Origin of the sequence: Marivita sp. (assembly GCF_051859345.1) — a bacterium.
GTDB lineage: Bacteria > Pseudomonadota > Alphaproteobacteria > Rhodobacterales > Rhodobacteraceae > Marivita.
Map to the genome: position 1 here is coordinate 1 of NZ_JBHYFV010000026.1, position 54,052 is coordinate 54,052.

61 protein-coding genes, 1 other RNA gene and 1 pseudogene (1 of these 63 cut by a window edge) are annotated in these 54,052 nt (G+C 59.3%); 45 read left to right on the top strand and 18 right to left on the bottom strand.

Translation table 11 applies throughout. From position 1 onward, the window contains the following. Positions 1 to 161 (bottom strand): annotated as a pseudogene (locus tag ACTIEN_RS15355) (IS701 family transposase); the annotation flags it as partial. Positions 162 to 346: 185 nt separating this feature from the next. Continuing rightward, positions 347 to 793, bottom strand: coding sequence for a YHS domain-containing (seleno)protein (locus ACTIEN_RS15360; RefSeq protein ID WP_439524025.1), 447 nt, complete (start codon positions 791 to 793; stop codon positions 347 to 349). 179 nt (positions 794 to 972) lie between these two features. Here ACTIEN_RS15360 and ACTIEN_RS15365 point away from each other — a divergent pair, with 179 nt between their 5' ends. From ACTIEN_RS15365 to ACTIEN_RS15375, 3 genes are all read left to right on the top strand, one after another. Continuing rightward, positions 973 to 1,764 (top strand): inositol monophosphatase family protein, encoded by a 792-nt coding sequence (locus tag ACTIEN_RS15365; protein ID WP_439524026.1) that lies wholly within the window; start codon positions 973 to 975, stop codon positions 1,762 to 1,764. 62 nt (positions 1,765 to 1,826) lie between these two features. Then, a complete protein-coding gene (gene ypfJ / locus ACTIEN_RS15370; protein WP_439524027.1) occupies positions 1,827 to 2,660 on the top strand; it encodes a KPN_02809 family neutral zinc metallopeptidase in 834 nt (277 codons plus the stop codon). Next, positions 2,632 to 3,171 (top strand): protein-tyrosine phosphatase family protein, encoded by a 540-nt coding sequence (locus ACTIEN_RS15375; RefSeq protein ID WP_439524028.1) that lies wholly within the window; start codon positions 2,632 to 2,634, stop codon positions 3,169 to 3,171. The genes ypfJ and ACTIEN_RS15375 overlap by 29 nt, the downstream gene beginning before the upstream one ends. 6 nt (positions 3,172 to 3,177) lie before the next feature. Here ACTIEN_RS15375 and ffs read toward each other — a convergent pair. Beyond that, positions 3,178 to 3,274, bottom strand: an RNA gene (gene ffs, locus ACTIEN_RS15380) — signal recognition particle sRNA small type. Between the two features lie 128 nt (positions 3,275 to 3,402). Here ffs and nudC point away from each other — a divergent pair. Genes nudC through ACTIEN_RS15395 form a run of 3 tightly spaced genes read left to right on the top strand, consistent with a single transcriptional unit; the run spans position 3,403 to position 5,682 of the window. Further along, entirely contained in the window at positions 3,403 to 4,371 is a 969-nt protein-coding gene (gene nudC / locus ACTIEN_RS15385) for an NAD(+) diphosphatase (RefSeq protein WP_439524084.1), read from the top strand. Between the two features lie 40 nt (positions 4,372 to 4,411). Continuing rightward, positions 4,412 to 4,879, top strand: coding sequence for an SRPBCC family protein (locus ACTIEN_RS15390; RefSeq protein ID WP_439524029.1), 468 nt, complete (start codon positions 4,412 to 4,414; stop codon positions 4,877 to 4,879). After that, complete coding sequence (locus tag ACTIEN_RS15395) at positions 4,876 to 5,682, top strand: DUF4198 domain-containing protein (protein WP_439524030.1); 807 nt, start codon at positions 4,876 to 4,878, stop codon at positions 5,680 to 5,682. The genes ACTIEN_RS15390 and ACTIEN_RS15395 overlap by 4 nt, the downstream gene beginning before the upstream one ends. 12 nt (positions 5,683 to 5,694) lie before the next feature. Here ACTIEN_RS15395 and hemC read toward each other — a convergent pair whose 3' ends face one another. Further along, positions 5,695 to 6,645 (bottom strand): hydroxymethylbilane synthase, encoded by a 951-nt coding sequence (hemC, locus tag ACTIEN_RS15400; RefSeq protein WP_439524031.1) that lies wholly within the window; start codon positions 6,643 to 6,645, stop codon positions 5,695 to 5,697. A 101-nt stretch (positions 6,646 to 6,746) separates the two neighbouring features. Between hemC and hemE the strand changes: the two genes are divergently transcribed. Then, complete coding sequence (hemE, locus tag ACTIEN_RS15405; RefSeq protein ID WP_439524032.1) at positions 6,747 to 7,781, top strand: uroporphyrinogen decarboxylase; 1,035 nt, start codon at positions 6,747 to 6,749, stop codon at positions 7,779 to 7,781. A gap of 20 nt (positions 7,782 to 7,801) precedes the next feature. Here hemE and ACTIEN_RS15410 read toward each other — a convergent pair whose 3' ends face one another. Continuing rightward, on the bottom strand, positions 7,802 to 8,782 hold the full coding sequence (locus ACTIEN_RS15410) for a DMT family transporter (protein WP_439524033.1): 981 nt from the start codon (positions 8,780 to 8,782) through the stop codon (positions 7,802 to 7,804). Positions 8,783 to 8,927: 145 nt separating this feature from the next. On the opposite strand from ACTIEN_RS15410, the gene ACTIEN_RS15415 reads away from it, so the two are divergent. After that, positions 8,928 to 9,863 (top strand): ABC transporter ATP-binding protein, encoded by a 936-nt coding sequence (locus tag ACTIEN_RS15415; protein ID WP_439524034.1) that lies wholly within the window; start codon positions 8,928 to 8,930, stop codon positions 9,861 to 9,863. Next, on the top strand, positions 9,860 to 10,621 hold the full coding sequence (locus ACTIEN_RS15420) for an ABC transporter permease (protein ID WP_439524035.1): 762 nt from the start codon (positions 9,860 to 9,862) through the stop codon (positions 10,619 to 10,621). The genes ACTIEN_RS15415 and ACTIEN_RS15420 overlap by 4 nt, the downstream gene beginning before the upstream one ends. Before the next feature lie 46 nt (positions 10,622 to 10,667). Here the strand turns inward: ACTIEN_RS15420 and ACTIEN_RS15425 are convergent, their stop codons facing one another. Together ACTIEN_RS15425 and ACTIEN_RS15430 are read right to left on the bottom strand one after the other, a co-directional pair. Then, complete coding sequence (locus tag ACTIEN_RS15425; RefSeq protein WP_439524036.1) at positions 10,668 to 10,997, bottom strand: hypothetical protein; 330 nt, start codon at positions 10,995 to 10,997, stop codon at positions 10,668 to 10,670. 113 nt (positions 10,998 to 11,110) lie between these two features. After that, on the bottom strand, positions 11,111 to 12,172 hold the full coding sequence (locus ACTIEN_RS15430; protein WP_439524037.1) for a YeeE/YedE family protein: 1,062 nt from the start codon (positions 12,170 to 12,172) through the stop codon (positions 11,111 to 11,113). Positions 12,173 to 12,411: 239 nt separating this feature from the next. Between ACTIEN_RS15430 and ACTIEN_RS15435 the strand changes: the two genes are divergently transcribed. The 3 genes from ACTIEN_RS15435 (at position 12,412) to ACTIEN_RS15445 (ending at position 15,170) form a co-directional block, all read left to right on the top strand. Further along, positions 12,412 to 13,644, top strand: a complete 1,233-nt coding sequence (locus tag ACTIEN_RS15435; protein WP_439524038.1) for an MFS transporter — start codon at positions 12,412 to 12,414, stop codon at positions 13,642 to 13,644. Between the two features lie 169 nt (positions 13,645 to 13,813). Continuing rightward, the gene (locus ACTIEN_RS15440; RefSeq protein ID WP_439524039.1) at positions 13,814 to 14,689 is read left to right on the top strand and encodes a 50S ribosomal protein L11 methyltransferase; all 876 of its coding nucleotides are present in this window, start codon (positions 13,814 to 13,816) and stop codon (positions 14,687 to 14,689) included. A gap of 133 nt (positions 14,690 to 14,822) precedes the next feature. Further along, positions 14,823 to 15,170 (top strand): hypothetical protein, encoded by a 348-nt coding sequence (locus tag ACTIEN_RS15445; RefSeq protein WP_439524040.1) that lies wholly within the window; start codon positions 14,823 to 14,825, stop codon positions 15,168 to 15,170. An 85-nt stretch (positions 15,171 to 15,255) separates the two neighbouring features. On the opposite strand, the gene ACTIEN_RS15450 is transcribed toward ACTIEN_RS15445, so the two are convergent. After that, positions 15,256 to 15,447: a DUF1127 domain-containing protein gene (locus ACTIEN_RS15450; protein WP_439524041.1), complete on the bottom strand. Its 192-nt coding sequence runs from the start codon at positions 15,445 to 15,447 to the stop codon at positions 15,256 to 15,258. 315 nt (positions 15,448 to 15,762) lie between these two features. On the opposite strand from ACTIEN_RS15450, the gene ruvC reads away from it, so the two are divergent. The 16 genes from ruvC to folD all read left to right on the top strand — a co-directional run bounded on the left by ruvC (position 15,763) and on the right by folD (position 31,167). Next, the gene (gene ruvC / locus ACTIEN_RS15455) at positions 15,763 to 16,251 is read left to right on the top strand and encodes a crossover junction endodeoxyribonuclease RuvC (RefSeq protein ID WP_439524042.1); all 489 of its coding nucleotides are present in this window, start codon (positions 15,763 to 15,765) and stop codon (positions 16,249 to 16,251) included. After that, positions 16,248 to 16,910: a Holliday junction branch migration protein RuvA gene (ruvA, locus tag ACTIEN_RS15460; protein WP_439524043.1), complete on the top strand. Its 663-nt coding sequence runs from the start codon at positions 16,248 to 16,250 to the stop codon at positions 16,908 to 16,910. Before ruvC ends, ruvA begins: the two co-directional genes overlap by 4 nt. Before the next feature lie 35 nt (positions 16,911 to 16,945). Further along, positions 16,946 to 17,971 carry a Holliday junction branch migration DNA helicase RuvB gene (gene ruvB, locus ACTIEN_RS15465; RefSeq protein WP_439524044.1) on the top strand — a complete coding sequence of 342 codons (1,026 nt, stop codon included), beginning with the start codon at positions 16,946 to 16,948 and terminating at the stop codon, positions 17,969 to 17,971. A gap of 11 nt (positions 17,972 to 17,982) precedes the next feature. Continuing rightward, on the top strand, positions 17,983 to 18,621 hold the full coding sequence (locus ACTIEN_RS15470) for a hypothetical protein (RefSeq protein WP_439524085.1): 639 nt from the start codon (positions 17,983 to 17,985) through the stop codon (positions 18,619 to 18,621). Beyond that, positions 18,621 to 19,010 carry a tol-pal system-associated acyl-CoA thioesterase gene (gene ybgC / locus ACTIEN_RS15475; RefSeq protein ID WP_439524045.1) on the top strand — a complete coding sequence of 130 codons (390 nt, stop codon included), beginning with the start codon at positions 18,621 to 18,623 and terminating at the stop codon, positions 19,008 to 19,010. Before ACTIEN_RS15470 ends, ybgC begins: the two co-directional genes overlap by 1 nt. A gap of 116 nt (positions 19,011 to 19,126) precedes the next feature. Then, positions 19,127 to 19,822: a protein TolQ gene (gene tolQ, locus ACTIEN_RS15480; protein ID WP_439524046.1), complete on the top strand. Its 696-nt coding sequence runs from the start codon at positions 19,127 to 19,129 to the stop codon at positions 19,820 to 19,822. A gap of 3 nt (positions 19,823 to 19,825) precedes the next feature. Then, on the top strand, positions 19,826 to 20,299 hold the full coding sequence (gene tolR, locus ACTIEN_RS15485) for a protein TolR (protein WP_439524047.1): 474 nt from the start codon (positions 19,826 to 19,828) through the stop codon (positions 20,297 to 20,299). A gap of 77 nt (positions 20,300 to 20,376) precedes the next feature. Beyond that, entirely contained in the window at positions 20,377 to 21,426 is a 1,050-nt protein-coding gene (locus ACTIEN_RS15490) for a cell envelope biogenesis protein TolA (protein ID WP_439524048.1), read from the top strand. Beyond that, positions 21,423 to 22,748 (top strand): Tol-Pal system beta propeller repeat protein TolB, encoded by a 1,326-nt coding sequence (gene tolB, locus ACTIEN_RS15495; protein WP_439524049.1) that lies wholly within the window; start codon positions 21,423 to 21,425, stop codon positions 22,746 to 22,748. Before ACTIEN_RS15490 ends, tolB begins: the two co-directional genes overlap by 4 nt. Positions 22,749 to 22,882: 134 nt before the next feature. Beyond that, complete coding sequence (pal, locus tag ACTIEN_RS15500; RefSeq protein ID WP_439524050.1) at positions 22,883 to 23,401, top strand: peptidoglycan-associated lipoprotein Pal; 519 nt, start codon at positions 22,883 to 22,885, stop codon at positions 23,399 to 23,401. A gap of 11 nt (positions 23,402 to 23,412) precedes the next feature. Next, positions 23,413 to 24,231, top strand: a complete 819-nt coding sequence (locus ACTIEN_RS15505; protein ID WP_439524051.1) for a tetratricopeptide repeat protein — start codon at positions 23,413 to 23,415, stop codon at positions 24,229 to 24,231. Continuing rightward, positions 24,228 to 25,577, top strand: a complete 1,350-nt coding sequence (tilS, locus tag ACTIEN_RS15510; RefSeq protein ID WP_439524052.1) for a tRNA lysidine(34) synthetase TilS — start codon at positions 24,228 to 24,230, stop codon at positions 25,575 to 25,577. The genes ACTIEN_RS15505 and tilS overlap by 4 nt, the downstream gene beginning before the upstream one ends. A gap of 78 nt (positions 25,578 to 25,655) precedes the next feature. Next, positions 25,656 to 27,575: an ATP-dependent zinc metalloprotease FtsH gene (gene ftsH, locus ACTIEN_RS15515; RefSeq protein ID WP_439524053.1), complete on the top strand. Its 1,920-nt coding sequence runs from the start codon at positions 25,656 to 25,658 to the stop codon at positions 27,573 to 27,575. A gap of 135 nt (positions 27,576 to 27,710) precedes the next feature. Beyond that, the gene (locus ACTIEN_RS15520; RefSeq protein ID WP_439524054.1) at positions 27,711 to 28,307 is read left to right on the top strand and encodes an MOSC domain-containing protein; all 597 of its coding nucleotides are present in this window, start codon (positions 27,711 to 27,713) and stop codon (positions 28,305 to 28,307) included. Positions 28,308 to 28,455: 148 nt separating this feature from the next. After that, positions 28,456 to 30,132: a formate--tetrahydrofolate ligase gene (locus tag ACTIEN_RS15525; protein WP_439524055.1), complete on the top strand. Its 1,677-nt coding sequence runs from the start codon at positions 28,456 to 28,458 to the stop codon at positions 30,130 to 30,132. 132 nt (positions 30,133 to 30,264) lie between these two features. Beyond that, entirely contained in the window at positions 30,265 to 31,167 is a 903-nt protein-coding gene (folD, locus tag ACTIEN_RS15530; RefSeq protein WP_439524056.1) for a bifunctional methylenetetrahydrofolate dehydrogenase/methenyltetrahydrofolate cyclohydrolase FolD, read from the top strand. A 20-nt stretch (positions 31,168 to 31,187) separates the two neighbouring features. Here the strand turns inward: folD and speB are convergent, their stop codons facing one another. From speB to ACTIEN_RS15550, 4 genes are read right to left on the bottom strand one after another with little or no spacing between them, the layout of a single operon-like run. Continuing rightward, positions 31,188 to 32,132 (bottom strand): agmatinase, encoded by a 945-nt coding sequence (gene speB, locus ACTIEN_RS15535; protein ID WP_439524057.1) that lies wholly within the window; start codon positions 32,130 to 32,132, stop codon positions 31,188 to 31,190. Between the two features lie 11 nt (positions 32,133 to 32,143). Then, positions 32,144 to 32,557, bottom strand: coding sequence for a PaaI family thioesterase (locus ACTIEN_RS15540; protein ID WP_439524086.1), 414 nt, complete (start codon positions 32,555 to 32,557; stop codon positions 32,144 to 32,146). A gap of 26 nt (positions 32,558 to 32,583) precedes the next feature. Beyond that, entirely contained in the window at positions 32,584 to 33,264 is a 681-nt protein-coding gene (gene pdeM, locus ACTIEN_RS15545; protein WP_439524058.1) for a ligase-associated DNA damage response endonuclease PdeM, read from the bottom strand. A gap of 50 nt (positions 33,265 to 33,314) precedes the next feature. Then, entirely contained in the window at positions 33,315 to 34,301 is a 987-nt protein-coding gene (locus tag ACTIEN_RS15550; RefSeq protein ID WP_439524059.1) for a 2-hydroxyacid dehydrogenase, read from the bottom strand. A 118-nt stretch (positions 34,302 to 34,419) separates the two neighbouring features. Between ACTIEN_RS15550 and ACTIEN_RS15555 the strand changes: the two genes are divergently transcribed. After that, complete coding sequence (locus ACTIEN_RS15555) at positions 34,420 to 34,941, top strand: SH3 domain-containing protein (protein WP_439524060.1); 522 nt, start codon at positions 34,420 to 34,422, stop codon at positions 34,939 to 34,941. A gap of 54 nt (positions 34,942 to 34,995) precedes the next feature. On the opposite strand, the gene ACTIEN_RS15560 is transcribed toward ACTIEN_RS15555, so the two are convergent. The 4 genes from ACTIEN_RS15560 to ACTIEN_RS15575 form a co-directional block, all read right to left on the bottom strand. Further along, positions 34,996 to 36,060 (bottom strand): Hint domain-containing protein, encoded by a 1,065-nt coding sequence (locus ACTIEN_RS15560; RefSeq protein ID WP_439524061.1) that lies wholly within the window; start codon positions 36,058 to 36,060, stop codon positions 34,996 to 34,998. A 144-nt stretch (positions 36,061 to 36,204) separates the two neighbouring features. Then, positions 36,205 to 37,266: a YeeE/YedE family protein gene (locus tag ACTIEN_RS15565; RefSeq protein WP_439524062.1), complete on the bottom strand. Its 1,062-nt coding sequence runs from the start codon at positions 37,264 to 37,266 to the stop codon at positions 36,205 to 36,207. Between the two features lie 82 nt (positions 37,267 to 37,348). Continuing rightward, a complete protein-coding gene (locus tag ACTIEN_RS15570; protein WP_439524063.1) occupies positions 37,349 to 37,684 on the bottom strand; it encodes an ArsR/SmtB family transcription factor in 336 nt (111 codons plus the stop codon). Between the two features lie 9 nt (positions 37,685 to 37,693). Then, positions 37,694 to 38,095, bottom strand: coding sequence for a thioredoxin fold domain-containing protein (locus ACTIEN_RS15575; RefSeq protein ID WP_439524087.1), 402 nt, complete (start codon positions 38,093 to 38,095; stop codon positions 37,694 to 37,696). Positions 38,096 to 38,167: 72 nt separating this feature from the next. Here ACTIEN_RS15575 and ACTIEN_RS15580 point away from each other — a divergent pair, with 72 nt between their 5' ends. The 11 genes from ACTIEN_RS15580 (at position 38,168) to ACTIEN_RS15630 (ending at position 48,484) form a co-directional block, all read left to right on the top strand. Continuing rightward, positions 38,168 to 38,905: a cytochrome c biogenesis CcdA family protein gene (locus tag ACTIEN_RS15580; RefSeq protein WP_439524064.1), complete on the top strand. Its 738-nt coding sequence runs from the start codon at positions 38,168 to 38,170 to the stop codon at positions 38,903 to 38,905. Positions 38,906 to 38,934: 29 nt separating this feature from the next. Then, positions 38,935 to 39,513 carry a thioredoxin family protein gene (locus ACTIEN_RS15585; protein ID WP_439524065.1) on the top strand — a complete coding sequence of 193 codons (579 nt, stop codon included), beginning with the start codon at positions 38,935 to 38,937 and terminating at the stop codon, positions 39,511 to 39,513. Positions 39,514 to 39,641: 128 nt separating this feature from the next. After that, entirely contained in the window at positions 39,642 to 40,121 is a 480-nt protein-coding gene (gene soxX, locus ACTIEN_RS15590; RefSeq protein ID WP_439524066.1) for a sulfur oxidation c-type cytochrome SoxX, read from the top strand. 30 nt (positions 40,122 to 40,151) lie between these two features. After that, positions 40,152 to 40,568 (top strand): thiosulfate oxidation carrier protein SoxY, encoded by a 417-nt coding sequence (soxY, locus tag ACTIEN_RS15595; RefSeq protein WP_439524067.1) that lies wholly within the window; start codon positions 40,152 to 40,154, stop codon positions 40,566 to 40,568. A gap of 31 nt (positions 40,569 to 40,599) precedes the next feature. Then, the gene (gene soxZ, locus ACTIEN_RS15600; protein ID WP_439524068.1) at positions 40,600 to 40,926 is read left to right on the top strand and encodes a thiosulfate oxidation carrier complex protein SoxZ; all 327 of its coding nucleotides are present in this window, start codon (positions 40,600 to 40,602) and stop codon (positions 40,924 to 40,926) included. A gap of 61 nt (positions 40,927 to 40,987) precedes the next feature. Beyond that, a complete protein-coding gene (gene soxA, locus ACTIEN_RS15605) occupies positions 40,988 to 41,839 on the top strand; it encodes a sulfur oxidation c-type cytochrome SoxA (protein WP_439524069.1) in 852 nt (283 codons plus the stop codon). Between the two features lie 94 nt (positions 41,840 to 41,933). Then, positions 41,934 to 43,631 (top strand): thiosulfohydrolase SoxB, encoded by a 1,698-nt coding sequence (gene soxB / locus ACTIEN_RS15610; RefSeq protein WP_439524070.1) that lies wholly within the window; start codon positions 41,934 to 41,936, stop codon positions 43,629 to 43,631. An 18-nt stretch (positions 43,632 to 43,649) separates the two neighbouring features. Further along, a complete protein-coding gene (gene soxC / locus ACTIEN_RS15615; RefSeq protein ID WP_439524071.1) occupies positions 43,650 to 44,924 on the top strand; it encodes a sulfite dehydrogenase in 1,275 nt (424 codons plus the stop codon). Further along, complete coding sequence (locus ACTIEN_RS15620; protein ID WP_439524072.1) at positions 44,908 to 46,101, top strand: c-type cytochrome; 1,194 nt, start codon at positions 44,908 to 44,910, stop codon at positions 46,099 to 46,101. Before soxC ends, ACTIEN_RS15620 begins: the two co-directional genes overlap by 17 nt. A 357-nt stretch (positions 46,102 to 46,458) precedes the next feature. After that, positions 46,459 to 47,163 (top strand): c-type cytochrome, encoded by a 705-nt coding sequence (locus tag ACTIEN_RS15625; protein ID WP_439524088.1) that lies wholly within the window; start codon positions 46,459 to 46,461, stop codon positions 47,161 to 47,163. 55 nt (positions 47,164 to 47,218) lie between these two features. Further along, entirely contained in the window at positions 47,219 to 48,484 is a 1,266-nt protein-coding gene (locus ACTIEN_RS15630) for an FCSD flavin-binding domain-containing protein (protein WP_439524073.1), read from the top strand. A gap of 119 nt (positions 48,485 to 48,603) precedes the next feature. Here ACTIEN_RS15630 and ACTIEN_RS15635 read toward each other — a convergent pair whose 3' ends face one another. After that, positions 48,604 to 49,809 (bottom strand): FAD-binding domain-containing protein, encoded by a 1,206-nt coding sequence (locus tag ACTIEN_RS15635; protein ID WP_439524074.1) that lies wholly within the window; start codon positions 49,807 to 49,809, stop codon positions 48,604 to 48,606. Between the two features lie 144 nt (positions 49,810 to 49,953). Between ACTIEN_RS15635 and ACTIEN_RS15640 the strand changes: the two genes are divergently transcribed. The 5 genes from ACTIEN_RS15640 (at position 49,954) to ACTIEN_RS15660 (ending at position 53,540) form a co-directional block, all read left to right on the top strand. Next, a complete protein-coding gene (locus ACTIEN_RS15640; protein WP_439524075.1) occupies positions 49,954 to 50,583 on the top strand; it encodes an ATP-dependent Clp protease proteolytic subunit in 630 nt (209 codons plus the stop codon). A gap of 151 nt (positions 50,584 to 50,734) precedes the next feature. Beyond that, positions 50,735 to 51,997 (top strand): ATP-dependent Clp protease ATP-binding subunit ClpX, encoded by a 1,263-nt coding sequence (clpX, locus tag ACTIEN_RS15645; RefSeq protein ID WP_439524076.1) that lies wholly within the window; start codon positions 50,735 to 50,737, stop codon positions 51,995 to 51,997. A 317-nt stretch (positions 51,998 to 52,314) separates the two neighbouring features. Continuing rightward, positions 52,315 to 52,683, top strand: a complete 369-nt coding sequence (locus ACTIEN_RS15650) for a RidA family protein (protein ID WP_439524077.1) — start codon at positions 52,315 to 52,317, stop codon at positions 52,681 to 52,683. Between the two features lie 65 nt (positions 52,684 to 52,748). Further along, positions 52,749 to 53,132, top strand: a complete 384-nt coding sequence (locus ACTIEN_RS15655) for an NADH:ubiquinone oxidoreductase subunit NDUFA12 (protein WP_439524078.1) — start codon at positions 52,749 to 52,751, stop codon at positions 53,130 to 53,132. Between the two features lie 45 nt (positions 53,133 to 53,177). Further along, on the top strand, positions 53,178 to 53,540 hold the full coding sequence (locus tag ACTIEN_RS15660) for a DUF2155 domain-containing protein (protein ID WP_439524079.1): 363 nt from the start codon (positions 53,178 to 53,180) through the stop codon (positions 53,538 to 53,540). On the opposite strand, the gene aat is transcribed toward ACTIEN_RS15660, so the two are convergent. Next, positions 53,504 to 54,052: the 3' portion of a leucyl/phenylalanyl-tRNA--protein transferase gene (aat, locus tag ACTIEN_RS15665; protein WP_439524080.1), read on the bottom strand. 87 nt of this gene lie beyond the right edge of the window; 549 of the gene's 636 nt are visible here — the last part of the coding sequence; the start codon falls outside the window, past its right edge; its stop codon occupies positions 53,504 to 53,506. The genes ACTIEN_RS15660 and aat overlap by 37 nt on opposite strands.

The following is a 54,052-nucleotide window of genomic DNA, read 5'->3' on the forward strand; positions in this document are numbered from 1 at the left end:
CAGCCCGTCTTGCGTTCCGCTCCGGACAAAAGGCCATCAATGAAAACCCCGGCAGAGGCGCGTTGCTCAGACCGGTTGAAAGCTGGGGCGATGAAACCTTTCAAGCCAACAAGCGCATGCGACCAATCTGAAACGCTGCTCGCCCAATCCACTACAGACATGACACACTCTCCCAATCCCAGAGAAAGATGAATCAGAAATGGGCCATAAATGCAACTGTAGTACTAGATCAAATGCGTCGATCAAACGCGAAAATTTTTCACTCTGAGGACTACTTAAATCTCCATAAATTGGCGGAACCATTGTGCAATCAGATTTGATTTCTGGTTTAGACGTCTGCCAAAAATCACCCAAAAATACCCGGCCAATTCGCCTCACCCTTGGCGATGTTGCCGGGGATGTCCTCGAGCCACAATTCGCGGGCGCGCAGGTTGGCGTTGAGGTAGAGGCGATCCACGTAGATTGTCCAGGCCTCGGGGGTTGTCGGTGCGAGGTAGCCGCGGGAGGCGGCGAAGGCGCAGTAGCCTCCGAAGGCGGGGGCGTAGCGGGCGGGATCGGCGCGGAAGGCGTCGGCGGAGGCCTGATCGGCAAAGCGCCAGGCCGCGCCTTTGTAGTCGACGGTCAGATCGCCGCCTGCCACCGGGCCGTTTGTGGTGAAATAGGCGACGGGGTCAGAGCCGTCGATGGCGATGCCGCCGTCCTGGTAGATCTCGGGTTCGCGGGCCAATGCGGGGCGGGCGAGCCAGATCGCGGGGGCGGCAAGGGCGAGGGCGGAAAAGCTGCGGCGGTGCATCGGCGTTCATCCTTTTTCAACATTCATGGGTCAGAGTTGGGATGTGACGCAACGGAAAGAAGGAGGTTGATACAGATCTGACGCGGTCGTGAAACGCCGTCATTCCCCCACGCCCCCTTGGCATTGGTCCATGTCCCGCTTATACGCCCGGTCTGATCCCGAACAGCCGGAGGCCCATGATGCAGGGCAGCGCCAATCTCAACATCATGATCAAGGCCGCCCGAAAGGCGGGGCGGTCGCTCAACAAGGACTTCCGCGAGGTCGAGAACCTTCAGACCTCGGCGGCGAATGCCGAAGATTTCGTGCTGCGCGCCAGCACCGCCGCCGCCACCATCCTGCGGGATGATCTTGCCGGTGTGCGCGCAACCTACGGCTATGTCGAACCAACCGGCGCGGTCGAGGGCGAAGACCCGACGCGCCGCTGGATCGTCAACGCGATGGAAGGGGCGGCCAACTATCTGCACGGCCAGCCGCATTTCAGCGTGTCGATCGCGCTGGAACACAAGGGGCAGATCGTGTCGGCGGTGGTGTTCGACCCGGCCAAGGACGAGATGTTCTATGCCGAAAAGGGGCAAGGTGCCTGGCTGAACGACAACAAGCGCCTGCGTGTGTCGAGCCGTGCCAAGCTGGTCGAGTCGGTGTTGGGCCACGAGGTGCCTTTCGGCGTAAAGCGCACCTTGCCCGCCACCCTGAAGGATCTGGCGCGCGTGATGCCGGAATGTTCCGGGCTGCGCACATCTGGGTCAACCGCGCTTGATCTGGCCTATGTGGCGGCGGGGCGGTTTGACGGGTTCTGGCAGCGCGAGGCCAAGTTGCCCGACCTGGCGGCAGGCGTTCTGATCGCCGCAGAAGCCGGGGCGTTGGTCGAAGGGGTACGCAAAGGACAGACACCGCTTGAAGACGGCACTGTGTTGTGTGCGAACAATCAGATTTTCACGGCGCTTGCCAAACTGATCCGCAGCACCGACTGAAGAGGGGCTGTCGCGCCTTAAACGCTTGTGTATCATGACCGGTAAGCGATCCGGGGGATGAGATGCGACTAAGAGGCGTTCGTGGCAGCCGCAACATCGAAGATCGTCGTCGACATGGCGGTGGCGGCAAGGCGGGACTTGGTGGGGTCGGCCTGTTGGTTGTGCTGGCCATCGGGTATTTCGCGGGGATCGATGTTACGTCGCTGTTGCAGCAGACGACACAGGCATCAGAGGCACCCCGTTCGCTTAGCGCCGAAGAAGAACGCGCGGCAGAGTTTACCTCGCGCGTGCTGGCGACAACCGAGCAGGTCTGGGGAGAGGTGTTTCAAGCACAGGTGGGCCGTCCGTATGACCCACCGGTTCTGGTTATCTTTTCGGGCCAGACAGCATCGCCCTGTGGCAATGCCAGTGGTGCAACCGGTCCCTTCTACTGTCCGGCCGACGAAAAGGCCTATCTGGACACGGAGTTTTTTGCGACATTGTCCCGCCAGTTGGGTGCGCGGGGCGATTTCGCGGCGGCCTATGTGATCGCTCACGAGGTTGCGCATCATGTGCAGAACGAATTGGGCATCCTTGGGCAGGTCAATGAACGCCGGCAGGTGGTGGGCGAGACGCAGGCGAACGCTTTGACGGTGCGTCTTGAACTGCAGGCCGATTGCCTGTCGGGCGTCTGGGCGCGGTCGGTTGATGGATTGCTTGAACCCGGCGATCTTGAAGAGGCGCTGAATGCGGCGCGGATGATCGGCGACGACCATTTGCAGGAGCGCGCGGGTCGGGTGCCACAGCCGCACACCTTTACACACGGGACGTCGGAGCAACGATCACGCTGGTTCGCGACCGGTTACAAGACCGGAGATATCCAGAGTTGTGACACGTTTGGAGCGCAAGGGCTTTGAGATGATCGTCTACGGGCTGCCAGTTGGACAGGGGATTTTGGCGCTTTCTCCGATTCCGGGTTCGGATGGAGACTATGCGGGGGATGTGCAGCATCTGATCGAATGGAAGCCTGCAATTGTCGTGTCCCTTGTGACCGAAATCGAGCTGGCTGCCGCCGGCGCGGCGGGGCTTTGGCATGATCTGGTCGATGCCGGGACCCGGTGGGAGCACATGCCGATCAGTGATTTCGGTGTGCCGGACGACGAGTTTGAGCAAGCCTGGCCAGAGGTCAGCGCAAATGCGCGGCGGGCGCTCACGGGCGGGGGTCGGGTCTTGGTGCATTGCCGGGGCGGCTGCGGGCGTTCCGGAATGGTGGCGCTGCGGTTGATGATCGAAATGGGCGAAGCGGCGGACGATGCGCGGGACCGGCTGCGCCATGTCCGCCCTTGTGCCATCGAAACATCTGAACAAATGGGCTGGGCTTTGCAGGCCAAACGCGAACCAGCCTTGTTTCTGCGGCACGCAGATTAGGGAAAAGGTGAGAGGCTGGACAACGACCCAAGCGTGGCTCGTTACGGCTGCTTCCTTCCGGACCTGACCGGGTTGGCGAGGTGCTCGCCCGCGCCAACCTCTCGTTGATTGAAATAGTCAAGTCTGAACCGGATTGCAAGCGGGCCCACCCTGCAAATCCACCCTTGCGCATTGTTCTTTTTGCATCGGCATGGCAATCGCGTCGGGACACAGGGAATGGGCGGACAGACGATGCGCAATGCAGAGCAGGTGACCTTTGGCGGGTCTGGGCTGGACCGGGCGGCCGAACTTCGGGGCGATGTGCCCGCGCTTGCCGCCCTTCTACAGGAGTCGGCAACGCGCACGATTGTGCTGTGGCAGGGCAAGCCCTTGATGGCAGGAGACGGGCCTGACCGGGCGCTGGCGCGCCTGACCCTGGATCATCCGATTCTGAAGGAAGCGCGCACTGTTCCGATTTTGCTTGGACGAGAGGATGGCGCGGCGCGGTTTGCGCATGATATCTCGGGTTGGGTTCCCGATGAGGATGTCAGTGAGGTTGGCGCGTTCATCGACAAGAGCGAGCAACGGCATCCAACTTTGCCGGACGATCACGGTTTTGCGGAATTGCGCAGTGTGATGACTGCGCTTGGGCCGCGTGATGCGGAACTGGCTGCCACCGCCAAGGCCATCATCGGATGGCACGACACACACGGCTTTTGCGCCAGATGTGGAGCGCAAAGTGACGTCACCCAGGCTGGGTGGCAACGGGTGTGCCAGGCCTGTGGCGGCAGTCATTTCCCGCGCACGGATCCGGTGGTGATCATGTTGATCACCCATGGAAACAGGGTGCTTCTGGGGCGATCCCCCGGATGGCCGGCGGGGATGTATTCCTGCCTTGCCGGATTTGTTGAGCCCGGCGAGTCGATCGAGGCTGCGGTGCGCCGGGAGGTCTGGGAAGAGGCGGGTGTGCGTGTCGGCGAGGTGCGGTACCTGTCCAGTCAACCTTGGCCCTTTCCGGCGTCGTTGATGTTCGGCTGTCAGGGAATCGCCCTGACCGATGACATCACCATTGATCCGGTCGAGATTGAAGATGCGCTTTGGGTCAGCCGCGAGGACGTGATGGATGCGCTTGCCGGTCGGCGTGAGGGGCTGTTGCCTGCACGAAAAGGGGCCATCGCACATTTTTTGTTGCGCAATTGGCTTGCCGATACGCTGGATTGACGCAACTCTTACGTTAACCGGATCGAAAGAGGGCGACCCGATGCAAGTGACTGCCACCGAAGACGTTGCCGCGCCGATAGACCATGTGTTTGCAGAACTTACGGCGTTCGACGCGCTTGAACGGCAGGCGCTGCGGCGCGGGATAGATGTGCGACGGAATTTTCGCACGGCCATGCCCAACATTGGCGAGGGCTGGGAGGCGCAGTTTCGGTTTCGGGGAAAAGAACGGTCTGCGAAAATTGAACTGGAACAGTATGTTGCGCCACAAGTCTTGCAGTTCTCGGGCAAGTCGGGTGGGTTGGAGACCAACACGCACATCGAATTGGTCCCTCTTTCACCGAACCGCACGCGGGTGAACCTTGTGTTCAAGATGGCACCAAAGACCTTGTCGGCGCGTTTGCTGGTGCAATCCTTCAAGCTGGCGCGATCCAGTATCAACAAGAGGTTCAAGAAACGCATGTCGCAATACGCCCGTGACATCGAAAGCAAGGTGGCCAAGATCGCATGACACCGCAACGTTTCTGGTCTGCTCTTGCCGTTGCGCTGCTACCGATGGCGCTTTCGGCGCATGAGTTCTGGATTGAACCCGAAGCTTATCAGGTGCCCTCTGGCGGGACGATGAGTGCCAGCTTGCGCGTTGGTGAGACCTTTGGGGGTGCTGCGCAATCCTATCTTCCGCGCAATTTTGAACGGTTCGACATGCAGTGCGCCGGCCAGTTGTCCAAGGTGCCGGGCCGCGCCGGAGATCGACCGGCCTTGACGGTGCAGGCTCCGCCGGACGGGTTGTGCGTCATCATCCATCAAACGCGGGATTACACGCTGACCTATCGGGATTGGCAGAAATTCGTGAATTTCGTGGAGCACAAGGATTTTGCCGGGGTGCTGGACGCGCATCGGGCGCGCGGATTGCCAGAGACCGAATTTGTCGAACTTTACAGCCGCTATGCCAAAAGCCTGATTGCGGTTGGTGACGGCGCAGGCGCGGATACAGAGGTTGGGTTAGAGACCGAGATCGTGGCCGAGGCGAACCCTTACACGGATGACATGACGGGTGGGTTGCCGATCCGGGTGCTGTACAATGGCGAGCCGCGCGCAGATGCGCAGGTCGAAGTGTTTGCAAAGCCACCTGCAGGCAAGGTCGAGGTTATGCTTTACCGGACCGATGCCGACGGGCGCGTGACGCTTCCGGTTCAGGCGGGCCATGCCTATCTTGCGGATGCGGTGATTCTTCGGCCGCTTGATCCGGAAGCGGAAAAAGACCCGGTCTGGGAAAGCATCTGGGCGTCGCTGACATTTGCGGTGCCAGAATAACCGACGCAGCGGTTAATTCGAATGCCAGTCGAAGAATCCGGGACCGGCACGTTCAAGCAAGGTCTGGGCAAGCGATGTGCCCATCTCGGCCCCGTCGGCGATGGGACCGCTAAGTTCATCTGCATGAGATTCAGACCCGTCCGGGCGCAACACTTCACCACGCAAGCGCAAGATGCCATCATTCAATTCGGCCAATCCGGCAATCGGCGTTTCGCATGAGCCATCAAGCCCTGCCAGAAATGCGCGTTCCGCCGCAAGGCGTTGCCCGGTTTGCGTGTCATGGATTGCGGCCAGCATGTCTGCGGCGCGTGTGTCATCTGCACGGCGTTCGATGCCGATGGCACCTTGTGCCACTGCGGGCAGCATGTCGGTTGTCTCAATTGCGGTTTTTGGCACATCGTCCATGCCCAGACGGTTCAGTCCCGCCATCGCAAGGAACGTACAGGAGGCGACACCGTCGTCCAGTTTTTTCAGACGCGTTTGCAGGTTGCCGCGAAATTCGACCACGTTCAGGTCCGGACGCCGATTGAGCAATTGTGCCCTGCGGCGCAATGAGGAAGTGCCGACTATCGCGGCCTCTGGCAGTTGGGCGATCCCGGTGAATTCAGGTGAGATGAACGCATCACGCACGTCTTCGCGCGGCAAGTATGTGTCAAGCAACAGACCTTCTGGTTGAAGCACCGGCATGTCCTTCATCGAATGCACTGCGATGTCGATTGCGCCTGACAGCATGTCCTCTTCGATTTCTCGGGTGAAAAGACCTTTGCCGCCGATCTCTTTCAGGGGGCGATCAATGATCTTGTCGCCAGTGGTCTTGATCACGACGATGGTGAAGGCTTCGAACGGCAGATCGAACGCCTTGGACAGTCGCGCACGGGTCTCGTGGGCCTGTGCCAGAGCCAGCGGCGATCCACGGGTGCCGATCTTGAGGGGTTGGGCGGGGGAGGGCAAATCAAGCGTCATAAGCCCTTCTTTAGGCGCGTAAACTTATCCTGACAACCATGCTTGTCTTGACATATTGCCGTCAAGAGTCGATCCGAAGGCAACAGACAAGGATAGACATGATGAGCCAGACCAAAACCATCCTGCGCGCCCTTGCGGGCGAAACCCTTCCGACCCCTCCGATCTGGATGATGCGTCAGGCAGGGCGGTATCTGCCGGAATACAAGGCGACGCGGGCGCAAGCCGGGGATTTCCTGTCGCTTTGCTATAATCCCGAATTGGCGGCCGAGGTCACGTTGCAGCCGATCCGACGCTACGGTTTTGACGCGGCGATCCTGTTTGCCGACATCTTGCTGCTGCCGCAGGCGCTGGGCGCGGATTTGTGGTTTGTGACCGGCGAAGGCCCGCGCCTGTCCACAATCACCACGCAGCCCGAGTTTGACAAGCTTGGGTCTGGCGAGATGATCCACGACACTCTGAACCCGATCTACGAGACCATTCGCATCTTGCGCCGCGAACTGCCGGAAGAAACCACGCTGATCGGTTTTGCGGGCGCACCCTGGACTGTGGCGACCTACATGATTGCGGGGCGTGGCACGCCCGACCAAGGCCCTGCGCATGCGCTGAAATACGAGAATCGCGCGCTCTTCGAAGCGATAATCGAGCGGCTGACCGAAAGCACGATTGATTACCTCTCGGCGCAGATCGACGCTGGTGCCGAAGTCGTCAAGATCTTCGACAGCTGGGCCGGATCGCTTCAGGGTGAGGACTTCAATCGCTACGCGCTTTATCCCGCCCGTGTGATCACCGAAGAGATCAAGCTCCGTCATCCGGGCATTCCGGTCATCGCCTTCCCGCGTCAGGCTGGCGACAAGTATATCGGGTTCCACGCCGAGACGGGTGCGGATTGCGTCGCGGTCGATGACAGTGTCAGCCCCGAATGGGTGGCCGAGCATGTACAGCCGGGTGGTTGCGTGCAGGGCAACCTTGCCTCGCGTCACATGGTGACGGGCGGGCAAGACCTGGTCGACGAGACCCGCAAGGTGGTTGATGCGCTCAAGAACGGGCCGCATATCTTCAACCTCGGGCATGGGATCACGCCGGATGCGGACCCCGAAAACGTGCAGCTGATGATCGACACGGTACGCGGGGCCTAAGCCGGTTTCGACTGTCCAGGCTATCGTCGGGTTGCAAGATCCTTGCGCGCTGGATTGGGTCTTTTCTTTTGGCGTTCACGCAGAAAGACAAACAGTCCGGCCCCAAGGATCATGCCACACCCGACCCAGATTGCGGGTGTTGGCCATTCGGCAAAGAACAGCCAGCCCCAGAAAATTGCCAGCGGCAGTCCGATATATTCGAACGGTGCAATGCTGGCTGACGGTGCCATCCGGTAGGCCGAGGTGATGCAATAGGCGACGATTCCATTGCAGACACCGGTCAGCGCGAACAGCGGCCAGTCTTCGCTTGTGGGCCAGGTCCAGGCGCGGAGCAGGAAATGCAGGCTGGGCGATTCCGGGCCGGGATCGGCCTGGCCCTGTCCGACAAGCAGATAGAACAGGCTTGAGACCGCAAGAAACATCAACTGGTTGTAGATCGTCAGCGCCGCGGCTGTGCTTTTGACGCCAAGAGCGCGCGTCATCACAGCCATGGAAGCGTAGAGCGCCGCCGCAATTACCGGCAGGGCAAAGAGCCACGGAGGGCCATAGCTTGACCCGCTGCGCCATGGTTCCTGCATGACGATGACACCCATGAAGCCCACCACAATTGCGCCAATCCGCAACGGACCGACCTTTTCGCCCAGAAACGCGAAGGAAAAGAGCGTGATGAAAAGCGGTCCAACATAATAGAGCGCGGTGGTCAGCCCCAGCGGCAAGGCGGCCAGTGAGGCGAAGAAAGTCATATTGGCCGCGACCAGCGTCAACCCGCGCAGGATGTGCAAACCGGGTCGCGACGTGCGCAACAGGGACAACCCGCCTTCGAGGTGCAGCATCAGGAAGGACAGGAATATCCCGATTGCCGTGCGGGTGAACACGATCTGATGCAACGGATAGCCGTTGGATAACGCCTTGATCAGCAAATCGTTTACGGAGATGGCAAACACGCCGACGCAGATCAGGGTGATACCGCGCGCGATACTGGCTTCGGTTTGGGAATTCATGACGACTGGTTACGCTGCTCTGTGGCGAAGGTCAGCTACAAAAGCGACTTGCACAGCGATTGCGTTCTGACGCACGGCTTTCGGGATTGTGTCTGGGAAACTTCGGATTAGGTTGCCGCCCTGTCCGACCGGAAAGGAAGACCATATGCAACCGATGGTTCAGATCACCAACGTCCGGAAATCCTATGCCGATGGGTTCGAAGCACTCAAGAGCGTGTCTCTGGATATTGAAGACGGGGAAATACTTGCGCTGCTCGGGCCAAACGGTGCGGGCAAGACAACGCTGATCTCCACGATTTGCGGCATCTCGCAGCCCACATCCGGGACTATCAAGGTAGGTGGGCATGACGTGGTCACTGCCTACCGGGGGGCGCGGTCGCTGGTCGGGCTGGTGCCGCAGGAGATCAATCTGGAACCGTTCGAGCGGGTGATGAACACGGTTCGTTTTTCACGCGGGCTTTTCGGCAAGCCAAAAAACGAGGCGTTGCTGGAAAAAATCCTTCGGCAGCTGTCGCTTTGGGACAAGCGTGACAGCCGGATCATGGAACTGTCCGGCGGGATGAAGCGCCGCGTGCTGATCGCCAAGGCGCTGGCGCATGAACCGCGCGTGCTGTTTCTGGACGAGCCGACCGCCGGAGTCGATGTAGAGCTGCGCCGCGATATGTGGGACATCGTTGCCCAACTGAAACGCGACGGTGTGACGATCATTCTCACCACCCATTACATCGAAGAGGCCGAGGCGATTGCCGACCGGATCGGGGTCATCAACAAGGGGGAAATCCTGCTGGTCGAGGAAAAGACCGCGCTGATGACTCGGCTTGGCCAGAAAGAGCTGCGGATTGAATTGCATGATCCGGTTTCCAAGATTCCAGCCTCTTTGGAAGGTCGGGGACTGAAGTTAGAGGAGGAGGGTCAGGTGCTTGTCTACAGTTATGACACCACGCAGGACCGGACCGGAATTGCGACGCTGATCCGGGATGTGAGCGATGCGGGGCTGGTCCTGCGCGATCTTCAGACCCGGCAGAATTCGCTTGAGGACATCTTTGTCGGACTGGTGACAGACCAGGAGGACGCGGCATGAACTGGCAAGCCATTCGCGCGATCTATGTCTTCGAGATGTCGCGGTTCTTCCGCACTCTGATGCAAAGCTTCATCTCGCCTGTGATCTCGACCTCGCTGTATTTCGTGGTCTTCGGAGCAGCGATCGGCAGTCGGATCGATCAGGTCGAGGGCGTCTCTTACGGTGCGTTTATCGTGCCCGGTCTGATCATGCTGACGGTGATGACTCAGGCGATTTCCAACGCGAGTTTCGGCATCTACTTCCCGAAATTCATCGGTACGATCTATGAGCTTTTGTCGGCACCGATCAATTTTCTTGAGATCGTCATGGGGTATGTGGGCGCTGCCGCCACCAAGGCGCTGTTCATTGGTGTCGTGATCCTGATCACGTCGGCGTTTTTTGTGGATCTGACAATTCAGCACCCGCTTGCGATGCTGGCCTTCATGGTGCTGACCTGCCTGAGCTTTGCATTGTTCGGGTTCATCATCGGCATCTGGGCCGGAAACTTTGAACAGCTTCAGCTGATCCCGCTTCTTATCATCACGCCTTTGGTGTTCCTTGGCGGGTCGTTCTATTCGATCTCCATGTTGCCGCCGGTCTGGCAGACAATCTCGTTCTTCAACCCGGTGGTCTATCTGGTGTCGGGATTCCGGTGGTCGTTCTTCGGGTTTGCGGACGTGCCGATTGGCCTGAGTTTGCTGGCCATCGGCGCGTTCACCGGCTTGTGCCTGGTCATCATATGGCTGATCTTCAAGACGGGTTGGCGGATCCGGTCTTGAGGGTCGAACATCGCATCCCGGTCCGCAGGGACCGGGATGCGATTCCCTAGAACCCAACCATGGACACGCCGACGATAACCAAGGCTCCGCCGGTGAGTTCTTTGGCGGAGAGCGGCTGGCCGACGAAATAGGTTGCAGCCAGGACCAGCAGGGTTTCGGTGGCCATGATCGCGATATAGGCGGCCCCCAGATCGACCTGACGCAGCAATAGAATTTCGGCTGTGACGACGGCGGCCAGAACAAGGCCGATCATGCCAACGACCAGAACGGTTGTGTGGCCCGAGGCGGTTTTCATAAGAAGGGTTGCGATGGCGTAGCCGACACCTGCGGCAATTGCCAAAGCGGTCTTGTTGGAAACAAGATCCAGAGCAAACATAATATCACCATGAGAAATTAAGAATTGGTCGAAAAATAATTCTCAACATACCACGGTTGGTCCGATTCCAAAGACTGGAATTCCTGACCTTCTAAGGGATTTGGGAAAGGCGGTCAGACCGCTGCCGGTTGACCTCGCCCGCCCAGGATCATGTCCATGCTCATGCCGCCAACCCACATGCAGAACAGGGCGAGCCAGGCCGTCCCCGCAAAGATGGAACCGCCGGTGACACCCGCGCCGATGGCGCAGCCACCGGCAAGCATGCCGCCAAATCCCATAAGCGCCGCCCCGATCATGGCGTTGCGCATGGGGGTAGAGCCTTCGAACCCCTGAAACTTGAGCTCTCCGGCAAATAGCGCGGCGAAAAATGACCCGATGACAACGCCGGGCACAAGTCCGATGTCGAATTCCAGAACCGAAGAACGATCGAGAAAGAACATCAATGTGTTGGCCGAAGGTCCGGTGAAGGTGGCGCTTTCGATTTGCACCGGGTCGAAGGCCACGAGGCTGAGCGCATAGGTAAAGGCCCAGCCCATCGCGACAGCAAAGCCGACGCCCGAGGCAAAAACCAGACGTTGCCAGCCGATCTGATTGCGCCGCGACAGTTCAAGCGCCAGCAAGGCCGTCGCAAGTCCAAAGACAAGGCCAAAGCCTTCGGGCAGGTGGAGCGCGGTCAGCAGGTCCAGATTTCGACCACCTTTGGTGATCCACATGGCTGCGAGGGTGTCGCGAATGGGGGCCAGCCAGCCGGTGATGCTCATCTGTGCAACAACGGCAAAGATGAGACCCGAGACTACGGAACGAAGGTTGCCGGTTGCTGCAAGAACAAGCAAACGTCCCGAACATCCGCGGGCAAGGACCATGCCCGCACCAAACAACAGGCCGCCGATGATGGCACCGGACCAGCTTCCGGGGACCGCCATCATGCGGGCTTCGGTGGTGTCGATCAGGCCGAACATCTGTGCTGCCTGCACCCAGACCACGGCGGTCGAGAAGGTCAGCAGCCACACCGCAACCTTGTCCTGCATCATGCCGCGGGCAAATTCCACAGTGGCGGCGCGCAGGCAGAACCGCGAACGCTGTGCGGCAACGCCAAAGGTGATGCCTGTGATAAGGCCAAAAAGCGCCGCAGTGGGCGCTTCACCGATCTGGTCCACAAGGGTGACGAGGTCCATGCTTTGCTCCGCTTGGGTTTGGACTTGCATGCGCGCTTGTGAATGTATCTGCCTTGATTTGGATCAGATTGCCGGGATGCGCTTTACCAATTGGCAGTGTTTTGAACCTTATGGTCGGATTGGCGCGATATTCGGCACCATTTGGGGGGCTCAGACAGATGATGTGAAAACTTGCCCGGAAGCCGTTCAAGGCTGGCTTGCCTATCGCCAAGAGAAAGAAGCAGGCGTAAAGGGGTGCGATGAAGCGGATTGTTCCCCTGTCGGAGGCTCGTCATCTTCCGTTCTATCAGCGGCCGGTGACGCTCTTGTTCCTGATGGCGATTGCCATGCCTCTGTCGTTCGCGACATGGTCGGCGCTGCTCAATAATTTCGTGATCGAGGTGGCACAGTTTGACGGCTCGGACATTGGCTGGCTGCATACGGTGCGGGAAATTCCGGGTTTTCTGGCCGTCGGTGTGATCGCTGTGATCATCTTTGTGCGCGAACAGACTTTGGCCATGATCGCGTTGGCGATGTTGGGTGTTGCGACGGCCATCACGGCGTATTTTCCGTCGATGGGCGGGCTGTTGTTCGTCACACTGATCAGTTCGATCGGTTTCCATTACTATGAGACAGTCAACCAGTCGCTGCAGTTGCAATGGTTGCCCAAGGACCGCGCACCGCAGGTTCTGGGGTTGCTGGTGTCCGCTGCATCGGCGGCGACGCTTGTGGCCTATGGGGTGATTGTCGTGACGTGGCGCGCCTATGATCTGAGCTACAATTTCGTCTATATCGTGTCTGGCGCACTGACCCTGATCATCGTGGCCTATTGCGTGGTGATGATGCCGCATTTCGAAGCACCCAACCCGCAGGTGAAGAAGTTCATTCTGCGCAAGCGCTACTGGCTGTATTACGCGCTGCAGTTCATGTCTGGCGCGCGGCGGCAGATCTTTGTCGTGTTCGCGGCTTTCATGATGGTCGAACGGTTTGGTCTGGACGTGGACCAGATCACCAAGCTGATGCTGATCACGCTGGTCGCCAACATGGTGCTGGCCCCATTGCTGGGTGGGTTTGTGCATCGCTTCGGCGAACGCAATGCGATGGTGATTGAATATATCGGCCTCGTAATCGTGTTTGTGGCCTATGGCGGGATCTATTGGTTCGGCTGGGGCGTGACGCTGGCCACTGCGCTTTATATCGCCAACAATATTTTCTATGCGCTGGCCCTCGCGCTGAAGACCTACTTTCAGAAGATCGCCGATCCGGGTGATATCGCGCCGACTGCGGCGGTGGCTTTCACGATCAACCATATCGCGGCTGTCTTTCTGCCTGCACTTCTGGGGTATCTGTGGCTGGTTTCTCCGGGGGCGGTTTTTGCGTTGGCTGCGGGCATGGCGCTTGTGTCGCTGATGCTCGCACTGATGATCCCGCGCCATCCGGAGCCGGGCAACGAAACGGTGTTTTCGATTCTTGTTGCCACCCCGGCGGAGTGACAAGCAGCGGCAAGATCGTTTGCCGCTGAATACGGTGAACTGTCCTCGACCATTCCAACCTTGATCCCTTGGCGCTGCGCGTCCACGTCTTTGGTCTGATTGCGGTTCCGGCTGGTCACAGTGGCGAAAGGACTGTAAGTCGCGCGTCAACACCATCAGGAGCGCATCAATGCCGACTTGGACCGCATTTACCACTTCGTCGGAACAGACCTTGGCGGAAGCCTTGGGCGCGGCGCTCGAGACCCTTGAACCTGCGCCCTATGGCGTCGGTGTGTTCGAGATCGAGGATGGCAGCGGCCTTTGGGAAGTGGGCGGCTATTTCATGGCTGCCCCCAACGACATCGAGTTGGCGCTTTTGGCGGCGGCGCATGGAGCCAAGCCATTTGTCGTGTCCGAACTGCCCGAGACCGATTGGGTGGCCAAGGTCCGCCGGGAACTGGTACCGGTGCATGCCGGGCGTTTCTTTGTTTACGGCAGTCATGATGCCGACAAGGTGCCCGAAGGCGCAGAGCCGCTTCTGATCGAGGCGGCCATGGCATTTGGCACCGGGCATCATGGAACGACGCAGGGCTGTCTGAAAGCATTGGATCGGCTGATCGAGGCGGGCGTTGTGTGTCACACTGTCGCCGATATCGGTTGCGGCACTGCGGTGCTTGCCATGGCGGCGGCGCGTGTGTGGCCCGAAACTGTGCTGGCCAGCGATATAGATGAGGTTGCGGTGGACGTGGCCGAGGCCAACGTGACGGCCAATGATCTGGTCGGGCGGGTTGTCTGCCTTGAAGCAATGGGGTTCGACCATGCCCGCCTGCATGAGGGTGGACCCTTTGATCTGGTCTTTGCAAATATCCTCAAACAGCCATTGATCGACCTTGCACCGGACATGGCGACTCATCTTGCGCCGGGTGGATTTGCGATCTTGTCGGGAATCCTGAATGAACAAGGCGATGAAGTGGCCGAGGTTTATGCACAATATGGCATCAATACCTGGCATCGGGAAGAGATTGGTGACTGGACAACGCTGACGCTGCAAAAAGGCCAACCGTAAAACTGCCGCATTTATCAATTTTCGCGGATTTTCGCCGTATTTAGGCAAAATTTGCCTTGATTGCCCAAATCTTGCCACATTCCGCCCCTAACTCTGTCACATCCGGTGGGGGCCGGAACAAAGGCTGCTTCACATGACCCACCAGCAGGACATGTTTGACGAACGGTATCGCAGGGTACTCAAGCGCCACCGCCAATTGTCGCGGGGCTATGTCACAAAGATCGAAAAAACCGGTGTCATCACCCATCGCCCGATCCGCCATCTGCGCGAGGCGTTTTCCTTCTCGGCATTGCTTCTGCCGTTCGGCGTTCTTTTCTTCCTCAAGGCCAGCATCGTGACGGTGTTGGGCGAGGAAGGTTACCGCCAGCAGGTCGATATGCTGCGCGATGGCGGTTTTGTTGAACAGGTCGGCGCGGTCTTCATGCAAATGGACCCGATCACGGCACCGCTTGCCAAGCTGTTGAGCTATATCATCGGCTGAACTTCAGACATCCTTCATGCTCACACATGAAAAAAGCCGTGTCAGGGGGACTGACACGGCTTTTTTGTTGCGAAACGCAAAGGTCTCAGAGCGAATTGATGTCGCCACGGGACAGACCGATGTCGTCAAGTTCGTGATCGCTCAGCTGGCTCAGCGCGGTGCGGGTCTGACGCGAGTCGTTCCATGCGGTGAACGCAGCGATCAGAGATGTTGCGAATGCGCCAAAGCCTTTTGGGGCTGCGGCGTAGGTGGGGCGGGAAGTGTCGAAAGCGGCCATTGCCATGTTCCTTTGGAGAAGAGGGTGTGTTGTTTGTCTGACGCGCATGTAGTTGCGGAATTTCGCATCTTCAATTGACCTTTTCGCATAGATTTTATGCTCTTTTTGCATGGCTCGAAATTGTGGCAGAGCGGCCTTGTTTTAACTGTAAATCGCGACCAGTCCGGCGTCGTTTTCGGGCCGCAGCGAACAAAGGCGACGTTGTCGCGCGCATTTTCGACATCGAAGTGGATGTGCCGCATTTGTTTTGAGTGCTTGGCGTTTGTTCGCGTTTCGTGCTAGCCGTGATGCAAAAGCAACAAAGGCGCGAGCAGCATGCGTGTTTTGGGGATTGATCCTGGCCTGCGCTTCCTTGGATGGGGTGTGATCGAGGCCGAAGGAAGCCGTTTGCGTCATGTCGCGAACGGCGTCTGTCTGTCAGGTGCCGGTGAACTTGCCTCGCGTTTGCTGGCATTGCATCAGGGACTGACCGAAGTGTTCGAGCGATTCCAGCCTGACACGGTCGCAATTGAGAAAACCTTTGTGAACAAGGACGCGGTTGGCACTCTCAAACTGGGTCAGGCACGGGGAGTTGCGTTGCTGGTGCCCGCGCAGTTTGGGCTGGCGGTCGGGGAATATGCACCGAACTCGGTCAAGAAGACGGTTGTGGGGGTTGGCCATGCCGACAAGAGACAGGTTGAACACATGGTGAAGATGCAGTTGCCGGGGGCGCAGATCAACGGATCGGATGCGGCGGATGCCCTTGCGATTGCGATCTGTCATGCGAATCACATGACCGGGCCGGGAATGAGGATGCGGGCATGATCGGGCGAATTGCCGGACGGGTCGAATACAAGGGCGACGATCACGTTTTGATCGACGTGCGCGGCGTGGGGTATGTGGTCTATTGCTCGGACCGGGTGCTGGCAGGGGTGCCGGGGCCAGGTGAGGCGGTGGCGTTGTTTACCGACCTGCTGGTGCGCGAGGATATCTTGCAGTTGTTTGGCTTTCCAACATTGGTCGAGAAAGAGTGGCATCGCTTGCTGATGTCGGTGCAGGGCGTCGGCGCCAAGGCGTCTTTGGCCATTCTTGGCGCATTGGGTCCGGATGGGGTAAGCCGGGCAATTGCGCTGGGCGACTGGAATTCCGTGAAGGCAGCCAAGGGGATTGGTCCCAAGACGGCGCAGCGTGTGGTCAATGAGCTCAAGGACAAGGCACCGACGATCATGGCGATGAGTGGCGCGGCCTCGGTTGCGGCCGTGGCCGAGGATGTGGAGGTTCTGGAGGCCGTCACGGCAGCGCCCAGAGCCGTGCCCGTTCCAACAGCTTCGGCGCAGGCAGAGGCGTTGTCGGCGCTCTGCAATCTGGGCTATGCGCCGGGCGAGGCTGCTGGTGCCGTGGCGCAGGCGGCGGGGGATTTGCAGGGGGCGGATACCTCTGATCTCATCCGCGCGGCGTTGAAATTGCTGGCTCCGAAGGGATGACGGATGCGGGCGCTCATTGGCCGGGGGGGCTGTAGATGGCTTCTGATCCGATTGTTCGTCCTGACCCAATGCCCGAGGACCGCGACCGTGCGTTGCGTCCGCAAATGCTTGACGATTTTGTCGGACAGGCAGAAGCGCGGGCGAATTTGCGGGTCTTCATTCAATCGGCGCGCCAACGTGGCGAATCGATGGACCACACGCTGTTTCACGGGCCGCCGGGATTGGGAAAGACCACACTGGCGCAGATCATGTCGCGCGAATTGGGCGTCGGATTTCGGATGACATCCGGGCCGGTTCTGGCCAAGGCGGGTGATCTGGCCGCGATCCTGACCAATCTGGAATCGCGGGATGTGTTGTTCATCGACGAAATTCATCGTCTGAACCCGGCGGTTGAAGAAGTGCTCTATCCCGCGATGGAGGATTACGAGCTTGATCTGGTGATCGGCGAGGGACCAGCGGCGCGCACGGTGCGGATCGAATTGCAGCCTTTCACGCTTGTCGGGGCAACAACGCGATTGGGTTTGCTGACGACGCCTTTGAGGGATCGGTTCGGGATTCCGACGCGGTTGAATTTCTACACCGAGGATGAACTGAACACGATTGTGACCCGCAATGCGGTGAAGCTTGGGGTTCAGACCGCATCGGAAGGCGCGCGAGAGATTGCACGTCGATCGCGTGGGACACCGCGGATTGCCGGGCGTTTGTTGCGCCGGGTGGTCGATTTTGCGGTGGTTGAGGGAAATGGCATTGTCACCAAGGAACTGGCGGATGGGGCGCTGACGCGCCTTGGGGTGGACGGTCTTGGACTTGATGGCGCGGACCGGCGCTATCTGAGCCTGATAGCAGAGAATTATCAGGGTGGTCCGGTCGGCATCGAAACCCTTTCGGCAGCATTATCCGAAAGCCGGGATGCGCTGGAAGAGGTGATTGAACCCTACCTGTTGCAGCAAGGTTTGATTCAGCGCACGCCGCGTGGCCGGATGCTTGCGCAAAAGGGGTGGTCGCATCTGGGACTGGCCGCGCCACGGTCGCCGGGGCAGTCCGACCTGTTCGAGGGATAAGCGGCTTCATGATGGATGCGCACGAGATTGAGGGATTGTTCACGCGGTCGGATGGATCGTACCTGTTTGCGCGTTGGGGTCGCCCCATTGCGCCGATTGTGTTCGGGGTTGCGGACGAAACCTTGCCAGTGGTCAAAGGCGCGTTCGAGGCCGTGTGCGCGATGGCCGGGCACCACATGACCGAAACCGATCCTGAGTTGGGCACCAACGTCATGGTGTTCTTCTTTCGCGACTGGGACGAATTGCTGGCGGTTCCTGATCTGGATCGGTTGATCGACGGATTGACTCTGTTGGTGGCGCGGCTTTCAGAGGCGCAAGCCAATCAGTACCGGGTGTTCCGGTTCGATGCGGCGGGCGCGATCAAGGCCTGTTTCATCTTCCTGCGCATGGACGACGTGTTGTCCGATCTGCCGGCCCAGACACTGGCGCTGTCTCAGGTGGTGCAGTCGATGGTGCTTTGGTCGGATCTGGCGTTTTCGGATCGCTCGCCCCTGGGGCAGTTGGAGGATGGGCGCGTTGTCCTGCGCCCTGACATCGCGGCGCTGATCCGGGCGGCCTATGATCCGGTGATGCCGGCGGCAACCGAAGATGCCACCCACGCCATGCGGTTGGCGGCCCGGATGCAGGTTGCGCAGGAAGGAGACAGCTGATGGTGCATGAGCTGTCGGTTCGGGTGTATTACGAGGACACCGATATGGGCGGAATCGTCTATTACGCCAATTACCTGCGTTATATTGAACGCGCGCGGTCAGACTGGGTTCGGTCACTGGGCGTAGATCAGAATGCCATGCGCGAAGAGGATGGTGTGGTGTTTGTTGTCCGGCGCGTGGAGGCGGATTACCTGAAACCTGCGAAGTTCGATGATGAATTGCTTGTGCGGACCGTGGTCAAGGCCGTGACCGGGGTGCGATTGATCATGACCCAGGAGGTTGTGCGGGGCAAGGATGTGCTGTTTCACGCCGAGGTCACGGTGGTGTGTGTCGCAGAGGGCGGAACCCCTGCGCGGCTTCCGGCGAATATCCGCCGTCAGATTCACTGAAGGGGCAAGTTAACTCGCAATTGACGCCATTGTGTTGGCGTTTCCCCTGAAATTGGGCTAAACACGCTGATAATAGAGCCCGGACAATCGGGGCCAACCGGCTAAAGAGCAGGCAGATGGAAGCAGAAACACTTGCGCTGGCGCAGGAGATTGATTTCTCCATGTGGGGACTTTTTACGCGCGCGACACTTACGGTCAAGCTTGTGATGGTATTGCTGATGATCGCGTCCTTCTGGGCGTGGGCGATTATCTTTGAAAAGCTGATGTCCTATCGCAAGGCACGGGCCGAAGCGGCAGAGTTCGATCGCGCCTTCTGGTCGGGCGAGCCGTTGGACGAATTGTTCGATCAGGTCGGGCCAGAACCCGGTGGACGTGCGAAAAAGGTATTCGCGGCGGGCATGACGGAATGGCGGCGGTCGCATCGTGATGATGGCGGGCTTATCGCAGGGGCACATGCGCGGATCGACCGGTCCATGGATGTGGCGATCCAGAAAGAAGCGGAAGACCTGCAGAAGAACCTTGCCGTTCTGGCGACAGTCGGGTCGGTTGCTCCGTTTGTCGGCCTGTTCGGCACGGTCTGGGGTATCATGCACGCCTTTGTCGAGATCGCGCAGCAGCAGAACACGTCGCTGGTTGTTGTGGCCCCCGGTATTGCCGAGGCGTTGTTGGCAACCGGTCTTGGCCTGTTGGCCGCGATTCCGGCAGTTGTGTTCTACAACAAGCTGTCGGCGGACAGCGACCGTATTCTGGCAGGGTACGAATCCTTTGCCGATGAGTTTTCCACCATCCTCAGCCGCCAGTTGGACAGCTGAACCATGGGGGGTGGCGTGGTCAGATCAGGCGGTGGTGGCGGCGGGCGCAGGCGGCGCAAGAGCCGGGCCATGCCCATGTCCGAGATCAACGTCACACCTTTTGTCGATGTCATGATGGTGCTTTTGATCATCTTCATGGTGGCCGCACCGTTGTTGACCGTGGGTGTTCCCGTGGAGTTGCCGAAAACGGCGGCCTCGGCGCTGCCCTCGGAAACCGAAGAGCCGCTGACCGTGACCATTGGGGCGGATGGCATTGTGTCGATCCAGAACACCGAAGTGACGCGCGCGGATCTTGTGCCGCGCCTTCGGGCAATTGCGGCAGAGCGATCGGATGACCGGGTGTTTTTGCGCGCTGACGGGGCTGTGACTTATGAAGTTGTGGCACAGGTCATGGGTGCGCTGAATGCCGGTGGATTCAGCTCTATCGGGCTTGTCACCGACATCGGTGGTCCGACTCTTGACGGGTCGGATGGCTGAGGCGCGCAGTGCATACGGGCCATTATATATCCGGCGGCGCACACGGATTTCTGATCCTTTGGGCCTTATTCGGGGGCATGTTTCGCAGCGACCCGCCCGAGGTCGAAGTGGCTGATGTCTCGGTCATCTCCGAGGCGGAGTTCGCGGCCATGATGCAGCCGCAGGCCGCTCCGACGCTTGGTGACGAGCCTGCTGCGCTGCCCGAACCTGAAGTGACCGAGCCAGAGCCCGAGGCACCGGTGGAAGAGACGCAACCCGAAACGCAGCCGACACCTGTCGAGCCGGAGATTGCAGAGCCTGATCCAATCCCGCAGCCGGTTGTGCCTGTTCCGGAACCACAGGTGACCGAAGAATTGCCGCAGCCGCCCGCACCAGAGCCGGTGCCCGAAGTCGAGGCACCAGAGGTTGCGTTGCGCCCGGTGCCGCGCCCGGCCCCCCGCGTCGCCCCCGAAGCTGTGCCGGAACCCGAACCAGAGGCCGAGATCGCGCCGGACGTGCAGGAATCGGTCGAGCAATCCGAAACGCCCGATGTGACGGATGCCGAAGAACAGCAGGCGACGTCACCCGAGGCGGCGACAACAGAAATCGTGACCGAAGCAGAAGAACCCGCCCGTGCTCCAACGTCGTCGATGCGCCCGCAAGTGCGCCCGAACCGACCTGCACCGGTCACGGCCGCGACACCTGAACCTGCACCCGCCGAAGAGCCCGCACCGCAGGACACGGAAGAGGCCGACACCACGGCGAACGCAATTGCCGGTGCGCTTGAAGAAGCGTTGTCCGGCGGTGCGACAGGGGCCACAGACGGGCCGCCGTTGACCGAAGGCGAGACGGATGGATTTCGTATTGCCGTACAGGAATGCTGGGTTGTGGATGTCGGATCGCAGGCGTCAGGTGTGACTGTGACAGTTGGGTTTGATATGGATCGCTCGGGCCGGGTGGTGACGTCGAGTTTGCGCATGCTTGCGGCAAGCGGCGGCGACGGTTCAGCTGCTGAAACAGCGTTTCAGGCCGCGCGCCGGGCGATTTTACGGTGTCAGGGAGACGGGTACAGCCTGCCACCCGAAAAGTTTGATCAGTGGAAGACCGTCGAGATGACGTTCAACCCCGAAAGTATGAGGATCCGATGAAACAGATCACGGCGTATCTTTTGTCTGTGTTGCTTTGTGCTGTGTTCGTGCCTGTGATGGCTCTGGCTCAAAGCGGACCATTGAGAATCGAGATCACGGAAGGGGTGGTCGAACCCTTGCCCTATGCGGTTCCGGATTTTGTGGCCGAAAGCGCTGGTGGCCAGCAGCTTGCGCAGCAGATCGCGCGTGTGGTTGCCGAGGATCTGACCGGCACCGGATTGTTCCGCGAAGTGCCCCGCGAGGCCCATATCAGCCAGATCACCAGTTTTGGCAGCCCGGTTCAGTTCGCGGACTGGAAGGCGATCAATGCGCAGGCTCTTGTGACCGGCGCCGTCAGTTCCGAGGGAGGGCGCGTGGTCGTCAAGTTCCGTGTCTGGGATGTCTTCGCCGGAACCGAGCTTGGACAGGGCATGCAGTTTGCCGGAACGCCGGACGGCTGGCGGCGCATGGCGCACAAGGTGGCAGACCAGGTTTACAGCCGGATCACGGGTGAATCGGGGTATTTCGACAGCCGCGTGGTGTTTGTGTCTGAAAGCGGACCCAAGGATCAGCGTGCCAAGCGGCTTGCGGTCATGGATTACGATGGCGCCAATGTGCAGTACCTGACGGGCAGCAACGCCCTGGTGCTCGCGCCGCGGTTTTCCGAGGACGGTCAACGGGTTCTTTACACAAGCTATGAAACCGGCATGCCGCGTGTACATGTGTTGGAAGTTGGCACCGTACAAAGCCGTATTCTGCAAGGGCAGGACGGCGTCATGAGCTTTGCGCCGAGGTTTGCGCCGAACGGTCAGACGGTTGTCTACTCGCTGACGCAAGGGTCGAACACAGACATCTGGGCAATGGATATCGGCAGTGGCGGCACCCGACAATTGACCAGCGCGCCGTCGATCGAAACCGCGCCCAGCTATTCGCCCGACGGCAGCCAGATCGTTTTCGAAAGTGACCGCTCCGGCACGCAGCAGCTTTACGTCATGTCCGCCAGTGGTGGCGAGGCACGGCGCATCAGCTTTGGGCAGGGCCGGTATTCGACACCTGTCTGGTCGCCGCGTGGCGACATGATCGCCTTTACCAAGCAGAACGCGGGCCGGTTTCACATCGGTGTGATGCGGACCGATGGATCGGAAGAGCGGCTTTTGACGGCATCGTTCCTGGACGAGGGTCCGACCTGGGCCCCCAACGGACGGGTCATCATGTTCGCGCGCGAAACACAGGGCGCGCAAGGGGCGTCGTCCTTGTATACGGTTGATATTTCGGGACGAAACCTCAAACGGGTGCGAACCCCCGAAGGGGCATCCGACCCAAGCTGGGGACCGCTGCAGTGACACTGGTCCTTGCACCGGGAAAGAATGTGGGGCGGTCGGGGTTTTTCGGTGAAAATTCTGACGGTCCGCAGACGACTAGGCGCGGCAGCGATGCTGTGGTAGATTCGAGCCAATAATAAAGAGCAGGATATCTCATGCGACTTTCCGCGAAACTTACAATGCTGGTGGCCGTCTTGGCCTTGTCAGCCTGTACCAATGCCAATCGCTTTGACAACGATGCAGTGGATCTGAACGCCGCGACCGGCTCTGCCGGTGGCATTGCCCCCGGCAGCGCCAGTGACCCCAGTTCACCGGCCTATTTTCAGCAGACGGTCGGTGACCGGGTACTGTTTGCCGTCGACCAGTCCACACTGGGCCCCGAAGCGCGCGCCACGCTGGATGGGCAGGTGCAATGGCTGCGGACCAACTCGGACTACAACGCGGTGATCGAAGGTCATGCCGATGAACAGGGCACGCGGGCTTACAACCTCGCGCTTGGTGCGCGTCGGGCCAATTCGGTGATGGAGTATCTGGTTGCACAGGGGATCCCGTCAAACCGGTTGCGCTTTGTGAGCTATGGTAAGGAACGCCCGATCGAGATTTGTTCGGAAGAGGCGTGTTATGCGAAGAACCGGCGGGCGGTCACGATCATTTCCGCCGGATTGTCGAGCTGACGGAGACCTGAATGCGTCTGATTTCCCTTGCTATTGGAGTGTTCCTGGCCGCTGCCCCGGTTGGTGCGCAGACGGCTGAGACGCTGGCGGATATCCGACAGGACATGTCGGTTCTGTATGTGGAAATCCAGAGACTGAAGCGCGAACTGAGCACAACCGGGGCAAGCACGCTTGCCTTGCCGTCCGGCGCCTTGGATCGGATCAACGCGATCGAGTCCGAATTGCAGCGCCTGACTGCCAAGACCGAGGAGTTGGAGTTCCGGGTCAGCAGCGTGGCCGAAGACGGCACGCAGCGTCTGGGGGATCTGGAATTCAGGTTGTGCGAACTTGAAGAAGGGTGCGATATCGGATCCCTTGGCAAAAGCCCGACGTTGGGTGGTGAAGCAACTGCGACGGCCCCCGCCGCGCCGCAGGCTGTGCCGCAGACCGGCGGAACCGAATTGGCGGTTGGTGAAGAGACAGACTTTCGGCGAGCCGGGGAGGCGCTCGCCCAGGGTGACTTTCAATCCGCCGCAGACCAGTTTGCGGCCTTTCGCGAGGCCTATCCGGGTGGACCGCTAGAAGCGCAGGCGTTGGTGGCCGAGGGTCGGGCTCTTGAAGGGCTGGGCAACGTACGAGACGCGGCGCGGCGTTATCTGGATGCCTATGCTGGCTATCCGGATGATGCGGCTGGCCCCGAGGCACTTTGGCGTCTTGGTGCAGCGCTGGGAGACCTTGGCAATGTTGCAGAGGCATGTGTGACTCTGGCCGAGGTCGCGGGCCGGTATCCGGGCAGCGCAGATGCGATTGCGCAGGCCGACACGGTCAAAGCCCGGTTCGATTGCCAGTGAATGACACACCGCTTGCGCAGCGGTTTGCAGAGGCGATGGGGCAGCTGTTAGGCCCCGATTTTCCGTCTGACATCGGTTTGGCGGTCTCTGGTGGCGGGGACAGCATGGCGATGCTGTATCTTGCCCACAATTGGACCCACACTTATGGCGTGCGCCTGTGGGTGGCGACTGTGGATCATGGTCTGCGCGCCGCAAGTGCCGCCGAGGCGGCCATGGTGGCCGAGGCATGCGGTGCCCTGGGCTGGCCACACGCGACTTTGCGGTGGCATTGGGACGGGCAGGGCAATGTGCAGGACAGAGCCCGACGTGCCCGGCTTGACCTTATCGACCGGTGGCGCGGCGACGTGCGCCATGTGCTGTTTGCCCACACTTTGGATGATCAGGCAGAAACCGTGCTGATGCGACTTGCGCGCGGATCAGGTGTGGATGGATTGTCCGGAATGCGCGTTACACGCGATGTCGTGCCGCACCCGATGGGGAATGTCGACTTGGCGCCAGACGAAGTTTCAGGCGCGTGTCCGCCGCGCCGGAACGTGTGTGTGGGCTTTCGGGTGTTGCGCCCCTGCCTTGAGATGCACCGCGACGAGTTGCGCCACTATGCGACGGTTCTGAAAGGACGGTGGGTCGAAGACCCGACAAATGAGGATCGCAGTTACGAACGCGTGCGCATTCGTCATTTGTTAAAGCTATTGGGCGATGAAGGAATCACGGCAACGGGATTTGCGGACACGGCAAAGCGACTTGGGCGGGCAAGGGACGCGCTACAGGCGCGACTGGTTGAGGCGGCAGGCAAACTGTGTTCGGACGCACCACTTGGCCAGGTGCTGATTGACCGCGACGGGTTTGCTGCGTTGGATCAGGAAACGCAACTGCGCCTGTTGACCTCGGCGCTTTGCTACGTTGCGTCGTCCGAATACAGGCCTCGGGCGGCGGCAAGCGAGGCGCTCTTGACGCAAGTGCTGTCTGGCGGCGGCGGAACTTTGCACGGTGCAGAGGTGCTGGTAGAGAAAACCCACCTGCGCGTGGTGCGAGAAGCGGCGGCAGTCCAAGGGGTCGAGGCGAACCTGGACGCGTTGTGGGATGGGCAGTGGGTGCTGGGCGATGAAACCGGGGCGCTGCCGACATCCGCCACGGTCCGGGCCCTGGGCGCGTCGGGATGGGAACAAATCGGCGATCGCTCGGGCCTTTCGGCGCCGCATCGGGCGTCTTTGGCCTTTCCGGCGCTGTGGTCTGGTGATGCCTTGCTGGCTTGTCCGGTATTGGGTATCGGTCCGCAGATCAGCGCACGTCGCTTTGTGCTTGGGCGGGCCGACACCGGTTTTGAGGCATTTTGTCTTTCGCATTGAACACGCGCGTCGCATGTCTATGTTATACGACAAGAGACACGGGCCAGTTCGCCCATGTCAGATTCAGGAGAAATTTCCTTGGGCAACGCACGAAATATCGCCTTTTGGGTCGTACTGTTCCTGCTGATCCTTGCACTTTTCAACATCTTTTCGGGCGGTGGAAACACCCTTCAGAGCCGTGAAATCAGCTATTCGGATTTCGTGTCGGCGGTTGAAAATGACACGGTCAGTTCAGTGACGCTGGACGGCGAACAAGTTCGGTTCCGAAGCACTGACGGTCAGGATTATGTGGCCATCAAACCGGAAGACGCCACCGTCACCGATCTGTTGATCGGCAACGACGTCCCGATCCGCGCGGAACAACAGCAACAATCTGGCTTCCAATCCTTCTTGTTGAGCCTGCTTCCCTTCCTTCTGCTGATCGGTGTGTGGATCTATTTCATGAACCGCATGCAGGGCGGCGGCAAAGGCGGTGCCATGGGCTTTGGCAAATCCAAAGCCAAGCTTTTGACCGAAAAGCACGGTCGCGTGACGTTCGACGACGTGGCGGGCATCGACGAGGCCAAGGAAGAACTGGAAGAGATTGTCGAATTCCTTCGCAATCCGCAGCGGTTCTCGCGTCTTGGTGGCAAGATCCCCAAAGGTGCTTTGCTGGTTGGACCTCCGGGAACAGGTAAAACCCTTCTGGCCCGCGCGATTGCGGGTGAAGCGGGTGTGCCGTTCTTCACGATCTCGGGTTCTGACTTTGTGGAAATGTTTGTGGGTGTTGGGGCGTCCCGTGTCCGTGACATGTTCGAACAAGCCAAAAAGAACGCACCCTGCATCGTTTTCATTGACGAGATCGACGCCGTTGGTCGCGCGCGTGGTGCCGGGTACGGCGGTGGCAATGACGAACGTGAGCAGACGCTAAACCAGTTGCTGGTCGAGATGGATGGCTTTGAGACGAACGAAGGCGTGATCATCGTCGCCGCGACAAACCGTCGTGACGTGCTTGATCCTGCTCTTTTGCGCCCCGGTCGTTTTGACCGCCAGGTGACCGTTCCCAACCCGGATATCAAAGGTCGTGAGAAGATCCTGGGTGTGCATGCGCGCAAGACGCCTCTGGGCCCGGATGTCGATCTGCGTATCATCGCACGCGGTACGCCGGGTTTCTCGGGCGCGGATCTCGCCAACCTCGTCAACGAAGCGGCGCTTATGGCGGCACGGGTTGGCCGTCGATTCGTGACGATGGAGGATTTCGAGAACGCCAAGGACAAGGTGATGATGGGGGCCGAACGGCGCTCCATGGTCCTGACGCCGGAGCAGAAAGAGAAGACCGCCTATCACGAAGCCGGCCATGCCATTGTTGGTCTGGAACTCCCGCAATGTGATCCGGTCTACAAGGCGACCATCATCCCGCGCGGTGGCGCGCTTGGTATGGTGGTGTCTCTGCCGGAAATCGACCGTTTGAACTGGCACAAATCCGAGTGTGAGGAAAAACTTGCCATGACAATGGCGGGAAAGGCGGCCGAGATCATCAAATATGGTGAAGGCAACGTGTCCAACGGTCCTGCGGGTGACATTCAGCAAGCGTCGGCTTTGGCGCGGGCGATGGTGCTGCAGTGGGGCATGTCGGACAAGGTCGGTAATATCGACTATCGCGAAGCGGCTGAGGGCTATAGCGGGAACACCGCAGGGTTATCGGTGTCTGCCCATACCAAGGAATTGATCGAGGGTGAGGTCAGAGGCTTCATTCAGGACGCTTATGAGCGCGCGTTCAAAATCCTGACGGACAAGAGAGAAGAGTGGGAACGCCTCGCGCAAGGCCTGCTTGAGTACGAAACTCTGACCGGCGAGGAAATCAAACGCGTGATCCGGGGTGAGCCGCCTCAGTCCGGGAATGACGATGCATCCGGTGATGTGTCCGACAAGCCCAGCGTCACTGCGATTCCCAAGACCAAGCCGAAGTCCAAACCGCGTGCAGAAGATGGCGGGTTGGAGCCGGAACCGACGGCCTGACCGGCACGGTTCGAGTATTGAAAACCCCGGTGTCGCAATGCGGTGCCGGGGTTTTTCTTTGGAGGATTCGCCAGTTTCGGGTTGTTCTTCGGCGCGACGCGGGGTTTGTCTTCACCATTCCGAGGAGGAATGGAAATGCCTGCACTAAAACCTACGGATTTTACGGCGACGGTGTGCTGGATCGGTTGTGTTCCGTTTGATGGCGACGCGATTCTGTCCGCTCCGACAGACGGGTTGGAACTCGGGTTCGATGGTCCGGTCGGTGAACGCCATTCCGGCCGCACGCGCCCGTCTTGCAGTCGCGTGACATCGCAGCATCCCCGTGGCACCGAGATCGCCAATGTCAGACAAGTGTCGGTCGTATCTTCGGAAGAGCTTGCGATGATCGCATCGGATATGGGGCTTCCGGAGATTGATCCAGTCTGGCTTGGTGCGACGCTTGTGATCGCGGGGATACCGGATTTCACACGCGTTCCGCCGTCCTCGCGTCTGCAGGGGCCAGATGGGGTCACTCTGATCCTGGACATGGAGAACCGTCCCTGTCACCTGCCGGCCCGCGAGATCGAAGCGGTTCATCCGGGCAAGGGAAAAGCGTTCAAGGTGGCGGCCCTGAACCGGCGCGGCGTTACAGCCTGGGTCGAACGCCCCGGGCGTTTGGCCGTGGCAGATCAACTTCGATTGCATGTTCCGGATCAGCCGGTCTGGGCGCACTTGGAAGCTGCCCGCGCGTAGTGGACTCTGGCAAAGGTTTCCGATTGGCGACGGTGTGATACTGATCCCGCCGCAGTTTTGCCGGGAAGTGTCGGTTTCACCGCGCCAAACCTCTGGTGTGCAACTGTATGCCTTGGGCAAATGACGTGCCGAACAGGGGAACCCATTCATGTCGTACAAGACGGATATCGAAATCGCGCGTGAGGCGCAGAAGCGCCCCATCCAGGAGATTGGCGAAAAAATCGGGATCGGGTCGGATGACCTGCTGCCCTATGGCCATGACAAGGCAAAGGTCAGCCAAAGTTTCATCAATTCGGTTCAGGATCGCGCCGATGGCAAGCTGATCCTCGTGACTGCAATCAACCCGACACCCGCGGGTGAAGGCAAGACGACCACAACCGTGGGGCTGGGCGATGGTCTCAACCATATCGGCAAGAAGGCGATGATCTGTATTCGCGAAGCGTCGCTTGGCCCGAATTTCGGGATGAAGGGCGGGGCCGCTGGTGGCGGATATGCTCAGGTCGTCCCGATGGAGGACATGAACCTTCATTTCACAGGCGATTTTCATGCCATCACGTCGGCGCATTCGCTGCTGTCGGCGATGCTTGACAACCATATCTACTGGGGCAACGAGCTTGAAATCGACATTCGCCGTGTGCAGTGGAAGCGGGTCGTGGACATGAATGACCGCGCGCTGCGTCAGGTCAATGTATCACTGGGTGGCGTGGCCAACGGGTTCCCGCGTGAAGGTGGGTTTGACATTACCGTGGCGTCCGAAGTGATGGCAATTCTGTGCCTTGCGAAGGATTTGAAGGATCTGGAGCAGCGTCTGGGCGACATGATCGTGGCCTATCGCCGGGATCGCAGCCCGGTCTTTTGCCGCGATATCAAGGCAGAAGGCGCGATGACGGTGCTTCTCAAGGATGCGATGCAGCCGAACCTCGTGCAGACGCTCGAGAACAATCCGGCCTTTGTGCATGGCGGACCGTTTGCCAATATCGCGCATGGGTGCAATTCGGTGATTGCAACAACCACCGCGTTGAAGCTGGCCGATTATGTGGTGACCGAAGCGGGCTTCGGAGCTGACCTCGGCGCTGAGAAGTTCATGAACATCAAGTGCCGCAAAGCCGGAATTGCGCCATCGGTCGTTGTCTGTGTGGCCACGGTGCGCGCGATGAAGATGAATGGCGGTGTCGCCAAGGCCGATCTGGGAACCGAGAATGTGGACGCGGTGAAAGCCGGGTGCCCGAACCTTGGGCGCCATATCGAGAATCTCAAGAGCTTTGGCGTACCGGTGGTCGTGGCGATCAACCATTTCGTCACCGACACCGAGGCTGAAATCCAGGCGGTGAAGGATTTCGTGGCGGGCCAGGGGGCCGAGGCCGTGCTGAGCCGTCACTGGGAGCTTGGGTCGGAAGGGTCTGCGGATCTTGCCACCAAGGTTGTTGAGGTGATCGCAAAGGGTGAGGCCAAGTTCGCGCCGATCTATCCGGATGAGATGTCCCTGGCCGAGAAGGTCCAGACTATCGCCAAGAAAATCTACCGCGCCGATGAAGCGGTGATGGATCAGAAGATCCTCGATCAGCTCAAGCTTTGGGAAGACCAGGGATATGGGAACCTGCCGGTCTGTATGGCGAAAACGCAATACAGCTTTTCCACCGACCCAAGCCAGCGCGGCGCGCCTGTCGGCTTTAGCGTGCCGGTGCGCGAGGTGCGATTGTCAGCGGGGGCGGGGTTCATTGTCGTGGTCTGTGGAGAGATCATGACGATGCCGGGCCTGCCGCGGGTGCCGTCGGCGGAGAGCATCCATCTGAACGAAGCGGGCCAGATCGAAGGGCTGTTTTAAGCGGATGGCGGGTGGGCGCTCGGGCTTTGCCCATCGCCCCACCCGCCATCCCGCAACGTGCTTCTGTTCGAGGCTTGTTCCCCGACAGCATCGGTTGCATGTGCATATTTGGAAAAAGAAGAAGGACCGACCATGGGCGCTCAGATCATCGACGGAAAGGCTATTGCCGCGAAACTGCGCGGGCAGGTGGGCGAACATGTGACGCGATTGAAAGCGGATCACGGGATCACGCCGGGGCTGGCCGTTGTTCTGATTGGTGAGGACCCGGCGAGCCAGGTCTATGTGCGTTCGAAGGGCAAGATGACCGTCGAAGTCGGGATGAATTCCTATGAGCACAAGTTGGAGGTGGACACGTCCGAGAGCGATCTTCTGGCGCTGATCGCGCAGTTGAACACGGATCCGGACGTTCATGGGATACTGGTGCAGCTGCCTCTTCCGGGGCATCTGGATGAGGACCTGGTGATCAATTCCATTGACCCGGCCAAAGATGTGGACGGGTTTCATATTTCGAATGTGGGTCTGTTGGGAACGGGGCAGAAGTCGATGGTGCCGTGTACGCCGCTGGGCTGCCTGATGATGCTTCGGGATCATCTTGGCTCTTTGTCCGGGATGGATGCGGTGGTGATCGGACGGTCGAACATCGTTGGCAAGCCGATGGCACAGCTGTTGTTGGGTGACAGTTGCACTGTGACGATTGCCCATTCGCGGACCAGGGATTTACCCGCTGTCGTCCGCCAAGCGGATATTGTTGTCGCTGCCGTGGGTCGCCCCGAAATGGTGCCGGGTGATTGGATCAAACCCGGTGCAACGGTGATTGATGTTGGGATCAACCGCGTGGACGCACCCGAGAAGGGCGCGGGCAAGACGCGGCTTGTCGGGGATTGCGACTTTGACAGTTGCGTCGCAGTGGCGGGGGCAATCACTCCGGTTCCCGGTGGCGTCGGACCGATGACGATCGCTTGTCTGTTGGCCAATACCGTGACCGCGTGTTGTCGGGCGAATGGCGTGGCAGAGCCCGAGGGCTTGACGGCGTAACGGCCTAAGGCACGACAACCTTATTTCTGCGCCCTGGGCAGGGCGCAGAGCATTTCGAACAGCAGGTTCGACGCGATCAACGCGGTGGTTCCGGTGGTGTCGAAAGGTGGGGACACCTCGACCAGATCGCCGCCGACAAGGTTGAGACCTGCACATCCGCGCACGATTTCCAGCGCCTGCCACGTGCTGAGGCCGCCCATCTCAACGGTGCCTGTACCTGGGGCGAAAGCGGGATCAAGGCTGTCGATATCGTAGCTGAGGTAGACCGGAGTCTTGCCGATCTGCTTTCGGATGTCGGCCATCAGCGGGGCAAGGGATTTATACCAACACTGTTCCGCCGGGATCACCGTCCAGCCCTGATCGCGCGCCCAGTTCCAGTCTTCCGGAGAATACCCTGATCCGCGCAGGCCGATTTGCCAGACCTTGTCGTTTTGCAGGCAACCCTCTTCCCATGCGCGGCGGAAGGGGGTGCCATGGGCCTCTTTCTCACCAAACATTTCGTCGCTGGTATCGGCATGGGCATCGACATGGATGAGCGCGACGGGGCCGTGCTTTTCCTTGATTGCGCGCAGGATGGGCCAGGTCAGCGTGTGATCGCCACCAAGGGTCAGCGGAATCGTGTCGTGTTTGAGGATTTCGCGGTAGTGGTCGGCGATAATGCCGATGGTTTTCTTCAAATCGAACGTATTGACCGCGACATCACCGATATCGGCGACTTGCATGGATTCGAACGGCGCAGCGCCGGTGGCCATGTTGTAGGGGCGCATCATGCGGCTTTCTTCGCGAATCTGACGGGGACCAAGGCGGGTTCCCGGGCGGTTCGAGGCCCCGTGATCCATCGGAATGCCGACAAAACAGGCGTCGAGCCCTTCTGAGGTGGTTTGTGTTGGAAGCCGCATCATGGTGCTGGGGCCGGAAAAGCGGGGCGAGTCATTGCCGCCAAGCGGTTGATTGTAGGTGGGCATTTACGGCTCCTTTACAGGTCGACGGGTATCATGGTGCCCATAAGGCTGGCGATATGGCGTTCGGTGTTTCCGGTGATGGCGTAGACATCGGATGCGACGACGATCAGGCGGCGACCTGGCTTGATCACGCGTCCGTGCGCGATCAGCAAGGTGCCCTTTGCGGGGGCAAGCAGGTTGATCTTGATCTCGGCGGTGACGACTTCCTGATCTTCGGGGATCAGCGTAAGGGCGGCGTAACCAGCGGCGCTGTCGCCAATGGAAAAAGTGAGGCCTGCGTGACCGAAGCCTTGTTGCTGCATCGACCCAGGCAGGATCGGGGCGCTGATGGTGGCAGTTCCGTCACCGGTTTCGACAAGTTCTGCGCCAAGTGTCGCCATCATGGACTGGCTGTCAAAACTGGCTTGAATGCGGGTGGCAATGGACATGTCGAACAGTGAGCATGCTGCGCGTGTCAAGACAAGGGGGCCTGACCGGGCATTGGAATTTTGCAAGGCTTTGTGCCGGTAAGAATGGCTTGGGCGGACGGGGCCATCAGGCGGGTGAGAACAGGGTCGTGGCAGTGCAGGCCGCCAGTGAAGGCACCGTAGGCAGGCAGGATCAGGCGCGTGTCATCGAACAGGAAACAGGGCCGTGTCAGTGCGCGCCCACGCAGAGACAGTGTCGCCTTGGGGTGGTAATGGCCAGAGACTTCGCCCGGTGTCGCGGTCGTGTGGGAGATGTGGTGGAAGTGTAGCGGTGCAACCGCATACATGCTGCGGTGCGTGCCGCCCAGTTGTACAGGACCCGGGTCATGATTTCCCTCGATCCAGACCCAGTCCAGCCCGGCCTGCAGGGTGGCAAGGGTCAAGAGATCGGCTTCGGGCAAGGCGGTTTGAAGGTCAGGGGAATCGAAACTGTCGCCAAGGCAGATGATTCTTCTCGCGCCGGTGTTGATCAGATCAGTCGCCAGCCGGGTCAGGGTTTCCGTGGTCTCGTAAGGCGGGAGTTGGGCACCACCAAACCGTGCCGCACGGGTCGATTTTCCAAGATGCAGGTCGGAAACCACAAGCATGTTTTCCAATGGCCAGAAGAGTCCGCCACTGGGCAGGGCATGCAGGGATTGGTCGCGGAACGAAAATTCAAAAGCGTTCATGATTTGTTCATGCCTCGCATGCAGGTTGATGACAAGGGCAGATGCCCCTGTCACAGCATGGCTGGCACCACCTGATCGGGCGGGCGGTGCCCATCTGCAAAGGTCTTGACGTTGATGATCACTTTTTCGCCCATCTCAAGGCGGCCTTCCTGGGTGGCGGATCCCATATGGGGAAGCATGACCACGTTCGGCATGTCGCGCAATTCGGGGTTTCCGCGATGTCCGTGTTCATAAACATCAAGCCCCGCACCGGCGAGGTCGCCGGTCTTGAGCATGCGGGTCAGGGCGTTTTCGTCGATCACCTCTCCACGAGAGGTGTTCACGATCACCGCGGTTGGTTTCATCAGTTTCAGGCGACGGGCGTTGAGAAGATGAAAGGTCGAAGGTGTGTGCGGGCAATTGACTGAAAGAATGTCCATGCGGGCCACCATCTGGTCGAGGCTTTCCCAATAGGTCGCTTCGAGTTCTGCCTCGATTTCGGGGCGAAGACGGCGGCGGTTGTGGTAGTGAATCTGCATTCCGAAAGCCTTGGCCCGACGGGCGACGGCCTGACCGATGCGGCCCATGCCAAGAATGCCAAGCCGACGTCCGCCAAGTCGCCCGCCAAGAAACGCGGTCGGGGCCCAGCCGGCCCATTCACCGCTTTGCATGACGCTAAGGCCTTCCTGAAGGCGGCGTGTCACGCCCAGCATCAAGGCCAGAACCATATCGGCAGTGTCTTCCGTGACAACTCCGGGAGTATTGGACACAAGGATACCGCGACTGCGCGCCGTGTCGACGTCGATGTGATCGACGCCCGCGCCAAAATTCGCGATCAGGCGAAGTCGGTCCCCGGCCTGACCGATCAGCCCCGCGTCGATCTTGTCGGTGAGTGTTGGGACAAGCACATCGGCTTCCTTGACGGCAGCGGTCAGTTCGGCCTGGGTCATCGGTGTATCACTGTCCCGCAGGCGCACATCGAAGAGTTCTTTCAGACGTGTCTCGACTGCGTCCGGCAAGCGTCGCGTCACAACAACACTCAGACGTTTTGATGACATGCTTTCGCTCCCACTACTTCCCCGGCGTGTCAGGTTTTGGCACAGTGTCCCAAAGGCGCGGCAGGCACAAGAACCTGCTGCCAAAAACCAAAAAACCGAGCAAATTGAGGCGCATCACATGAGCTGGCTTTCGTTCCGGGCATTGTCTGGGAAATTGTTGTCTGTTCTGGTGTTTGTGGGTGTTGTTGGAACGCTTCCCGCCGCCGCCGCAGACAGGGGAACGGTGACCAACCTGCCACTACCGCGATTCGTTTCCATGAAGGCCAGCGAAGGCAATGTGCGCCGTGGTCCTTCGCTGTCGCATCGCATCGACTGGGTTTACAAACGTCGAAACATGCCGCTTCAGATCACGGCCGAACACGGCCACTGGCGGCGTGTCCAGGACCGTGATGGTGCAGGGGGCTGGGTGCATTACGCTCTTTTGTCCGGCGTGCGGACCGCCATTGTCGAAGTCGACATGTTGAACCTGTACGCGCGGCCCGACGCATCGACGCAGGTGAATGCGCAGCTTTCTTTGGGTGTGGTCGCCGAACTGCGCCAGTGCCAGACAGATTGGTGCGAATTGCAGGCCGGTGGCTACAAAGGCTGGGCCCGCAAGGGCAGCTATTGGGGTGTGCTGCCGCAGGAAGTATTTGAATAAAATCGGTTCGCCAGCCTGATTTTGGCGTGGCGATCCCACTTGCGGCGGTGTCGTTCAGGCCGCCTCGTGCATGAGGATCGCGGCCTCGGAAGACGACAGGTTCCGGCGCGCATAGCGGCCATAGCTTTGCGGATTGACGTCCACGCCGGGCAGGATGTCAGACAGACGTAACCGGTCATGGGCATCAAGCGTCGACAAAGCGGCATTTGCTGGATGAAAGCTTTCTGATTCCACGCCATTCGCGAACAGGATTTCATGCTGCGGCAATAGCATATGCACATAGGTGATTTCACGCACGGTCAGATCAACAGACACGCGGTCATGATCAACCAGATCGCGCGCGGCCACGAGGACTTCGGGTGTGTTGAACAGGTCCATCGCGACGCGGCCCTTGATCAGCATCCGATGTTCGGGTGAGACCAGAAGGTCTTCGTCAGGTTCGTCCAGTCCAAACAGCCCCGCACGAATGCGAATGGGGCGCAGTTTTGGCATGGCGAACAGGCGTGCCCCGCTCATGCGGCGTTGGCCCATCCATTGGATCGGTTGACAGCCGTTGTCCTTGGTCTGGACGCGATCACCTTCGCGCAGTTCTTCGATGGTCTTCACGCCATCCGGTGTCAGGATTCGTGTACCGGGGGTAAAGCAGATGACCGCGCCCTTATGTTCGGCATCGCTTTGTGTGACGGTGTTTGACAAGGCTGTATGTACCACCCACAGATCCCGATCGCGCGGGGGCATGCCATTCAGGAACATCAGCAATGGTGGCTTGCGCGTGCCGGTGTCGATCAGCGTGACCGTGTAGGTTGTTTTTCCGTCGGTCACCACAAAGCTCTTGTCGGCGATGGGATGGTCTATCGAAATCCTGTTGAGGTTGGTCGACTCTTCCACAGCCGCACCAACAAGGCGTCGCACCATGCGTGCTGCCCGCTTTCTGCGATCTGCATCGCCTTCCGCATCTTCCAGTCGCAACAGATCGTTCGGTCCGTCCACACGGACGACTTCGCCTTCCCAACCCCATGCGGCCCCAACCTTCAGGAAATCTACCGGAGCGTCCTGAAGCGTGTCGATGACTGTCTGCGACCAGGAGATCACGAACGTGCCATTAAAAGCCGTTCCCATGGTCCTGCTTGCCTGCTCTTGTTATTTTTTTCCAGCGTAGCAAGCCGTTAACGTGATTGCAGGCGAAATTTCGCCTCTTGGAGGCGGGGCGGCAAAAATGTTTTGCAGAGTGATTCTTTGGCAACGGATGCTGCCGCAGAAGGCTTATTCGGCTGGACTGAAGCCAACGATCAACTGGCGCAATCCAAATGACGCGCCGGCAAAGATGGCGATGAAGGTGACAGGTGCGCTGAACGCGAGCATGGAAAACGCGCTGATGCCCTGACCCACGGTGCAGCCCAGAGCGATGACGGCACCTGCCCCCATAAGGGCGGCACCAAAGATCTGACGGCGCAGTTCGCGTGGGTCTTCGCAGGCCTCCCAGCGGAAATGGCCCTTGATCAGGGAGCCGATGAACGCACCAAGCCAGACGCCCGCGACAGAGCCGACGGCAAAGCTGACCGGTTGCGCGGAGCCGACCATCCACCACAGGATGGATTCGCCAAGCGGTGCGGCAAAGCTGTGGGAGACAACGGGCAACGCCTCGAACCCAGTGTGCGCGACCCAGGATGTGCCAAGCCAGCCGCTGATGATGGCGAGGCCGACAACCGCCGCCCAGATCGCGTATTTGGGGGTGTCCAGAAAGGCGCGGGAGCTTGCAGAAAAGACGAGGATCACAAGCCCGATCCCCATGCCGACCACAGTCACGGAAAGTCCTGTCCACCGGGCCGTCGCATGGGCAATCCCCGGTGGCGTATCGCCGGGAAGGATCGGACTTTGCGCAAACAGCATGTCCCGCAGCGGGGCCAATGGTCCACTGAGAACGACATAGGTCGACACACCCATCACCAGAACGATGACAAAGCTGCGCAGATCACCGCCGCCCAGTCGCGCGATCGCGCCAAACCCGCAATTCCCCGCAAGAGCCATGCCGTAACCGAACATCAACCCACCGATGACAGAGGCCCATGGCAGCCATTTGATCGACAGGTAATAACTGTCTCCACCGTCGATCAGCCCTGTTGCCATAAGGGAGAAACTGCCGAGTACCGCCGTTCCGATGGCGATGCCCCACATCCGCATACGCATGTCCGAGCCGCCATACAGCACGTCTTCGATGGCCCCCAGGGTGCAGAACCGCCCCAATCGGGCTGCGAGGCCCAGTAATACGCCTCCGAACAAACCGACCGCAGCCACAAGAATGTGTTCCGGAATGCTTTCCAGCATGATCCTGTCCTCCCAAGACGGCTCCCGCATCAACTATGCGACCAGTGCGATGTTAGAACAAGTGGGGACTGTGCCGCAGCGATCAGTCCTCTTTGCAGAAAAGTTCGTACACACATTCCAGCATTTTCCGTGGCCGATCATCGGCCAGACGGTAGTAGATGGTCTTGCCATCCCGTCTTGGAACCACCAGCCCTTCCAAACGCAGGCGCGAGAGTTGCTGCGACACGGCCGCCTGACGGGCGGCGAGCAGTTCTTCAAGTTCGGTCACGGATTTTTCGCCCGTCACGAGGTGGCACAGGATCATCAGACGTCCCTCGTGGCTGATCGCCTTGAGGAAATTCGACGCGGTTGTCGCCTTGTCGACGATGCGGTCAAGTTCTTCGTCATTCAGATCTGGACTGAGCTGGGGAAGTGCCATGCCGTGCCTCTAATTCCGGATCGTTTCGATCTCTGCTGTTGGCGAAAATTCCGTGTTCTCTACAAGCAGCTTCGTCAAAAGCGGCCAGAAGAAATCTTCACCTGGATATCCTTCAAGACGGGCCTGTTCCTGCCCATTTTCGATCAGCACAAAAGTCGGCGTAAAAACAACCCGCCGCGCATATGTGATACCCTGCGGTGGGCCTTCGCGCAAATCCGCCCGGACCAGCGGTGCAAACTGGCCTTCTGTGGTTTTTGGGTAGGCGGGTGCGATCTCTGAATTCCACCGCTCGCAGTAAACACAGCCAGGTTGTTCGACCATCACCAGCTGGGGTTCCGCCGCGCCAGACGTCGCCCACGCTGGGAGCATCAAAAGAGCAGCGGCAAACGCGAAGGGTTTGAAAGGGTACATCATTCACCAATTGACGGCATCGTAACAAAACACTTAATTTGAATATGTGAATAATTCAAGGAATCTCCACCCATGTTCGACATTTCTTTTGCGGGTGCGGCCCTTGCGGGCATCCTGAGTTTTTTCACGCCATGCATTTTGCCCATGGTGCCGTTCTACCTGTGCTACATGGCAGGGATTTCAATGAACGAACTGAAAGGGGAGGAAGACGTGCCGCGCGGTGTGGCGTGGAACCTTGTCCTGTCGTCCTGCCTGTTTGCACTGGGTGTCACAACGATTTTTGTCCTGCTGGGCATGGGGGCGACGGCCGTTGGTCAGGCTTTTGCCGATTACCGCGAACCCCTGCACTATGTCGCGGCGGTGGTTCTGGCGGCGTTTGGCCTGCATTTTCTGGGCATCGTGCGTATTCCGATCCTGTATCGCGAAGCGCGAGTCGAGGCCAAGACAGAGCCGACAACATGGATCGGTGCCTATGTCATGGGCCTGGCCTTCGGCTTTGGCTGGACGCCGTGCGTCGGTCCGGCGCTGGCGTCGATCCTGATGATCGCGGGCGGAATGGGCGATGTGTTTCAGGGTGGATTGCTGCTTTTTGTCTATGGGCTTGGCATGACCTTGCCCTTTGTGATTGCGGCGCTGTTTTCCGGACCGTTCTTGCGCTGGACCGCGCGCAATCGCAGCTTTCTGGGTTATGCGGAAAAGGTCATGGGCGGGATGTTAATCCTGTTTGCTGTGCTGATCGCGACGGATACCGTGAACCTGATCGCAGATGCCATGTTACGGTGGTTTCCAAATTGGTCATCGCTGGGATGACCGCCAACCTTTGAGGAGGAGGAAGGAAGATGAGACATATTCTGGGTGGCGCGCTGGCGCTGATGATGGCGCTTCCGGCGGCGGCGGCAGAGCTTGGCGATGACGGTCTGCACAAGCAGCCGTGGATGCGGGACACCTTCAAGGATCTGCGCGAAGACCTTGGAGAAGCGAACGCAGAGGGCAAGCGACTGGTGCTTTTCTTCGAGCAGCGCGGCTGTATCTACTGTTCCAAGATGCACGAAGAGGTGTTCTCTGACCCCGAGGTCAGCAACTACATTGATGAGAACTACTTTGTGGTTCAGCTGAACCTGCATGGCGACATCGAAGTCACCGATTTCGACGGCGAGGCCTTGTCGGAGAAAGACATGGCTCGAAAGTGGCGTGTGATGTTCACGCCGAGCGTCGTTTTCCTGCCCGAAGAGGTACCCGAGGGCCAAAATGCGCTGGAAGCGTCGGTTGCGGTCATGCCCGGGGCGTTCGCCAAGGGAACGTCCCTGGATATGTTTACATGGGTTGAGGAAAAGCGTTATCTGCTTGATAACGGAGAAGATTTTCAGCGCTATCACGCGCGCAGGATCCAGGAACGGAGCGACGGGAACACAGACTGAAACCGAAAAATTCATACTCAATTATTCACTTTTGTGAATTTGATCTTGCATGAATCAAGGTCAGTGGCCTACGGTATACAAAGCCATATGTCAGCTCGGTCAAAGCATCGGGCGGTAAGGGAGGGACAATGAAGCTAACAGGAATTTCTGCGGTCGTCGTGCTTTGCGCGAGCGCCGCCATCGCCAACCCGGTTACGCCGAGTGAGGTGAGTTTTGACGAATACGGTGCCGTCGAATCATCGCTGAGTGGTGCGCCGGGTGACGCCGCCAACGGGGCAAAGATCATGACCAACCGGGGCAAGGGCAACTGCGTCGCGTGTCATGCGGTGACGGCGCTCAACGATGCGCCTTTCCATGGTGAGGTCGGCCCGACACTGGACGGAATCGGCGGTTACCGCACGGCGGAAGAACTGCGCGGCATCATCGCCAATGCGAAGATTATGTTCGAAGGCACCGTGATGCCGGCGTTCTACAAGACAAGCGGCTTTATCCGGCCCGGAGACGGTTACACGGGTAAAAGCGCCAAAGAAGAAGATCTGACGCCCATTCTGACGGCGCAGGAAATTGAAGATGTGGTGGCGTTTCTCATGACGCTGCAGGACAGCTGAGCCGCCTTTCACTGAGTTAGGAGACACAACATGGATTTCACGAGACGCGAAACTCTGGCTTTGGGCGGGGCGGCAATGCTGACTTTCGTACTGCCGTTCCGCGCCAATGCTGCGGTTGACGATGCGATCAGCGCATTCACCGGGGGGGCCGATGTGGCCGATTCCGGTGTTGAACTGACCGCACCCGAGATTGCCGAAAACGGCAACACCGTTCCGATCGAAGTATCGGCACCGGGCGCGACAGCGATCATGGTGCTCGCGGCAGGCAACCCGACACCCGGCGTTGCCACGTTCAACTTTGGTCCGCTTGCTGCGTCCCAGACTGCCAGCACGCGTATGCGTCTTGCGGGCACGCAGGACGTCATCGCGATTGCCAAACTGGCCGACGGCAGCTTTGCCCGCAGCGCCAAGACCGTGAAGGTCACCATCGGCGGCTGCGGCGGCTAACGGTCAACATTCAGATTTCAGGAGAGAAAACATGGCATCCGGTGTAAAACCCCGCGTCAAGGTTCCAAAGTCCGCCTCTGCAGGCGAAGGGATCGTCATCAAAACGCTGATCAGCCACCCGATGGAGTCGGGTCAGCGCAAGGATGGTGACGGAAACCCGATCCCACGCTCGATCATCAACCGCTTCACCTGCGAATTCAATGGCCAGAGCGTCATTGACATCACGATGGAGCCAGCGATTTCGACCAACCCGTATTTCGAATTCGAGGCCACTGTGCCCGAGGCCGGTGAGTTCAAGTTCACTTGGTACGACGATGACGGTTCGGTCTACGACGACACAAAGGCCATCACGGTCTGAGCGGAATGCTCCACCCTGTCCCGGTTGCGGGGCAGGGGCTTTCAAGGGAGGGAACAATAATATGAAATTCAAGGCAATGACCGCTCTCGCCGCGCTGGCCATTTCGGCCCCAATGGTGTTTGCGGGTGGAGCGGATGACGACACGCTCGCCATCGACGGTCAGGAGATGATCTCCAAGACCGCGGCGCCTGCGCATATGGAAGAAACTGGGATCGACACGATCATGTCGGGCTGGCACTTCCGCGAAGATGATACGCAGGCCATGCAGATGGACACGTTCGACAACCCGGGAATGATCGCTGTGGATCAGGCGATCGACGCTTGGAACACTGTCGAAGGTACGGCTGAAAAGTCATGCGCGTCTTGCCATGAAGGCCCGGAGTCGATGGAAGGTGTCCGTACGGTGTATCCGAAGTGGAACGCCGAAGCGGGTGAAATGCGCACGCTGGCGATGCAGATCAATGATTGTCGCACCAACCAGATGGGCGCAGAAGCCTATGCCTATGACAAGGCGCAGATGACAGCCATGGAGGCTTTGATCAGCGTTCAGTCGCGCGGCATGCCTGTTGATGTGGCAATCGACGGCCCGGCCGCCGAATTCTACGAAAAGGGCAAGGAAATCTATTACACCCGCTATGGTCAGCTCGAACTGTCCTGCGCGAACTGCCATGAAGAGAACTACGGCAACTACATCCGTGCCGACCATCTTTCTCAGGGTCAGATCAACGGTTTCCCGACCTATCGCCTCAAGAACGCGGGTCTGGTGCAGACGCACAACCGCTTCCGTGGTTGTATCCGCGATACCCGAGCCGAGACATTTGCAGTCGGGTCGCCGGAATTTGTTGCGCTTGAACTCTATGTCGCCTCGCGCGGCAATGGCCTGAGCGTCGAAGGGCCGTCGGTCCGTCAATAAATCCAAGGCCCGCGCCATTGCTGGTGCGGGTTTTTTCCAACCTAACCTATTCACACATGCGAATGTGTGTCCGGAAATCCAAGAAGGCCCTCCCATGATTTCACGTCGCGATTTCCTTCAGGTGTCGATGGCCGCGTCCGCTCTCGTGGGCGCGTCCGGTTTCGGCAACTGGTCCAGGCTGGCTGCCCAACAAGCGCTGACGCAGGACCAGCTTTTGCAGTTCGACACCTTTGGCAACGTCTCGCTCATCCACATCACCGACATTCACGCGCAAATCAAACCGATCTATTTCCGCGAACCTTCGGTCAATATCGGCGTCGGTGAAAACAAGGGGGCCGTTCCGCATGTTACGGGTGCTGATTTCCGCAAGCTTTACGGGATCGACGATGGCAGCCCTTCTCATTACGCGCTTAGCTCGGGTGATTTCTCCTCCCTTGCCCAGGCTTATGGCCGCGTAGGCGGACTGGATCGCGTGGCCACCGTGGTTAACGCGATCCGGGCCGACCGTCCCGATGCCTTGTTGCTGGATGGCGGCGACACCTGGCACGGCTCCTACACCTGCCACAAGACGCAGGGGCAGGATATGGTCAACGTCATGAACGGGCTGAAGCCTGACGCGATGACGTTCCATTGGGAATTCACACTGGGTTCCGACCGCGTGGCCGAGATCGTTGAAGGTTTGCCTTTCGCGGCACTGGGTCAGAACATCTTTGACGCCGAATGGGATGAACCGGCCGAGCTTTTCCCGCCCTACAAGTTCTTTGAACGCGGCGGCGTGAAGATTGCCGTCATCGGTCAGGCGTTCCCCTACATGCCGATCGCCAACCCCGGCTGGATGTTCCCGGAATATTCATTCGGCATACGCGACGAACACATGCAGGAGATGGTTGATGAGGTTCGTGCGCAAGGCGCCGAATGTGTTGTCTGCCTAAGCCATAATGGCTTTGACGTCGACAAGAGCATGGCGAGCAAGGTCACGGGCATCGACGTGATCCTGACAGGTCACACCCATGACGCGCTGCCCGAACCCGTACTGGTCGGCGATACAATCCTCATCGCGTCCGGTTCGAACGGCAAGTTCGTCAGCCGCGTCGATCTGGACATCCAGAACGGTCGGATGATGGGCTTCCGCCACAAGCTGATCCCGATCTTCTCGGACGTGATTGCGCCTGATCCCGAAATGACCGCGCTCATCGACGAACAGCGCGCGCCGTTCAAAGCTGATCTGGAAGAAGTCATCGGCCAGACCGACAGCCTTCTGTACCGCCGCGGCAACTTCAACGGCACATGGGACGACCTGATCTGTGATGCGCTGCTGAGCGAACGCGAGGCCGACATCGCCATGTCGCCGGGTGTGCGTTGGGGGCCAAGCCTGATCCCCGGGGACAACATCACCCGCGAGGACATCTGGAACGTCACGTCCATGAGCTATGGCAAGGCGTACCGGTCGGAAATGACGGGCGAGTTCATCAAGATCATCCTCGAGGACGTGGCCGACAACATCTTCAACCCCGACCCCTACTACCAGCAGGGCGGCGACATGGTGCGCATCGGGGGCATGGGGTACCGCATCGACGTGCGCAAGCCGCAGGGCGAACGCATCACCGACATGACCTTGCTCAAAACCGGCGAAGCCATTGATCCGGCGAAGAATTACGTCGTCGCTGGCTGGGCATCCGTCAACGAAGGCACCGAAGGTCCGCAAATCTGGGACGTGGTCGAAGCGCATATCAAAAAGCTTGGCACCGTCACCGTGAACGAAAACACAAGCGTCACTGTTGTCGGCGCGTAACCGAACGGAGTGTGAGACATGTCTGACATCTTCAAACCGTCCCGCCGCGCCTTCCTGCGCGGAAGTGCTGCTGCCGCGGCCGGGTTGACGGCCGCAGGCGCGGCGCGGGCAAACGGCCCCGATCCGCTGATCACGGAAGTGCAGGATTGGGCCGTGTCCTTTGGCGACGGCGTAGATGCCACGCCCTATGGCATGCCGATCGAGTATGAAAGCGACGTGGTGCGTCGCAACGTGGAATGGCTGACGGCGGACACCACCAGTTCGATCAATTTCACGCCGATCCATGCGCTCGACGGAACGATCACACCGCAGGGCTGCGCATTCGAGCGGCACCATTCGGGTGCGATCGAGCTTCGCAAGGAAGACTACCGCCTGATGATCAACGGAATGGTCGATACACCGCTGGTGTTCTCCTATGCCGATCTCGAACGCTTTCCGCGCGAAAACCATGTGTATTTCTGCGAATGTGCCGCCAATACAGGCATGGAATGGGCGGGCGCACAGCTTAATGGCGCGCAGTTCACCCACGGCATGATTCACAACATGGAATATACCGGCGTGTCGCTGCGTACCCTGCTGGGTGAAGCCGGTCTCGAGGCGGCGGGCGATCTGTCTGACAAATGGGTCTATGTCGAAGGCGCGGATGCGTCGTCGAATGGTCGGTCCATACCGATGGAAAAGGCGTTGGACGATGTGCTCGTTGCGTTCAAGGCCAACGGCGAGGCGTTGCGTAAAGAGCACGGGTATCCAGTGCGCCTCGTCGTGCCCGGTTGGGAAGGCAACATGTGGGTCAAGTGGATCCGCAGAATCGAAGTGATGGACGGACCGGTGGAAAGCCGCGAAGAAACGTCGAAATACACCGACACGCTGGCGGATGGCACAAGCCGCAAGTGGACTTGGGTGATGGACGCAAAATCCGTTGTCACATCCCCCAGCCCGCAAGCGCCGATCACACACGGACCCGGACCTCTGGTCATCACCGGGCTGGCCTGGTCGGGCCATGGCGCGATCACGCGCGTGGACGTGTCCAAGGACGGTGGCATGACGTGGGAAACCGCGCGCCTGGCCAAGCCGGGCGAGAAGATGGCACTGACCCGGTTCTATCTGGATACCGAATGGAATGGCGAAGACATGCTGCTTCAGGCGCGGGCGATGGATGAAACCGGCTATGTCCAGCCGACCAAACACCAGCTGCGCGAAGTGCGCGGCGAGAACTCGGTCTATCACAACAACTGTATTCAGACATGGCATGTGAAGACCAATGGGGAGGCAGAAAATGTCGAAGTCTCTTAATCTGTTCGGTGGCGCAAGCATCGGCACTTTGGTGGTCCTGACTGCCTCATTGAATTTTGCGGATCGCAACATTGCGCCGTTTCCGGAAAACCCGCGGGTGATGACGGCGATTGCCGCGGCCGAGCCTGTGGGCAGTGGTCTTCTTGTCAGTGCCGCAAATGCCTCGGCCGAGGTGGGCATGGGCAAGTTTGGTCTTGGCCGCGAAGCGCTGCCGGAAGAGATCGCGGCGTGGAACCTCGATGTCAGCCCGGATGGAACCGGCCTGCCGGTGGGGTCAGGGTCCGTCGAAGATGGCGAAATGATCTTTTCCGAGAGCTGCGCAGTCTGTCACGGCGAATTTGCGGAAGGCGTGGGCAATTGGCCCAAGCTGGCTGGCGGCGAGGATACCCTGGCCGACAAGGATCCGGTGAAGACCGTCGGAAGCTATTGGCCATACCTGTCAACGGCGTGGGACTATATCCATCGCTCCATGCCCTATGGCAACGCGCAAACACTGAGCAACGACGAGGTCTATGCCATTGTTGCGTATATCCTTTATTCCAATTTCCTTGTCGAAGACGATTTCGTTCTGAGCAACGAGAACTTCCTCGAGGTCGAACTGCCGAACGCCGATGGCTTCATCATTGATGACCGTGCCGAAGCTGAATATCCGATCTGGCGCACCGAACCCTGCATGGAGAACTGCAAGGACAGTGTGGAGATCACGATGCGTGCGACTGTTCTGGATGTGACGCCGGAAGAAGAAGGCGCTGAAGCCGCGTCCGAGGAGGCGGCGGTTGAGCAGACTGCGGCTGTGGCCGAACCCGCGGCGGAAGAGCCGGCGACCGAGGCGGAGCCGGTTGCGGTTGCCGCAGATTCAGCGCCGGACCCCGAACTGGTGGCGGCCGGCGAAAAGGTCTTTGGCAAATGCCGCGCCTGTCACCAGATCGGTGAAGGTGCCAAGAACCGGTCCGGTCCATTGCTCAATGGCGTTGTCGGTGCGGATATAGCGTCGGTTGACGGATTCAAATATTCGAAAGTTCTGTCCGAAATGGACGGCGCATGGACTCCGGAAAACCTTGCGGCCTTCCTTGCTGACCCGCGTGGTTATGCCAAAGGCACCAAGATGAGCTTTGCCGGCCTGAAAAAGGAAGAGGATATTGCGGCTGTCACCGCGTATCTGGCAAGCTTCGAATAAAGGCGACATGCGCGGCAAGGTGATATCCTGTCGCGCAAATTCCGTTAATATGGGTTTAAGACGCAAGTATTAGAGAACTTTAACCGAAGAGGTCTCATGGCGAACACGTCTGGTCTGTTCATATCCGTTCTCGGGGGCGCAGCACTTGTGCTTGGGGCCGCCTATGGCTGGACCGCACGCGAGTATCGCGCAGCCGAGGTGGATGTCTTGACGGACCGCTTGGCGCAGTTGGAACGCAGCAATGCCGAATGGGCCGACGAGGCCGAAAAGACGTCAGAGCTTGAAACCAGACTGTCCGATCTTGAAACCCAACTCGCCGCCGCATTGGAGGCAGTCGAGACCGCGAAACAGTCCGCGTTGCAACCTGTTGCGGAACCCGCGCCGGAACCTGATTCCGAAACGGGTGTCGCCGAAGCCGCGACGCTCGAATTCGGGGATACGGAACGCGGGGAAGAGGTGTTTGCCCAATGCCGATCGTGTCACCAGATCGGGCAGGGCGCCAGCGACCGCATCGGCCCGCATCTGAATGGCATTTTTGGTCGGCGCGCGGGCGCGCATGACGGATTTCGCTATTCCGACGACATGGCGATGATGGGCTCGGACGGTCTCACCTGGGATATCCAAACGCTGGACGCCTATCTGGAAAACCCCAAGGCGCTGGTGTCACGCACCCGGATGAATTTTGCAGGTTTGAAAGACCCGCAGGACCGTTCAGATATCCTTGCCTATCTGCGTCAGTTTTCAGACAGCCCACAGAACATCCCCGAAGCCGCCCCGACAGCACAGGCCCGCGAAGTCGAGCTGCCGCCCGAGGTGCTGGCGATTGTCGGAGACACGGATTACGGCGAATACCTCGCCAGTGAATGCAAGACCTGCCACCAGCAAGACGGATCGGATCAGGGGATTCCCGCGATCACGCAATGGCCGACCGATGACTTCGTGGTTGCCATGCATGCCTACAAGAGAAAAATCAGACCACACCCGGTGATGCAGATGATGGCAAACCGGTTGTCGGACGAAGAGATCGCCGCGCTGGCGGCGTATTTTGCCCAAGCCGAGTAAGGCCCGGAAGAGGCCGTCGCGACCTGGGTGTGTTATGCAAAATGGGAGGACGACCATGAAACTTGACAGACGCGCCTTTATCGGCAGCGGGGTGGCGGCGGCAACGCTCAGCGCTCCGATGGTACATGCGGCATCGCACGGCAAACCCAAGGTGGTTGTCGTTGGAGGCGGTGCAGGGGGCGCAACCGCCGCGCGCTATATCGCCAAGGACAGTGCAGGCGAGATTGATGTCACGCTGATCGAACCCAGCCGCAGCTATTACACCTGCTTCTTTTCGAACCTCTATATCGGTGGGTTCCGCGAGTTGGACAGCATTGCACATTCCTACGGCACGCTGGCTTCGGAATACGGGATCAACGTGGTGCATGACTGGGCCACAGCTGTGGACCGGGATGCCAAGACGGTGGCGCTGGCCGGTGGCGGATCTGTGCCTTATGATCGCCTGATCCTTAGTCCCGGTATTGATTTCGTCGAAGGCGCGGTGCCCGGTTGGGATGTCTCGGCGCAGAACGCGATGCCGCATGCCTACAAGGGGGGCAGCCAGACTGAACTTCTCAAGGCACAGATCATGGCGATGCCGGAAGGCGGCACCTATGTGATGGTGGCCCCGCCCAATCCCTACCGTTGCCCACCCGGACCGTACGAGCGGATTTCGATGGTGGCGCATGTGCTCAAGGCCAATAATCCGACGGCCAAGATCATCATCGCCGATCCAAAGGCCAGCTTCTCGAAGCAGGGTCTGTTCGAAGAGGGCTGGCAGAAACACTATTCCGGCATGATCACCCGCATCGGCCCGGATTTCGGTGGCGAGAATGTCACCGTCGATCCTGCGGCGATGACGGTCGACGTGGACGGTGAAGTGATCAACGCCGATGTCGTCAACGTGATCCCGGCGCAGAAAGCAGGCCTGATCTGCGAAGCTGCAGGCCTGACCGAGGGCAATTGGGCACCCGTGGACGGGCACAGCATGGTGTCGCGTCTGGATGAGAATGTTCACATCCTTGGCGATGCGACCAATCAGGGCGACATGCCGAAGTCGGGCTACTCGGCCAATTCGCAAGCCAAGGTTGCGGCGATGGCGATACGCGGCGCGCTGACCGGCAGCCGGGTGTTCCCGGCGAAGTATTCGAACACCTGCTGGTCGCTCATTGCGGCTGACGATGGCGTCAAGGTTGGCGCGGCCTATGAGCCGAATGACGAGAAGATCGCCAGCGTGTCGAGTTTCGTCAGCCAGACCGGCGAGGATGCGGCGATGCGCAAAGCGACCTACGAGGAAAGCATCGGTTGGTACGAAGGCATCACAACCGACATGTTCGGCTGATCCTTCGGGTCTGAGTCTTTGGAAAGGCCGGGCATCTGTCCCGGCCTTTTCGTTTTGGGTTCTGATTGATTGGAGGGCCAGCCCTCCAAACCTCCCGGAGTTTTCTGGCAAGATGAAGATCAGACGACTTGCAGACCTTTCATCGCGCCAACCAATTCCGGAATTTGCTTTTTGAACTTGAAGAAACCTGCCGTGGCATGGGGCCAGGCGCGGCGGTCGAAATCGCGCAATGGGCGGATGACCGGCAGCGCGCGGATGTCGTTCAAGATCGTGGCCGCGGGGCCAACCGGGGCATAGGATGTCACGATCTGCTCTGCGCCTGCGGCACGCGCCCAGTCTTCAATGTCGTGCGCGGTTGTCAGGCCGCCTGTGACCGGGCCAAGCGAGGTGGACCAGCGCGATGTGCAATCCGCCATCAGCGCGGATTTGAACGTCTTGACATGCGACGCGATCTGCAAGGGGCTGGTCTGGCCGGTTGCGTCCAGTGTCGCCGTCGCCAGGGGTTTCAGGTCCAGATCAAAAAGCCAGCCGGGGCTGAGGTCGTCTTCGTGCAGCAACAGGACCGATGGTTTCGTTGGATCGACCCTGTCGCCCAAGGGGGCGTCGATGCGCGGGGGATGTGGCGGACCGTCAAGCGGTTCGGGAGTCGGAGTCAGCTTGAACAGAGGGGAAAAGCGGCCTTCGGTGTATTTCGAGATATTCGAAGCGCGCGCCACATAATTCCTGCCTTGCGTTTGCAGCCCGGCCACCCAGCGCCAACTGAGGGTGTTCGAGGCCGGGTCGCCATCAAGAAGGTGGCGCAGGAAGACATCCGCGCCCAGTTCCCAAGGCAGGCGCAGGGTGAAGATCCAGATCGAGGCGAACCACATGCGCGCGTGGTTGTGCAGGTACCCCGTCTCAACCAACTCCTGCGCCCAGTGGTTGAAACAGTCGATATCAGTCTCGCCTTTGCAGGCGGCCGCCCATTGCGCGCGCAAGCCTGATTGTGTCTGGACTTGGTTCAACGCGCGCGACAGACCCTGTTGATAGCCGCCCCAGACGGCTGGCCGCATTTCAAGCCAGCCTTTCCAATAGGTGCGCCAGAACACCTCTTGCACGAATTTCTCGGCCGTGCTGATCGCATACCGGCCCAGAACTGCCTGAAGCACCTCGTCTTCGGTGATCAGGCGATGCCGGATGTAGGGCGACAGGGTTGAGACACTGGTGTGGTGGCCGGGACCACGATCATAATTGCGTTGTGCCGCGTAGTCGCGCGCGGCCTTGGGCACAAATGCCGACAGCTTTTCAAGCGCGCCTGTGCGATTGGGAGGAAAGTGATCCGCCATGGCGTGTGAGCTAAGTGCGCGCGGCGCCGGGTCAAGTGGAACCTTGGACCGCTGCCCCTTGCAGCCCCCAGAACCGGACACTAGTCTTGAGGGAACTCGCAACCAAGCCCTCCGTTCGGCGGGCGCATCATCAGGCAGGCACAGATGAAAGATCCCTACGAAACGTACATGAATACGCTTGTTCCCATGGTGGTTGAGCAGACCAGCCGTGGCGAACGGGCCTACGATATTTTTTCCCGATTGCTGAAAGAGCGGATCATTTTTCTGAGCGGCCCGGTGCATGACGGCATGTCGTCGCTGATCGTGGCCCAGCTTTTGCACCTTGAGGCGGAAAACCCGTCCAAGGAAATCAGCATGTATATCAACAGTCCCGGTGGCGTTGTCACCTCGGGTTTGTCGATCTATGACACGATGCAGTACATCAAGCCCAAGGTCAGTACTCTTGTGATCGGGCAGGCGGCGTCAATGGGATCGCTGCTTCTGACGGCGGGTGAGGCGGGTATGCGCTTTTCGCTTCCCAACAGCCGCGTGATGGTGCACCAGCCCTCCGGCGGGTATCAGGGTCAGGCGACCGACATCATGATTCACGCGCAAGAGACACAAAAGCTCAAGACACGGTTGAACGAGATTTACGTCAAGCATACAGGGCAGACGCTCAAGAAAGTTGAGCAGGCCCTGGAGCGCGACAACTTCATGTCTCCGGACGAGGCAAAAGAATGGGGTCTTATCGACGAGATCGTTGAAAGCCGCGCCAAAGGCAGCGAGGACGAATAATCGTGATTGGGTCACGCCGTCTCAGATGTATTTTTGGCGTTGTGGCCCAACTTTTGCTGTCCTAAGGTTCTTGGAAGAAAACATGACACAAGTTTTAGGGCGGTGATTTTTTTAGAATCCTCCTTTAGGTTGTGTCAGGAAAGGTAAAGAGATGGCGACGAATTCTGGCGGCGACAGCAAAAATACCCTTTACTGCAGCTTCTGCGGCAAGAGCCAACATGAAGTCCGAAAGCTGATCGCAGGGCCAACCGTCTTTATTTGTGACGAATGCGTCGAGCTTTGTATGGATATCATTCGCGAAGAGACCAAGGGCGGTGGCCTGAAGTCCACGGATGGTGTGCCGACGCCGCGCGAGATTTGCGATGTGCTTGACGATTATGTGATCGGGCAGGCCGTGGCGAAGCGCGTGTTGTCCGTGGCCGTGCACAATCACTACAAACGGTTGAACCATTCGCAGAAATCTTCGGATATCGAATTGGCGAAGTCGAACATCCTGCTGATCGGTCCGACAGGCTGCGGCAAGACGCTTCTGGCGCAAACGCTGGCGCGGATTCTGGATGTGCCGTTCACGATGGCGGATGCGACGACGCTGACCGAAGCGGGCTATGTGGGCGAGGATGTGGAGAACATCATCCTCAAGCTGTTGCAATCGTCTGAATACAATGTCGAACGCGCACAGCGCGGCATTGTCTATATCGACGAGGTCGACAAGATCACCCGCAAGTCGGAAAACCCGTCGATCACCCGTGACGTGTCGGGCGAAGGTGTGCAGCAGGCGCTTCTCAAACTGATGGAAGGCACGGTTGCATCGGTGCCGCCGCAGGGTGGACGCAAGCATCCGCAGCAGGAATTCCTGCAGGTGGACACGACCAACATCCTGTTCATCTGTGGCGGGGCGTTTGCGGGTCTGGACCGGATCATCAAACAACGCGGCAAAGGCTCTGCCATGGGCTTTGGTGCGGATGTGCGGGACGACAGCGAACAGGGCATCGGAGAGACGTTCAAATCGCTTGAACCCGAGGATCTGCTGAAATTCGGCCTGATCCCGGAATTTGTCGGTCGTCTGCCGGTCATCGCAACGCTTGAAGATCTGGACGAAGACGCGCTGGTGATCATTCTCACCCAGCCGAAGAACGCATTGGTCAAGCAGTACCAACGCCTGTTCGAGCTGGAAGACACCACGCTGACCTTTACCGATGACGCTCTAACTGCCATTGCCAAGCGGGCGATTCAGCGCAAGACCGGTGCCCGTGGCCTGCGGTCGATCCTCGAAGACATTCTGCTCGACACCATGTTCGAACTTCCGGGTATGGATGAGGTGGTCGAGGTGGTCGTCAACGAAGAGGCGGTGAATTCCGATGCCAAGCCGTTGATGATCTACGCGGATCACAAGAAAGAGGGCGCCTCGGCCTGAAGCTCGCCTTGGGCGGTCGACAGATCAATGCACCTCAAAGAGCGGGCCGGTTGGCTCGCTTTTTCTTATCCAAAAAACAGATAGGCAAGCGATAGGCGTTGCGAAGTGGGTCCGTTCGGCTTTTGCTGGCCCTATTGTCCATGTTGTTCTTGGTGGCAATGACGCTACCAAGCGACGTGTTTGAAGGTGCAAAGACCGCCACCGATTTCTCGGGAAACCTTCCTCACCGCAGTCCATTGCCTTTCGGGCGGCGTCGGGGGATTGATCGCAGGTGACGCGGTCCGGGAATCGGTCGCCTTTGATTGAGGAAATGTCTGATGACGATCACACGAATACACAGTGGCAGTCCTTTCGAGGCCAAAATCGGCTATTGCCGCGCCGTCGTGGCCGGGGGCTTTGTCCATGTGGCCGGAACGGTCGGCCAAGGCGATACGGTGGCCGAGCAATGCCAGAGCGCGCTTGATGTCATCGCGGGGGCGTTGGAGAAGGCCGGGGCGTCGATGGCGGACGCGGTTCGCGTGACCTATTATCTGCCAGACCGTCACGAGTTCGACGCTTGCCACGACATCCTCGCGCGCAATTTTGGCGACAACCCGCCGGCGGCTACAATGATCGAATGCGGGCTGATCGACCCGAAATACCGGATCGAGATCGAAGTGACCGCTTTGGCGCCGACTGCGTCATAGCTGCGCTGGACCTTGGCCTGCAATGCACCCTATAACGGCGGGAAACCAACCCAGAGGAGTCGTCCATGGGCATTCTGAATACCCTTCTTCGCGCAGTCACCTGGTGGAACGGGCAGACTCTTGGCACCCAGTTCTACACATGGCGCAAAGGCGAAAAGGTGGGTGAAGACACTCAGGGCAACATCTTTTATCAATCGCATGACGGTGTTCGGCGCTGGGTGATCTATAATGGCGAGGTCGAGGCGAGCCGGGTTGATCCCGATTGGCACGGGTGGCTGCATCACACCTTCAAGGAAGCGCCGTCAGATCGGCCATTGGCCAAGAAAGCATGGGAAAAGCCGCATCAGGAAAACCTGACAGGAACCGCGCTGGCTTATGCGCCTGCGGGTTCTATCCGGCGTCCCGAGCCAAAGTCACGTCAGGACTACGAAGCGTGGAGTCCTGAATAAACCGTTTCTGCGGCGGTGTTGCAGCGGATCAAAGGCGAATTCCCAATGTCACGTCTGACCGGCCTTTTCATCTTCATGTTGTTTGCCACATCAGCCGTCGCGCAGTTGGCGACAACCAATGGCACGGGTGTAAACGTGCGGGCCTTGGACAAGCTGACCGGCAAGGTTCAGGATTTGCAGATCGCAGAATCGCAATCGGCAAAGGTTGGTCGGATCACCATCACTGCGAATGAATGCCGCTATCCCGATGGGAATGCTGCCGGAGAGGCGTATGCGTCACTCACCGTCAATGAGGTTGGCAAGGAGGCACCTGTGTTTCAGGGCTGGATGATCGCATCGTCCCCGGCCCTCAATGCGATGGATCATCAGCGCTATGACGTCTGGGTATTGCGCTGCACAACGTCCTGACCGGACGCCGCGAGCGGGACACTCGTGAAATCGGCTTGCAAGGTCAAAGCCTGCGCCAGTTGTGAATGATACTCGGCGCGGGTGATCTCTACAGCCCCCAACGAGGCAAGGTGGTTGGTCAGGAATTGCGTGTCAAAAAGAACGAAGCCACTGCGCCGCAAGAGATCAACCAGCCAGGCAAGGGCGATCTTTGACGCATCGCGCCTTCGTGAAAACATGCTTTCCCCGCAGAACGCAGCCCCCACACTCACGCCATAGATGCCGCCGACCAACTGATCCTGCATCCACACCTCAAGCGAATGCGCCGCCCCTCTGCGGTGCAGTTCCTCGTAGAGATCGCGAATGTCCTTATTGATCCAGGTCTCACTGCGATCTGCACAGGCGTCGATGACTTCGGTGAACCGGATGTTTCGGGTGACACGATACGGACCGCGGCGCAGCGTCTTGGCAAGGCTGCGTGAAATGCGAAACCCGTCCAACGGAAACACACCGCGTTTGCGCGGATCGACCCA

Excerpts from the sequence above, each read along its gene's own strand:
- ACTIEN_RS15360 (WP_439524025.1), bottom strand. The coding sequence starts at position 793 with ATGCACCGCCGCAGCTTTTCCGCCCTCGCCCTTGCCGCCCCCGCGATC.
- ACTIEN_RS15365 (WP_439524026.1), top strand. The coding sequence starts at position 973 with ATGCAGGGCAGCGCCAATCTCAACATCATGATCAAGGCCGCCCGAAAG.
- ypfJ (WP_439524027.1), top strand. The coding sequence starts at position 1,827 with ATGCGACTAAGAGGCGTTCGTGGCAGCCGCAACATCGAAGATCGTCGT.
- nudC (WP_439524084.1), top strand. The coding sequence starts at position 3,403 with ATGCGCAATGCAGAGCAGGTGACCTTTGGCGGGTCTGGGCTGGACCGG.
- ACTIEN_RS15390 (WP_439524029.1), top strand. The coding sequence starts at position 4,412 with ATGCAAGTGACTGCCACCGAAGACGTTGCCGCGCCGATAGACCATGTG.
- ACTIEN_RS15395 (WP_439524030.1), top strand. The coding sequence starts at position 4,876 with ATGACACCGCAACGTTTCTGGTCTGCTCTTGCCGTTGCGCTGCTACCG.
- hemC (WP_439524031.1), bottom strand. The coding sequence starts at position 6,645 with ATGACGCTTGATTTGCCCTCCCCCGCCCAACCCCTCAAGATCGGCACC.
- hemE (WP_439524032.1), top strand. The coding sequence starts at position 6,747 with ATGAGCCAGACCAAAACCATCCTGCGCGCCCTTGCGGGCGAAACCCTT.
- ACTIEN_RS15410 (WP_439524033.1), bottom strand. The coding sequence starts at position 8,782 with ATGAATTCCCAAACCGAAGCCAGTATCGCGCGCGGTATCACCCTGATC.
- ACTIEN_RS15415 (WP_439524034.1), top strand. The coding sequence starts at position 8,928 with ATGCAACCGATGGTTCAGATCACCAACGTCCGGAAATCCTATGCCGAT.
- ACTIEN_RS15420 (WP_439524035.1), top strand. The coding sequence starts at position 9,860 with ATGAACTGGCAAGCCATTCGCGCGATCTATGTCTTCGAGATGTCGCGG.
- ACTIEN_RS15425 (WP_439524036.1), bottom strand. The coding sequence starts at position 10,997 with ATGTTTGCTCTGGATCTTGTTTCCAACAAGACCGCTTTGGCAATTGCC.
- ACTIEN_RS15430 (WP_439524037.1), bottom strand. The coding sequence starts at position 12,172 with ATGGACCTCGTCACCCTTGTGGACCAGATCGGTGAAGCGCCCACTGCG.
- ACTIEN_RS15435 (WP_439524038.1), top strand. The coding sequence starts at position 12,412 with ATGAAGCGGATTGTTCCCCTGTCGGAGGCTCGTCATCTTCCGTTCTAT.
- ACTIEN_RS15440 (WP_439524039.1), top strand. The coding sequence starts at position 13,814 with ATGCCGACTTGGACCGCATTTACCACTTCGTCGGAACAGACCTTGGCG.
- ACTIEN_RS15445 (WP_439524040.1), top strand. The coding sequence starts at position 14,823 with ATGACCCACCAGCAGGACATGTTTGACGAACGGTATCGCAGGGTACTC.
- ACTIEN_RS15450 (WP_439524041.1), bottom strand. The coding sequence starts at position 15,447 with ATGGCCGCTTTCGACACTTCCCGCCCCACCTACGCCGCAGCCCCAAAA.
- ruvC (WP_439524042.1), top strand. The coding sequence starts at position 15,763 with ATGCGTGTTTTGGGGATTGATCCTGGCCTGCGCTTCCTTGGATGGGGT.
- ruvA (WP_439524043.1), top strand. The coding sequence starts at position 16,248 with ATGATCGGGCGAATTGCCGGACGGGTCGAATACAAGGGCGACGATCAC.
- ruvB (WP_439524044.1), top strand. The coding sequence starts at position 16,946 with ATGGCTTCTGATCCGATTGTTCGTCCTGACCCAATGCCCGAGGACCGC.
- ACTIEN_RS15470 (WP_439524085.1), top strand. The coding sequence starts at position 17,983 with ATGGATGCGCACGAGATTGAGGGATTGTTCACGCGGTCGGATGGATCG.
- ybgC (WP_439524045.1), top strand. The coding sequence starts at position 18,621 with ATGGTGCATGAGCTGTCGGTTCGGGTGTATTACGAGGACACCGATATG.
- tolQ (WP_439524046.1), top strand. The coding sequence starts at position 19,127 with ATGGAAGCAGAAACACTTGCGCTGGCGCAGGAGATTGATTTCTCCATG.
- tolR (WP_439524047.1), top strand. The coding sequence starts at position 19,826 with ATGGGGGGTGGCGTGGTCAGATCAGGCGGTGGTGGCGGCGGGCGCAGG.
- ACTIEN_RS15490 (WP_439524048.1), top strand. The coding sequence starts at position 20,377 with ATGTTTCGCAGCGACCCGCCCGAGGTCGAAGTGGCTGATGTCTCGGTC.
- tolB (WP_439524049.1), top strand. The coding sequence starts at position 21,423 with ATGAAACAGATCACGGCGTATCTTTTGTCTGTGTTGCTTTGTGCTGTG.
- pal (WP_439524050.1), top strand. The coding sequence starts at position 22,883 with ATGCGACTTTCCGCGAAACTTACAATGCTGGTGGCCGTCTTGGCCTTG.
- ACTIEN_RS15505 (WP_439524051.1), top strand. The coding sequence starts at position 23,413 with ATGCGTCTGATTTCCCTTGCTATTGGAGTGTTCCTGGCCGCTGCCCCG.
- ACTIEN_RS15520 (WP_439524054.1), top strand. The coding sequence starts at position 27,711 with ATGCCTGCACTAAAACCTACGGATTTTACGGCGACGGTGTGCTGGATC.
- ACTIEN_RS15525 (WP_439524055.1), top strand. The coding sequence starts at position 28,456 with ATGTCGTACAAGACGGATATCGAAATCGCGCGTGAGGCGCAGAAGCGC.
- folD (WP_439524056.1), top strand. The coding sequence starts at position 30,265 with ATGGGCGCTCAGATCATCGACGGAAAGGCTATTGCCGCGAAACTGCGC.
- speB (WP_439524057.1), bottom strand. The coding sequence starts at position 32,132 with ATGCCCACCTACAATCAACCGCTTGGCGGCAATGACTCGCCCCGCTTT.
- ACTIEN_RS15540 (WP_439524086.1), bottom strand. The coding sequence starts at position 32,557 with ATGTCCATTGCCACCCGCATTCAAGCCAGTTTTGACAGCCAGTCCATG.
- pdeM (WP_439524058.1), bottom strand. The coding sequence starts at position 33,264 with ATGAACGCTTTTGAATTTTCGTTCCGCGACCAATCCCTGCATGCCCTG.
- ACTIEN_RS15550 (WP_439524059.1), bottom strand. The coding sequence starts at position 34,301 with ATGTCATCAAAACGTCTGAGTGTTGTTGTGACGCGACGCTTGCCGGAC.
- ACTIEN_RS15555 (WP_439524060.1), top strand. The coding sequence starts at position 34,420 with ATGAGCTGGCTTTCGTTCCGGGCATTGTCTGGGAAATTGTTGTCTGTT.
- ACTIEN_RS15560 (WP_439524061.1), bottom strand. The coding sequence starts at position 36,060 with ATGGGAACGGCTTTTAATGGCACGTTCGTGATCTCCTGGTCGCAGACA.
- ACTIEN_RS15565 (WP_439524062.1), bottom strand. The coding sequence starts at position 37,266 with ATGCTGGAAAGCATTCCGGAACACATTCTTGTGGCTGCGGTCGGTTTG.
- ACTIEN_RS15570 (WP_439524063.1), bottom strand. The coding sequence starts at position 37,684 with ATGGCACTTCCCCAGCTCAGTCCAGATCTGAATGACGAAGAACTTGAC.
- ACTIEN_RS15575 (WP_439524087.1), bottom strand. The coding sequence starts at position 38,095 with ATGTACCCTTTCAAACCCTTCGCGTTTGCCGCTGCTCTTTTGATGCTC.
- ACTIEN_RS15580 (WP_439524064.1), top strand. The coding sequence starts at position 38,168 with ATGTTCGACATTTCTTTTGCGGGTGCGGCCCTTGCGGGCATCCTGAGT.
- ACTIEN_RS15585 (WP_439524065.1), top strand. The coding sequence starts at position 38,935 with ATGAGACATATTCTGGGTGGCGCGCTGGCGCTGATGATGGCGCTTCCG.
- soxX (WP_439524066.1), top strand. The coding sequence starts at position 39,642 with ATGAAGCTAACAGGAATTTCTGCGGTCGTCGTGCTTTGCGCGAGCGCC.
- soxY (WP_439524067.1), top strand. The coding sequence starts at position 40,152 with ATGGATTTCACGAGACGCGAAACTCTGGCTTTGGGCGGGGCGGCAATG.
- soxZ (WP_439524068.1), top strand. The coding sequence starts at position 40,600 with ATGGCATCCGGTGTAAAACCCCGCGTCAAGGTTCCAAAGTCCGCCTCT.
- soxA (WP_439524069.1), top strand. The coding sequence starts at position 40,988 with ATGAAATTCAAGGCAATGACCGCTCTCGCCGCGCTGGCCATTTCGGCC.
- soxB (WP_439524070.1), top strand. The coding sequence starts at position 41,934 with ATGATTTCACGTCGCGATTTCCTTCAGGTGTCGATGGCCGCGTCCGCT.
- soxC (WP_439524071.1), top strand. The coding sequence starts at position 43,650 with ATGTCTGACATCTTCAAACCGTCCCGCCGCGCCTTCCTGCGCGGAAGT.
- ACTIEN_RS15620 (WP_439524072.1), top strand. The coding sequence starts at position 44,908 with ATGTCGAAGTCTCTTAATCTGTTCGGTGGCGCAAGCATCGGCACTTTG.
- ACTIEN_RS15630 (WP_439524073.1), top strand. The coding sequence starts at position 47,219 with ATGAAACTTGACAGACGCGCCTTTATCGGCAGCGGGGTGGCGGCGGCA.
- ACTIEN_RS15635 (WP_439524074.1), bottom strand. The coding sequence starts at position 49,809 with ATGGCGGATCACTTTCCTCCCAATCGCACAGGCGCGCTTGAAAAGCTG.
- ACTIEN_RS15640 (WP_439524075.1), top strand. The coding sequence starts at position 49,954 with ATGAAAGATCCCTACGAAACGTACATGAATACGCTTGTTCCCATGGTG.
- clpX (WP_439524076.1), top strand. The coding sequence starts at position 50,735 with ATGGCGACGAATTCTGGCGGCGACAGCAAAAATACCCTTTACTGCAGC.
- ACTIEN_RS15650 (WP_439524077.1), top strand. The coding sequence starts at position 52,315 with ATGACGATCACACGAATACACAGTGGCAGTCCTTTCGAGGCCAAAATC.
- ACTIEN_RS15655 (WP_439524078.1), top strand. The coding sequence starts at position 52,749 with ATGGGCATTCTGAATACCCTTCTTCGCGCAGTCACCTGGTGGAACGGG.
- ACTIEN_RS15660 (WP_439524079.1), top strand. The coding sequence starts at position 53,178 with ATGTCACGTCTGACCGGCCTTTTCATCTTCATGTTGTTTGCCACATCA.